Consider the following 57,671-nt stretch of genomic DNA (forward strand, 5'->3'; position numbering starts at 1 on the left):
AATAACAGCTTTCTTCCATTGCCTCAATTGATTAACATGAATTCCGTGATCAGAAGCAATTTCGCTTAGTGTTTTTTCCTCCTTCAAGATTTCTAGCACAATTTGAGATTTGAATTCTGATGTATATCGTTTTCTTTGTTTCATAAACCTACTTTAACATCTCCTCATTTCGTGTCTAGTTTCTTGGGTCCATTATAAGGTTTTGGTCCCACGCACCAAATTTCTTGGAATCAGAAGCACAGGAAGTTGTTCCTTCCCCCCATATATCTGTCATTTTATTTCGCAAAATGGCATTAACAATCTTAGCAATAGCGTTACGTAAATTGTCTTTATCAGGGTAGAGGACATCCCGAATAATTCCGTCTGGATTATCTAACGCTTGTTCAGCCATTTGGAACAATAGATTGTTTTTCCCATTTACCTTCCTTAAATTATGTATCAATTCTTTATCCACTTTACGTTCGGCCCTAACATTAATACGATGGATAATTTGTATAAGCAGCTCAATCAGACCGTCCGTAATTTCTGCTCTTCGAATCCAAAAGAAGGAAGATAAAAGAGTATAGCGAATTTCCGGTGGATGCCGACGCAATTCGCGAATATCCTCGGTTGCTGTACGCCTTCGATATTTCTTTAAAATTTTAGGTGATATATCATTAAATAAATTATAGGGTAATTGCAGCCCTTTTATGGTTTGAAGCTTATGTAGCTCTTTGAAGACCGTTTCTAATCCAACGCGCCCAGGGTCGGACTTCAATTCATGAAACGTTAATGCTTCTTCAGATTCTGGGGAATCATCAGTTTTTTCTCACTGATTAATTAATCTATCTAGTCCCTCGAAGGTCTGGTTAGAAAGCCTTTGATAAATAGTAGTGAAAAATTGTTCTTCGTAAGAGTAGATAGCAGAGCGAATAAGACGCTCTACTCGATCTGGGGTGGGAGGTACAATTTTTAATTCTCTATATTGTTGATATAACTTGTCCTCAACATGGTTGAATTCATGGCTATGATGTAAAACGTGCTTACACAGCCAGTTTGTCATCAAATTTACATCCTGTTTAGTAGCTTCGCGAAATCCAAAATAAGTGCGGATTTCCGAACGATGATAAGTAATGGTACGTCCGGTCCAATCATATTCAGAAAAATATCGGGCTTCATTTCTAGCTGCTTAGCTATGTATTCTATAACTGTTTTAGGTATCTCACTTTTTGTATGAGGGAACCTAGCTTCGTATTTGTAAGTTGTTCAATTTGGGTATCAAGGTTCTGGTCTTGTGAGCTTACTCGAGCATATCCATAGATCATTTTTTGTCCTTTAATATGTATTTTTGATAGGTGTTATTGAGAGTCTATCAAGCTAATAATATCAAGGAACCAGATTTCTATCAATAGGGTGTACCCTATTGATAGAAAATAGACTGATCGGTTTTTACCGTTCAGTCCATAAATAATTATCTTACTCCAGAAAAGTGCCCTTTAACGGCAAAACATTTTATATCTTTGTACAAACTAAGGGGGATTTATCCGTGGAAAGTGATATAATATCCATCAGGATCTTCTACTGTAAACACCTTACCAAAGGGACTGTCTGTTAAATCCTTAACAATCTTCACTTCTTTGCCACGCACATCATCATATCGTTTTTCCACGTCAGGAACGGAAAACCAAAGTGCGACTCCCCATCCAAGCTTGCCTGCTCTGTCCAAATCAACCAAAGGTTTTCTAATAGCAAAAGAAGCGCCCTTTTCATTTTTAAAGACATAGGCTCCTGGATTTTCATTTTCAATTTCAAAACCAAAGGTATTCTGATAAAATTCACGTGATTTTTCAAGATCCCTTACCTGAATAGATGAAAAGTCGAGTTGCGGTGTAGCCATGTACTTCATCTCCTTTAATATTGTGGTATATATTAGCATTTTGTATCTTGAACGATTTTATACTACTCTATTTTGTAAATGCACCCAAAGCACGAAGATAATGGGCCCAATATCCTTTCCAATTTCCATAATGATTAGCAATCACCTTAACATCCTGATCACCTTTATAAGTTTCCGAAAACACCTTTAATAGCATTTTTTCGCTAACAGGTAATCGTTCCATTCTCCCAATCCCTCTGATAAGAATAAACGAGGCTGACCATTCACCGATTCCTTTAATGGCTTTTAACCAGTATTCAACTTCATCATAATCTCCGTCGGTGAGGAATTGTTCATCAACATTGGAAAATGCTTCGCAGACTGACATCAAATATTGGGTCTTTCGCTTATTTTTGATCGTCTCTGCTACTTCTTCCTCGGAAGCCCTAAGGATATTTACCGGCTCGGGAAATGCAGAATAACATTGATTGTCTATTTCTAGTGATTGACCAAAATTTTCACAGAATCTCATCTTGATTTCCTTGGCGATATTCGTGGGCGTCTTTTGGGTAAAAATCGCCCAGCAGGCATTTTCAAAAGGAGTAAGAAATTTAACCTGATGATAGCCATATAGTTTTTTATTAATGTGTTGGAACCACGGATCTTCCGATGCCAAAGTATAAAATTCCTTGAGATCATCAGATAAACTTAAAAAATGATCGATTTTCTTCTCAAGCATTTTTAAGCTCTTATCCGAGATATCCTTGTCTGAAAATATGGTGTATATCAATTTTGGGTTTTCAATACCACCTTCTGATTGTAAATCAAAGACAAATATTTGATCATTCATTAAAATGGCTTTGGTTAGATGATTTTCATTCAGTGTTTGTTCTTTTTTAGTTGGGGGAAATCCACCTAAAAACCTTATGGTTTTTTCAAAATCAAAAGGGGCTTTAGGGAATAACTCACCCATTTTCTTGTACAACATTAAAAATCACCTTTTTCCATGGGTTCCAAACCCATTAACAGTCACAATCGAATTTTCTTCCAATACGATTCATTATTTTTCCTTCTTCGATATGGTTGTCCATACCCTTAATAAAATCGATTTGAGTTCCTTTTGCTCATTGACTGAAATCCCTGAAAGAACATCCAATTCAATAGTTTCGAGATAATGCTCCCCCTACCTTAATTTCTCCTTGGCTTGTTTCGTGACCCTCAACGCAAAAAATCCCCTATTTTTTGGATTCCTCACTCGTTGCACACACTGGATTTCCTCCAAATAATCAATATGAGATACCATTGTTGTACGATCAATTTGGAGGGCTTCCGCTTGTTTTTGTGAGGCTTTTGGATGTTCTTCTAAATATTGAAGAACCCCAAATTGCCCACGTCGTCGGTGATGATGCGTACAGAAGCAAAATTCACGAAATACCATCCTTTCTATAATAAACGATACAATTCCGTATTCTATCATCCCTCCAACCGATGTAAGATATACTACTTCGCATTTCTCTCACTCCTTTATGCTTACTTACTCCGATTATAAAATAACGCTACTGACAACAGTATGTCAGTAGCGTTTTAACATTTTTTTAGCTTCCTCACGAATCCAATTTCGAAACGATTCAGGCTCTAATACTATCACACCCGCTCCCCAGCCAAGCACCCATTGCAACACTTCTTCCAGTTGACGAACGCGTATGACCACATCCAATCCATCTTGATGCTCTTCCATATCCTCTATGTAATAATAGTTAGATTCCTTCACCTTATCTGCGATGTCAAGGTTAAATCGGAGACGAACCAGCAAGTGCCGATCATCCGCAGGAGTATAATCCCTAAAGTTAAAGTGCCCCGGTATTTTAAATCGTTCTTCCAGTTCGATAAGTTCCGTCATTCTGGATAATCGGAAATGGCGAATGTCTCGGCGCAGATCACAATGGGCCACAAGCATCCACGATCCTTGAACGAGCACCAATCCATAGGGAGCAACGTTACGAACACTATGGCGATTCCCCTCGGAATCTGCAAGTCTTTTTACATAATGAAAGCCAATTTTTCGCTTGTCTAATATTGCCCGACGGATCTTTTCTAGATATTCCTTTTCTTTTGGCGGCAGGGCCTGTTTATCGGAATTGAGCAAACGCATAGCGTTGCGTACACGAGATGTTTCATTGCGAACGCTTTCCGGTAGAATGGTCTCGATTTTGCCGCGAGCGGCTTGCGCCTTGACACGATAATCATCATCAAATCTTTGTTCGATAAAGTCTGTTCCAATCAGCAAGCTCACGGCTTCCGGTACCGTGAAACTGATCGGCGGCAGGAAATAGCCATCCATCAGGGAATATCCTGTACCAGGGGCTCCTATGATCGGCACGCCCGCTTCACTCAGCGCCTCAATGTCGCGGTAAATGGTCCGCACGCTAGTTTCGAATAGGGTCGACAAATCTTCGGCCCGTACAACTTCTTTACGTTGTAGCTCCAGCACGATGGCAAACAATCGGTCTGTTTTGTTCATGGGTTGCCTCCCTTGTTGTTTATTGCAAAATAATAGTACCACATCTTAATGGAGAAGATGATTTGGTGGATCTGGAGTTGCTGGACATAGATGTGTATCGGCATCTATATGGTAATCCAAAATCAGGACAAGGTTTCTTGGGTTATTCCGTTAACGCGCCCGTTGATTGAAGACTTGAATTCAAGATAATTTCATTGTCGGGATATTTTTTCACATCCATCCTATTTTGTAAACGCACTCCACCGATTCAAAATAATGGTTCAATAAACTGTAAACAAAAGCGCCAATACTGTTGAAGCAATGTGAAATCCATCGTATCATACATATCATAATGAAGCTTGTTATAAATCTCCCACGAGTCTTCTTCCCACCATCTTGAATCTCTCCGGTTCATCATCCATCGGATTTTATCAATATCTAGCATTTAAGGTCACTCCTTTACTTTGCCAAAGACACATTTCCAACGTCCATACCTATTGCGTTATGTATATCCAAAGTAGTTGGCGGCGGCGCTTGTCCTTCGACACAGAAAATAGCATACCACCTGTTCCCTTGCTGCCATTTGTTTCACTTTGATGTGAGGAACATCTTCCAGCAAATCGGTTGGAATGTGTTGGTTTATTAATCAATTCCGACGTACAATTAAATCGTTGAGGTGTGATAAAGTGGCTCTTTTCGCATCCTCCTTCAGTTCATTCCACGGACTATAGGCAGAGCCCTCGGGAATCTGAAAAAGCTGATCTATATTCTTTTTTTGTTCATCATTTAGTGTATGGTCAATCTGATGATAGATGGAACGATAGGATTTGTTTCGAACATCATTGGCTGCATCCTTTAAGGTATTAAAAACGGGCAATTCATAACGTTGACTTATTAATTCCTCAATCGCAGCATTAACTAGGTCAGCTGGGTCATCCTTGCTAAAGGCTAGTTTGCTCATTGTTTCAATCAAAATGTTATGGGCCTCATGATCAAATGGCCGAAGCTGAAGTAATCCCGAACAAAGCGAAAATGGCGTTTGGACGTTCTTGTTTCATTATACGTTTTCCATTCTTCTTTTGCAGACAAAGGCAAGTAAGCTTTTTTCGCAATATGTACGACAATTGCTTCTGGAATATCGACAATACGGATAAAAAATCCAAGCTTCTGTACAGTTTTAATTAAAACGAGTAAGGCTAATTGCTGCAAGGTCCCTTTAGACTTAACTTCTGCCCACTCTATTTCATTCATTGCTGGGGTGTACACTTCTTCCAAATCCTTCTCGGTTAGATTACTTTTAAACCGAGGGTAAATGGTATCCTGAATACTTGGCAATTCTTATCCCTCCTCACTTATCTGAATTTTTTGATTCCCTATTTTATAATAAATAAAAACCTATCATTTTGATAGGCTCGGCTGTTAATTACATTATTTCCCATAGTGGCCCCTCAATCTGCGAATCGTTTCCGTACCCCTATTGCGGGTGGTGACAGCTTCGCTGATACTACCCCGATATCCTAAAAGTTCTTACACCAGAAAGGAGATCAGATCACAGATAGGGTTACATGTTTAGAGCAAGCTACGGGCCTTCTTGCGTTTGCGAAATGAAAGTATGTATAAATCAATGGTCACAACGGAAGGCATGTGTCGTCGGACATGGGAATTTTTGATTTGCAATGCTTATACGATTCTTATAATGGGATCGGTAGTAGGAAATAAAACGTCGAAGAACCTTTCCGCTCTTACCTCTTTTAGTTTTTAGTGTATAAGTGGGAAAGCAGTTCTCTGTTTTTCTCATCAAATTTCGCATTGTGTGAAGATACATAAATCTCTGTATATGCATCTGGCTTAAGATACAGCTTTGCTTGGTTCACTGCATTTGCTGCGTCATTGTATGCACCAGCGATTAATCTTACCTTTCCATCAAATGAAAGAATATCCCCAGCAGCATATAAACCAGCTATGTTCGTTTCTGCTTTCCCAGATCCTTTCACGAAAAAGTCACGTTCCAGTTCTATTTGTAATGGACTTTCTTTAATAAATTTCAGTTCTCTGTCATAACCGTAATTAATGATTAAGTCATCCACTTCAAACCGAACCTCTTCTCCGGTTTTTTGGTTTTTTGTCAAGATCTCTTTGATACGACGACCGTCCTCGTCAGCAATTAGTTTCTCTATCTTCGTATTTTTATAGATCCCAGCAGAGGAAGCTTCCAGATGAGCAATGTGCGCTTCCATCGCTTTGAATTGCTCACCACGATAAATCAATGATACTTTTTCTGCGATGGGTTCCAGTTCATTGGCCCAGTCGATTGCTGTATCTCCGCCACCGGAAATGACTATTTTCTTGTCTTTAAATGCCTCAAGGCTCTGAACCGTATAATGAAGATTGCTTACTTCAAAACGGTCGGCTCCTTCTATATCCAATTTAATTGGTTCAAAGATCCCTCCACCAGTTGCCAAAATAACCGTTCTGCTAACGTATTTATGTCCTGTATGGGTTGTTACCACAAAAAGCTCCTCTTGATTCTTTTCAAGCTTTTCTACTTTTTCATTTAAAATAATTTCTGGATCAAATGTACGCGCCTGCTCTTCCATTTGCTTCATCAATTGAGCGCCGGTAATCGGTGTTATACCTCCTACATCCCAAATCATTTTTTCGGGATAGACATGAACCTTACCACCGAGCTTAGGTTTAAATTCGATAATGCGAGCGGATAAATCTCGCATCCCACAATAGAAAGCTGCATATAATCCTGCTGAGCCACCACCAATGATCGTTACATCTTTGCATTCTGTCATCATCTAACAACCCTTCCTAAGTTTAAATTTCTCGTGTACTCCTTAGCATCTTTTTTTATATTTTTCAAATTTAATGTTGGTTCAAGAGCATGCTATCGTCTAATAAGTACCACAGAAGGTATTTCTGAAACTGGGTCCTCTATCATCTGAGCTAATACAACTAAAATAGAATCGCATCATGTGATAATGATTCTCATTATCACAGTTATTTTATCCTCAAACTAATACATTGTCAATATAATTATATTTAATGATATTTAATGGGCGTTTTGTAGCCTATTTGATGAATATAACCAATCATCAAACTTTTAAAAAGTTTGACTGTTTCATCTAACTTATGCTATATTCGATTATAGCATCAAACTTCTCTATACCTTGGATAAAGAAGGAGCTGTTTCTTCATGTCAAATGAAGTCTCTGTCTTCATCATGGATATAAGTAATTCGTCTAAAGAAAATTGCGGAAATGAATTAAGTGAATATCTGGAGCAATTAAAAAGTGACATTACTCAGTGGACACAAAATACGGCTGTGACAAAGATTAGTCACCGTGCCGGCGATGAATTGGTGGTTATAAGCAGCGGCTATGCAACGGCATATACACTTGCTTTTTATATAAGCCGGATTTGGAAATTCACCAATCATAAACCTTATTTTGGATTATCAATTGGCGATATTCAAGAGGATGTAAGTGAAATAAACATAGAAACTTGGATTCATCCATTAATGAAACAAGCAAGAAACGCCAATGATTACCTGAAAAAACAACAGAACAGACCGCTATTTCACTTTGCATTACCGGATTTTTCAGATGAACAAAGCTTCACCATTTTTAGTAAACAGTTTGAGACACTAATCAATACGATCTTAACTCTAAAACAGGAACAAATGAACGAGCAAACCGAAATACAATCCCTCGTCTGTTCTTTATATGTCATGCTCGGCCAACAAAATAAAGTGAGCCAATATCTCGAAAGAACAACAGCTACAATATCCCATCATATGAAACAGGGGAAAACGCAAGTCATCTTACATGCTTTTTATGACATTGTGAAGGTATTGGATTCATTAGGAATGCAAGATAAGCAGCATCTGACAGATAAGCTGCAGACAAACATTAAACAACATATCAGGAATCATCTAAACGATTATTTTCCTAAAGAAAGGAAATTATAATGACTGTACTATTGCTATTTCTCGCCCATTTAATCGCTGACTTTTGGCTGCAATCAGACCAGATGGTGAAAAATAAAATAAAACATCTGAAAAAACACTTACTTCACCATCTACTGACAACAGGAATCGCACTTGCAATTATATGGGGATACCAATACGAATTTCAACATATAAACTCCTACTTTATTCTGCCTTTAGCTTTTATGATGATCACGCACCTTTTGATTGATTTATCAAAAATAAAATTATTAGACTCCATTCCAAAAAGCACAACGGATAATATGAAAAGGCTCGGATACTTTCTATTAGATCAAGTATTACATGTCATTATGATACTCATAGCTTGTATTCTCTTTTTTTCTATGAAAGTGACAGAAATGACAGCAAGTTTGTTAGACTTATATAGGACAAGTAGTTTAAGTATGGTCAACACAGTATTATTTCTGATCATCATTTACATTTTGGCGACAAGTGTCAGCGGCCATATCGTAAAATATATCATCGGCTCCTTGCCCTCCGAGTTTGCAAACTTTGAAGGCGAACTGACATTGAACAACCAGATCAAGGCTAGACAAGAAAAAAATCAACTAACAACAGAAAGTAGTTTCACGGAGAAATATCATTATTTTACCTACTCCACCCCACTTCGTTCGCGCGGAAAATTGATTGGTTATATAGAAAGATTGCTTGTTATTATCCTTACAGTAATTGGCGCCTACCCATCCATTGCTTTTATTATCGCTGCTAAGGCGATTGCACGCTTCAAACAGTTGGATGATCGAAACTGGGCGGAATATTTCTTATTAGGTACACTGTCCTCTATTTTTCTTGGGTTAGTGCTTGGACTTGTTGTACAAGGTGTCCTTATGTAAAAGACAGGGAGCCAGTAATTAAAATGGCTCCTTGTCTAAAATTTAATACAGCCTGTAAAACACAATGTGAGAGCCTATAACCGTTGATTTGATCAATTTATTCATAAAGACCTATGTCCCGTCGGCGTGATTCCCCATGGAGATAGACAATCTGTTCCACGTATTAATTTGGATAATGACCATTACCAGTTCAACATATTCTTTTTCACTGAAATATTTTCTTACCTGCTCATACAACGCATCACTGACACCATTTTCTGAAACCAGCGTCAGATTCTCTGCCAACTCAAGCGCCACCTGCTCTTCCTCAGTAAATATCCCTGTTTCTTTCCACTTCTTTAATTCATCCGTCTTTTAATCGGATACTTTTAATTTTTTGGCTGCTTTGGTCATTCTTATGACGATTTGGTAAAAGCTTTTGAAGAAATAAGCCGATTTAACTTTTTAGGTAGGAATTAAAACTAGTTTAAAGAAAGATGAATACTAGCTATGCTTTATTTAAAACTGGAAAGCCAAAACAGACTGCACTCCTTTATCATAATTATTAGAATCATTCTATCAGCATTTTAAAAGTTTTGTAAGAGTATACGAGGACTTTATTTCACAATTTGACCCTATACATAAAATAAACCAATCGCTAAAATCCAAACCGCTGCTGTCATCAAAACAAATGTTTGTGCGTTCCCTGAAGCTTCAAAAACCTTTGCCCACTCACTTAGGTTGATCTTGCATGCTGTGTCATATAAATCCTTATCGCTAGCTGAACTTAAGTAAGTAATATTTTTCAAATGCTCGCTTCAGCATATGTGGCATCATGCCACTCATTGTCCATTTTAATGTTCCTGGTTTAGACGAAGTATTCATGATAAACATGGCACCTTCTTTTCCAATCTCCATTATATAAAGTGTGTCGTGTTGGAATAACATAAGTGGTTCATGCTGCATCTGTTTGATGATATTTTCAGCAGCAAGTGCGCCCTGGAGCTCAGCAGCACGCCCTGTTTTTGTTCCTTTAATATTATTTGCATCACCAACAACAAAAATATTTTCCCATTGTACGGATTGGAGCGTTTCATGAACAGGTAGAATGCCATTCTCATGCTTAAAATCTTTTGATGATGGAATATATTCCTTCCCTTTATAAGGAGGTAAAACGAGTAAAAAAGAATAAGGCAGTCGTTTTCCATTATTCAAATAGATCTTTCTGTCATCTACCTTTTTAATTGAAACATTACAATGGTACGTTATTTGTTTTTCCCTCATTAATCCTTCAAGCTGCTCTGTCGGCTCTGTTCCTTTTCCGTCAAAAAGCTCTTTTTCATATGTGAAAAACGTTATTGGGCATTTGATACGACGCCCACTAAGATACGTATATAACTCAAATAAAAACTCATACGCAATACCTGGGTTTGGATTCTCCTGCGCAACACCTATGACAATGGGTTCACCTTCTTCCATTTCTTCCAGCCTTTTTCCTGTTTGAAGAGCGGATGATAGATCATAGACAGATGCACTCATTTCCTCTAATCCTTTTATTCTTGCCCAGTCTGGAGAAGCACCTGATGCAAGTATTAAATAGTCGTACTCAATGATTTCATTATCATTACATATAACATGATTTTGTTTTGGCTTAATGGCTTGAACACGTTTCTCAATGAACGTAACACCGATCTTTTCAAATGTTGGACGAAGTGGAAAGGTGAATTTATTAATGCTATGTTTGTGAAAAGGCAGCCAAATTAAGGATGGACGAAAAACAAATTCAGCCTTTTCAGAGATAACGATGACATCATGTGGAGATTTTTTTAATTTTTTTCTAATCTCAATAGCCGCATTTAATCCTCCAAATCCACTTCCAACAATAACAATATTCATAGCGATCACTTCCATTTTTTTTAGTATTTTCTAAACCATACCTATTTAAATCTAACGTTCTCAAAAATGATGGATTCCCAACAATCTGTTATTTCTTTATTTTTTTGTCTTCCCAAGGTTCAAATGAAAATGGAATACGAAGCATTTTAGCCGTTAATTCGTCGTAAGATACTAAGTCTTTTTTTGATAGCTCTTTTAAAGAGCGTTTTCCCATCGCTCTTAATGCCATTTTCATTTCTTCAATACTTGCTGTTAAGAATTTTTCTGCTGATTGAGTGCCTTCATCCATCTTAAATTGATCCTTAAATTTCCCTTGATTCCAAACGACTTGTGTAGGTGGTTCAAAAGGTAGTGGAACAAGAGATTGAGTATGGGCAACTGTAAATAGGATGGTTGAACCTATATATACAGCATCAGCACCTAGTGCAAGTATTTTTAAAAAATGCCCCGGGACAAATAATCCTCCCGATGCAATTAAACTAATTTGATCCTTTTTATTTCTCTTCTCCAGATGATTGGAAGCTCGGAAAACTGCATGTAATGTAGGAATCCCAAAATCATCAGATAAAATTGGCGGGGCGCCTAGGGTTGCTGCTTGTCCACCGTCAATTGCAATATAATCCACTCCAATGTAAATTAAATGATCAATATCTTCTTCAATTTTTCCACCAGCCCCAATTTTAGCGCCAATTGGAACTCCCCCTGTTAAATGACGGAGTTCATCAACCAGTTCTTTCAAATCATCTAGTGTTTGATCTTCAAAAAAATTATCGTGAATGACTGCATCCTCATTTTCCTTTAGTCCCATTATCTTGCGGGCACGACCTGTTAAATTTTCAGGTGAAATTTTTCCTCCCGTTCCCAATAAGGCACCCTGCCCTAATTTAACTTCAATCATATCGGCTCGTTTAATAAGATGCTCTTCCTTTGACCATTCTGTTTTAGAAAATTGCAAAATATACTTTCCAGCAGCATCTAATTCTTCAGGAAAGACGCCGCCTTCACCGGAGTTAATAGCCGTTCCTGCATTCTTAGCTGCTCCTGCCAAAGAAAGTCTCACTTCCTCGCTTAGGGCAATACCGTAGGCCATGCCGCTAATCATAAGTGGAATTTTTATTTTCATCGGCTTTTTCGCTTTTGGTCCAATGGTAACGACAACATCTACCTCTTCCTCACCATCTATGGGAAATGGAGACGTTTGTGCAGGGATAAACGTAATTGTATCTAAATTCGGCCACGTTTTTGAGGAACCAAGCGGACGATGGAGAACATCGCCTGTTTCTGCACGTAAACTATTTTCAATTATATTTTGAATACCCATATGTCGTAGTCCTGGTAGTAACTCCATAATATTTTCTTGATAACTATCGGTTAGAATGATTTTTCCCATTTGTTTAACTATTCGTTTCATGATCCAACGCCAACCAACAAGTATTATTAAAATAAGAACAAATAATAGGGATATCAGTACAAAAGACACATAATCTAAAAAGTTCGGCATAATCACTTCTCCAATATGGAATAAATTAAACAGTCATTTTCCATTATTGCCCAAGAGGAGAAATAATTATCATTTGATATGAAATTGCTCTCTCAGCTACATCGGGGATAGTATGTATTAATCTTTCCTTTACGGAAAGACTAAAAAAATCTTTAAATCGTATGATATTTAATGTAGTTGATCCCATTGCTTTATACTTATTTTCTTGACTTTTGGTGCTTATTTTCTTGTAAGAAGGAGGTCATTTATATGAACTTATTAAATAATATCGATCATCGTCCTTTTCCTGTCCCTTCGAAAAAGTGGATTATGCGACAAACTTGGAGAAATCTATTGTTTTTGCATTGGCCTGTTCCACTTGAAAAATTACGTCCACATATTCCTTCTTCCTTACAAATTGACACCTTTAATGGATCCGCATGGCTAGGCATCATTTTATTTGTTTTAGAGGGGATTTATCCACTTGGAATATCAAATATTTCCCTTACACCTAAATTTCCAGAAATCAATGTAAGGACATATGTTACATGCAATGGAAAACCCGGTATTTATTTTATGTCCATTGATGTTGAGAATTGGGCATCCTTAAAGATAGCAAAGAACTGGTATCATCTACCCTATCATTCGGCGAAAATTTCTTTTCGAAAAGAAGGTCAAACCTTTCATTGCCATAGTATTCGTAAAGGAAACGATAATACTCCTGTATCATTTAAGGGCCAATACGTTCCTGTATCAGAAGTTTATTATCCAAAAGAAGGGACGCTGGATCATTGGCTCACTGAGCGCTATTGTTTATATAGTTCGAATAATGGAGTCAACCTCTATTGTGGTGAAATCCACCATCGTCCTTGGCCGCTGCAACAAGCAGAAATACAAGTAGATAGGAACACCCTTTTTACACCTTATCAATTTGACCTTTCTGAAGTAAAACCGATCGCTCATTTCTCAACAGGTGTAGATGCGCTCATGTGGAATATAAAAAAAATACAGATCAAGTAAGGATAGAAAAGGGAATTTCGTTTTTTTCAACGTTTATTCATTTCGAGAGTATTGAAAATTATATTATTTATTAAGGAGGAACTTGAGCTTAATGGTTAAGTTTAATAAGAAAATTGCATTTTCGCTCGCCACATTTATTTTACCCTGGTTAACTGTCCCTTTTATGGGGAGAAGGAATTTTTTTAGGTTTTTACCTGTTGCAAGTTTTATCAATTTATTTTTAAGTGTATTTAGTCTCATTTGTAACAAGAAGAAATGGTGGAAAACGAATAACCCTATATCTCCAGGGCCAATCGATTTTACGTATATTTTAGGTCCTTATTTTGTCGCAACACTATGGATATTTAGATTAACGTATGGGAATTTCCGCAAGTACTTAATCACAAATATGGTATTAGATTTAATTAACGCATATCCTATGCCTTACATTGGGAATAAATTTGGAATTGTCAAATTTAAAAAGATGACACATACTGCTTGGTATTTTATCAATGTATCCTTAGCCGTTTTCATCTATGTCTTTCAGTCCCTTGTAGAAAAAGCGATTAGGAAAAGCAGATAGTTTTAATTAAGTAGGTACAAAACGTATGCACCTGTTTTGCGATGTAAAAACTTTTAGGGGCCTGACGGAGCTGAGGGAACCCGAAGAACGAATCGGTGTTGGTGTAAGCAAGCTGGCCCCGCAAGTTTGCTAGTCGCTAGGTGATTCTAAATGAGAACTTCCGGTGTCACGAATCACCCGCAATTTCTTAAGAATAGAAAAGCATACTTCCATGAAAGAAGTATGCCGGGAATAACTATTCGTCTAGTTTTTTCCAAACGTCCCACTTGCCAGATTCAGAAGGTTTTTCTCCACGAGTCCACCACTTTGCTTCGTAAAGAACACCGTTATCATATACTTTATCCCCTGCAACATATACTTTTGAGGATTGCCATTCTGAGATATGATGAGGGTCTTCATGCTTCATTTCCTTCCAAACATCCCATTCGCCGGAATCAGAAGGTTTTTCACCGCGGGTCCACCATTTTGCCTCATACGTCTTACCTTTATAGTTAACACGATCCCCTGCAACATATACTTTGTCTGCAGACCAGTTTTCATATTGCTTTTCCTTAACAATAGAGAAAGTTTCTAGATGTTTGTTTTCATTTGACTTCGTAGTTGTATAGGATGTGTTAAAAGTTATTTTCTCATCCGTAACCGTGACTTCACTATATGTCATCTTATTTCCCTCTGGTGAGGCTCCATCTTCTACATTTGTATTTTTAACATCAAGGAAATCATAATTAGGAATAAGCGGATCACCAGTTGCGACAGAGTAATTTTTAGGATTATAAAATTTTAAGCCGCCTGAAGCGATTGTATAATATAACGGTGCATCAGGTGAAAAAACAGTGAAAGGGTCGGCTGGATGAACGAGTTCAGCATTTTCCTTCGTACCATCACCATTTACAAAACCGCGGCTGTATACATGATCATGACCGGAGAGGACAACATCAATTTTTAATTCATCCAATACCGGTGAAAGCGCAATGCGAAGTTTCATAATATCTGAGTCGGTAATGTGGCTTGCCCCAGAATAAATCCCTTTATGGAATAAGACGATTTTCCATTGCTTGTCACTAGCCTGCATATCCTCTCGCAACCATTTAATTTGCTGATCGATCTCTTCATCAGTTATATTTTCTGTATTTAATGATGCAAAATGGGCAGGGCCATAATCGAATGAATAAACATAGGGAAGCTCAAGATCTGTATTTTGCTTTCCGCTCTCTGGCGAAGGAAAATAATGGTCTAAGTAAAGTCCGCTGGCACTATCATGGTTACCAATGACAGGGACCATAAATGTATCCTGGTAAAGATTATGGGAAACATCAAAGAAAGTATCCCATTGATCTGGATTATTTGCTGTGTCTGTAAAATCTCCCGCTAGATAAGTGAAATCAACTTTATCCTTTAATTGTTTTGTCGCATTCTTTAACATCTGTTCTGTTTTCTTCCCATCACCTGATGCAGTATTAAATTGGGTATCTGAGATATAAAGAAAGGAAAAACCGTCTTCCGTGCTGGCAGTCTTAAACTGGCCCTGCTCACTCCATCCCTTTTCTGAACCATCCCCTACGCGGTATAGGTATTTAGTATTTTCTTTAAGAGAGCTAGCAGTAACTTTGCTATAGGCACGTCCATTTCTGAAGGTAATATCACTACTTGAGAAAACTAATTTGTTCTTAGATTTGAACCCTTTAGGATCTGATTTCTCAACGATTTGAGCAACAGCCTTTGTAACCTCCTGATCATGTGTTTCCCAGGCGAGTGTCATGCTGTTATTAGGGTTCTCCGTGACGGTGGAAGTAATGACCGACGGCGGGATCTCTGCCGCAAAAATAGGCTGGGCTGCACCGATAGACAGAGCTAAAACCGAACTTAATAATATACTAGTTTTGAATTTCAAGTAAATTCTCCTCCTATATTCTTATTCTTTATCAGTATAATGGAATAATATTTATTGTTTATGAATTGAGAGTAAAGAATAGTTAAGAATACATGAAGGTGGGGGAATTCTAATCATTAGGTCCTCTTTGTCATTTGGTGAAAAAATCCTCAACCTTAAACAAAGGTGAGGATTTTTCTCATTACTTATTTTTGCTTATTTCTTCGTATTTCCTTATTCACTTCACGAAGCGCTTTTTTTGAGCCTCGTTCAATATCACGATTTTGTTTGCGGGTTTTATAATCAATGAATAAAGTGTCTAAATCATAATCTTCTGGATATAATTCTACTGCTTTTAACTCCAAAGCCAATCGTTTCTCATTGACTTCAATAAATTGATTTTGATAAAACACAGTAACGTTATGATCATCATCTTTTTCCTTGTATACAATCCCGATGTCGTCGTGGTCTAGCAGTTTTACACGATCTCCTTTTTGATAATCGATATGAGTTTCTACTTTTTCAACAACTGGTTTTGGCTTTCGAACTCTACTTTCATTTATTCGTTCCAAGCGATATTCTTTATTTTTCATATAGTCCTCTGCTCTTTTTAGAACATGTTCCGGTACATTCATTTTTCTAGAGATCCATAAGGCGTTACTGTCTCCGGATTGGCCGATGAGCAGTTTATATAATGGTTCAAGTGTTTCATGATTAAATTGCATGGCCGCGTTCATAAAGTCATTATGCAATTCGGAAAAGCGTTTAATTTCTCCATAATGCGTCGTCGCAGCGGTTATACATCCTTTAAGATAAAATTCTTCCAAAAGAGAAATGGCTAACGCGGCCCCTTCATTAGGTTCTGTTCCACTACCAATCTCATCAAATAGTAGCAGTGTATTATTGTTTACAGATTGCAGGATTTCCGATAAGTTCTTCATGTGAGAAGAGAACGTACTAAGCGCATTTTCTAAACTCTGATTGTCGCCAATATCCACAAAAATACGGTCAAATATGGCGATTTCGGTTTCTTTCGAAGCTGTAATATGAAACCCAGACATCGTTGCCAAAGTGACAAGACCAATTGTTTTCAGCACAATGGTTTTTCCTCCAGCATTAGGACCCGTTATGATCAAGCTGCGATAATTACTTCCGATCTGGAATTGAAGCGGAACAACATGACCTGATAATAATGGATGTTTGCAATCAACTAATTTGATATTCCCATGTTCATTAATATTTGGCTCAATCCCATTTATAGTTCTGCTATATTTCGCTTTAGCAAAAATCATATCGTATTGGGATATAAGCTCGATATTGATTTTAATCGGTTGGAGATTCTCCGCCACTAGCCCAGTTAAAGTAGCGAGTATTTGATATTCCAACATATCTTCTTCGGATTTTAATGTCGCTAATTCAACACTTAATTTTCCTACCACATTCGGTTCCATAAAGACTGTTGAACCTTTAGAAGATATTTCAATAACGCTACCATGTACTTGATTTTTGTATGAGGCTTTTATTGGTATCGTATAACGATCATCTTTTATACTAATAACGAATTCCTGAATATATTTTTTATTTGTACTGCTGTTTAAGAATTTATGCAATCGTTCTTTGATTTTTTGTTCAGTGGATTGAATTTGAAAACGAACACGTTTGAGTTCTTTGCTGGCGGCCGAGTCAACTTGATTGTTTTTAATGGAAAAATTAATTTCCTCTTCTATCCCCGCGAATTCTGTCATGGAATTAGCATACGCCGCTAATGTCGGTGCCAACATTTCTTTGTTGCACATGAAAGTTTTAATCCTCCGGCAGCCCCTTAAAAAATCGGAAAAACGGAAAAGCTCCTCAGGATCTAAAATGATGCCTTTATCTAATTTGTCGATGATATGTTCAATATTGGAAACCCCGATGAATGGCACGTTTCCTCCTGCATCCAGAATGGCGCGGGCTTCAGTGGTTTCAGTTAATCGATGTTTTACTACTTTTAGATTAGAACTTGGAGTTAATGTATCCATTAATTGTTTTCCAAGTCCGCTCACACAATACGATTTTACAATTTCTTTTAGCTCATTGTATTGTAATTTTTCAAAAGTATTTTCATTCATCTTTCATTCTCCTCCATGTGATATTTCATCAGCAATGAAGACACCTAGCTGGATTCCAATGAGTTTTTTTAAATAAAAAAAGCCACGGCAGATACCGCAGCTTACGTTACAAGTCAAAAGAAAAGTACATAAATAAAACCGTCAATAATGATCGTTTTATTTATGAATGGATGCGCTTGTTTGTAAAGTATGGTAGGTATCTTCATAGGTGGAAATAAGTCCATAACAAACTAAGGGGTGTATAACGCACTAAAATCCCCTGTTATTATAACTTCCTTATTTCCTTATAATACGTCTTCCTATTCAGTAACTACCGCACTCACAAAATGCACCCCTTATTATATGATTGATTTGCTCATTGAAATCGACTTTACAGTTTTTATTATACTTTGTGATAGGGGAAATGTAAAGAATACCCAAGCATGTCCAGCTTTTATATAATTATATACGAGGCTGAAAATGGTTTATCCGCTTAGAATTTGTGACTGCGAGGCGCACAGAAAAACCAGATCTGCAAATATTTGATCTGGTTTTAAATCTTTTACAGTTTTGTATCATCTACTTGATTAAGCCATTTCTCAATAATATCAATGGTAGCTTCAACCGTTCCTTCTTCAAACGGAGAGCGAATGTTAGCTGCTGCCACCAGCTCTAAAAATGGCTTCGAACCGCCTAATTTGCAAAGATTTAAATAATCTTGCCATGCTACTTGATGATTTTCCTGGTTCTTTTTCCAGAACTGCAGGGCACAGATTTGGGCAAGTGTATAGTCAATATAATAGAATGGTGCTTCATAAATATGTGCTTGTCTTTGCCATAAGCCACCTTGCTCAAGATAAGCATTATCATCATAGTTACGATGTGGTAAATAAACCTTTTCTATTTCTCTCCATGCGGATTTTCTTTCTTCAGGAGTCCAATTTGGATTTTCATAGACAAGATGCTGGAATTCGTCGACCGCAACACCATACGGAATAAACTGAATAGCACTAACTAAATGTGAAAATTTATATTTGTCAGCGTCTTCTTCGAAAAATAACTCCATCCATGGCCATGTAAAAAATTCCATGCTCATGGAATGGATTTCCGCTGATTCACTTGTTGGAAAGACATATTCAGGTACACCGAGTGTTCTGCTGGAATATGACTGGAATGCATGACCAGCTTCATGTGTCAGTACATCAATATCATCTGATGTACCATTAAAATTAGAGAAAATAAAAGGTACTTGATAATCTTCGATAAATGTACAGTAGCCGCCACCTTCTTTGCCTTTTTTCGCTTCGAGATCCATTAATTCACGGTCTAGCATCATACGAAAGAATTCGTTTGTTTCCTTTGAAAGCTCAGCATACATTTTCTTACCATTTTCGACAATCCATTCAGAAGAACCTTTTGGTGTAGCGTTTCCAGTTTTAAATTTAAAGTCCTCATCGTAGAACATGAATGTATCTACTTCAATACGCTTGGCTTGTCTTTCATAAAGTTTCGTAGCTAATGGGACGATAACGTCTCTAACCTGTTTACGGAATACATCCACCATCTCAGCATTATAATCAATCCGCTGCATTCGTAAATAGCCTAGCTCAACAAAATTTGTATAGCCTAATGTTGTCGCTATTTCATGACGTATTTTAACTAACTCATCATAAATACGATCAAATTTCTCACTATTATCCGCATAGTAGCCGAATGTTTTATCAACTGCTTGCTTCCGAGTATTCCGATTTTTATCTTGTTTGAAAGGTGCTAGTTGTGCAAGTGTATATGTATTACCTTGGAATTCAATTTCAGCAGCTGCTATAAGGTTGCTGTACTCTGTAGTTAATTTATTTTCCTTTTGCATTAGTTCCATTACTTCTGGAGCAAAAGATTTAATCGCTTTATCAGCAATCTGAAAAAGCTGTGTGCCATATTCTTCTTCTAACTCTTGTCGATAAGCTGATTTAACAAGCAGTTGATAAAATTGGGTATCCATTTCTTCCATTTCCGGCAGCTTTTCATCAAAAAAGTCTTTTTCTGCTTTATAAAATGTATCATTTGTATCAATGGATGAGCGAATGTAAACTAAATTATTCATGGTAGACAACCGATTACGCAGGATATTGATCGCATCGATTGCTTTTGTTGCCTCTGCAAAATTGCTTGCTTCTTCAAAAGCTGCAAGTAATTCAGTAAATTTCTCCTTTTCTTTGCTTAACTTTGGTCTTACGTATTTAAAATCCTGAAATTTCTCCAACATTTTCTCCCCTTTTAATCTCCAAATGTACCTACATGATTGTAAAAAATATAATTTAATTATAACAGGAATGGAGTGAAAAGGTGAAATTTTTAGAACCTTTTTGGTTGCCTTGTTTTGCAACCTAAGCGCTTATCATTGCTCTTGCTATAAAAGCTGAAATGGCTCCCAGGCTTCCTTTTATAATAGTTCCACACATCTTATTAATGGATTTTCCCTAAAATAATACAGAAAGTATTTTATCTTGATTATCCAAAGAATACTTTAATATTTTCCACATAGCTTCCACTGCATTTTCTCCATAACTTGGCATGTACATAAGCTGCATAAATACTGCTCCATCAAAAATATATTCCTTTTCTTTGATACTCATTTCCATTCTAGAAAAATATCCTTTATAAAAAGCCCGTGCATTCTCAACGTTAAAAGCAAGTTCTCCACTATCCTTATATCTAATGAATTGAGTAATTAATGGATATCCGATGTCTATAAAAGTTGATCCATTCCCAGCGTCATCTAAATCAATAAAAACTACATTACCTTCATAAGTCCTTATAGCATTATGAGGTCCAATATCAGAATGGATGAACGATTGACGTAACGAATTGAAATTAGGCAGAGATTTTATTATTTGATCATATTCTTTTTTAAAAGGATAGTTATGAAACCTTCTATACATGTTTTCAATTCGCTCTTCCACATTTAAACCTGATTTAATGGGGAAATCATGTATTTTGTGGAGTAATGAAGATAACTGACCCAGAGCATATTCATCTTCGCTATTTTCTTGCAGATGATCTCCATAGACATACTCCATCATATACATATACCTAGAGTTGTGCCTCTTATATAACTTTCCATCAATAGTCTTCAAGATATTAGGCGAAACCCTATGTTCATTCGCTCCCAAGTAAGACAAAACACTAGTATAATGCTTTATTTGTTGTTCACTTAATGACGGGTCAAATGCTTTTAAAACGAACCTACCTTCTTCTGAATTGATTATCTTAACAATTCTGTTGCCTTTGGCTTTTATATCACGAATTGCAGTAACATTTTTTAATCCCCATAATTCTTCAATAAAACAATTCATTTATATTCTCCTATTTTTATTCCACTATAATAACTTTAGCACTGTTTATTAAATCAGCGATTTGTCCAAATTTTTATATATTGGCATTTATTATTTTAAAGCTGCCTTCCAGGCCTCATAAAATTCTAAAATGGTGGGGTAACGTTTATCTCGGTCTTTTTCGGTAGCTTTCATTGCTACTTCATATAATTTCCGGTCGACTTCCCACTTTGAAAATGAATGATTCATTTCGCCACCTAATAACCCAAATGCAATTGAACCCATTGTAAATACATTGGTTTTTGAATCAATCGGTTTGCCTAAAATAAACTCCTCTGGAGCTTCGATCTTGCAGCACCCCAAAATTGTTCACCTACATCATTTATAGAAGGCGATTGACGATAAAAGTCGATATCACAGATTTTTGTTTCATTCGTTTTAAAGTCGTATAAAATACTTCCGTCATAAAAATCAACAGCAACAAATCCTTGTGCTTCTACAAAAACGTGAAAAGAAAAAATTGTATCAAGTGCCATTAACCGCTTTTCAATTTCAAGATTCTTAAAACGGTAAAAGGGTGACTCCGGGTTAGTATACTTCTCCTTTCCAGCAAAAGACCAGTGGGAATGTAAACATTCCCCTTGAAACCATTCAAATACTGCTGCATACCCATTCTCGATGGAGAAATGATCTATTAATTTTATTAAGTGTGGGTGCGCTAACTTTTTATAAACTGGGACAGCATTTACCAAACGTTCGATTGCATCTTTCTGGTCACCCAAAAAACCCATTGGTTTTGCGCCTGCATATTTTACAAAAAACTTTTTACTATCTCTTTCTAATCCAAAGCTGATATTCCCTGAATCCTGCTCATCGAATACACAAAAAACATCCCCGTAATTTTTTAGCCAACAAAAATTATGATCCGCTTGTAAGTGAAAACTGAACATGTCAATTTCTATCTTAAATACATTCTGTTGTTCTACATTTCCCACCATTCGCTCCTTCTATAACGGGATCGTAGTTTATAGGGGAATGATACGTTACCCTTTCAATTGAAATTCAACCCCAAAAGAATGATCGTTTTTTTCATAATACAACGCCTCCTTCCATTTCAATTAAAGAAAATTATACCATTTTTTTCTCATATATAACTTTACTTTTTGTCCATTCATGTATTTTGCCATCTGCTATTTTTCTTCAGCTCTTCGGCCGTTAGCGAAACATTCACATCTAATGCCAAACTTTATATGAAAATAATCAATAAAAAGTTTCGTTACAAACTTAAAATTGAAACTTCTGCAAATTAAAACATGTTGCAGGTTGATTGTAATAGATTTACATAAATTTTTATGGTATCGTATTAATGTAATAACAATTACAGTATTACGATATGATTGAAGGGAGGAAATAATGAATAAGAAAAAAAAGAACCCTCGTAACGTAGTAATTTCAGTCAGATTAGATGAGTCCTCTTTAATGGCTGTTGATTTATTAGTTAATTCTGGTTTATCCCAAAGTCGTTCAGAGGCAGCATCTCAATTTATTTCAATTGGTATTCAATCTTCTGAAAATCTGTTAATACGGGCAAAAAATCTCGCTGAAAATGTCAAAAGTCTTAAAGATGAAATGGTTGATGCAGTTAAAGCTAAGAATCTTGATAAAGTAAAACAAATTTTAAATCAAGATGCTAACCTTGTAAATGCAAAAAACATAGAAGGAGAAACTGCAGTACTTATGTCTGCCTACTTCCATGCAAATGAGATCAAGGAATTGCTCCTTGAACGAGGCGCAGAACTGGATATATACGAAGCTTCGGCGGTTGGAGCTACGGATCGAGTAAAGGAAATATTAAGACATTCTCCAGAGTTATTAAATAGTCACAACAAAGACGGATATACCCTGTTAGGTCTTTCATCTTACTTTGGAAACGAGAAAACTGTTGAATATCTTCTTAAAACTGGAGCAGACGTAAATCTTTTTGGCAAGGACGGTAAAGTTAGCAACACGGCATTACATGCCGCGATCGCTGCAAATCATGAAAAAATTGTGAAAATGCTTCTTGATAATGGTGCCAATGCTAACGCAAAGTGTAGAGGAAACATTCGATCAGGGTTTACTCCTTTACACGTTGCTGTGTATTTCAACCGGATGTCAATGATCAAGATTCTCCTTGACCATGGTGCAGATAAAGAAATTTGCAATGATAACGATCAAACGCCTGCTTATTACGCCAGGCAAATAGGAAATGATGAACTGGCTGAAATGATAATGCACTATAAATCAATGAAGTGATGATATGAAAATTCCAGTATGACAAAGGAGCTGGAGAGATTAGAGCAAGCCAATTAAGATAAATCCTGTATTTAATGAAAGGAGTTTTTCCATTGTCAAATTCATTAAAACCTGTATTAGTAAAAGATTTTGTGTCTAATGCTCATGGAGATTTCGAAAAGGTTAAAGAATTACTAGAACAAGAACCTGGCTTAATTAATGCTAGCTGGGACTGGGGCAATGGGGATTGGGAAACAGGTCTTGGCGCCGCAGCTCATATGGGGAGAAGAGATATTGCAGTTTTCTTAATAGAACGCGGTGCCAGAATTGACTTATTTTCCGCAGCAATGCTAGGGAAACTCGACATTGTCAAAGCCATTCTAAGCGACAACCCTGAGTTGGTACATTCTAAAGGACCGCATACCATCCCTCTTATCGTACATGCAAAAGCCGGTGGTAATGAAGCAAAGCCTGTTTTGGATTATCTTGAATCTCTGATTTCGAAATAGTATTCTAACAAATTTATTGCACCTTGAATATCCATATACTAAACTTATAAAGCTGATTAGAACTACTCGCAGTTTTTAATCAGCTTTATTACATACTACATACGGGGATGTTTTTTCGGGAATTGCTAAGTTTTTTAAAAGTTTTTTTCCTTCTCAAGTAATTCTATGATTTTATCAAGCTTTTTCTCAATTTCAACGGATTGATTACCTTTTTCGGAAGAATTGATTATTAATCTTCGTATAAAAAGCATAAAAGAAACGACGAATAAGGCAATTAAACCAATAAAAATGCACAAAAATATTATATCTAAACTAGCCATGTCGCATTACCTACTTTCCATTTTTCATATTCTAAGATTTTGTTTAGCTTTTCTTTTCTTGTTGTCTGCCAAATAACACTCACGATTTATACTTTTTCCAACTCATTCGGTAACTTCGCCATACTTGATACCCTATTTTACCGTACCAATCTGTTAACCAAGTCCATCCCAAATAGCTATATTCAAAACCTCTCTGTCTCAAAGTTTCTGTTGCTTTTAAGGCAATGGCCATTCCAATTCCAGTCTCTCTAAAATCTTCTTTGACACCTAGTGCACCAAATCCACCCACTTGACCACTTAAAATGTTTTTCCATTTGAAGTTGTCCCCTGCCTTTCCTTTGCCAAATAGCAATACCGATCCGACAATATCTCCATTTTCGGTTTTCGCCAACAGAATATCTTCATAGGCTTTTTGTTGTGCATAATATTGAAAGTAACCATTGAAACCAATCCTCTCATTTGAATACTATATATACTTCGCTTCAGTGACTTCTGTTTCCTTCTTACTAATGAGATGATATCCCTGAACTTTAACAAAACTGTTGCATACCCATTCTCGATGGAGAAATGATCTATTCATTTTATTTAGTGTGGGTGTGCTAACTTTTTATAAATTGGGATAGCATTTACCAATCTTCCGGTTCACCAAAACCAAGTAACTATGCTACAAAGGATTTTCAGGCATTCGCCACCATTAAAAGATTCAGAAAATGATTATGTATCTTTTTTTACCATAATGTATATATTATGGATATACATTAAAATTAGGAGATGTTATAATGGAATTAAATAATAGTAAAGACGAGGTGTTTAGGATGACGACAACAGCTCAAAAGTGGGGAAACAGTATTGGTGTACGTATCCCTCAAAAAATAGCAAAGAAATTCGGTGTTGTCAATGGCTCAGAAATAGAAATCAAAGAAACAAAAGATGGAATTGTTTTAAAGCCACTTGAAAAAGAAATATCGTTAGATGACCTTCTATCACAAATCACAGAAGAAAATCGCCACGAACCAGTTGACTGGGGGAAACCAGAAGGGGCTGAGATTTGGTAAATGAATATACCAGAAAAAGGCGATTTAGTTTTTATGAATTTCAGCCCACAATCCGGGCATGAGCAAGCTGGCCAAAGACCTGGTATTGTATTATCGCCATATGAATTTAACGAAAAAACTAAATTTGCAATCGTTTGTCCGATAACTTCAAAAGTAAAAGGCTATCCCTTTGAGGTAGAACTCCCAGAGGATGTTAGTATTCAAGGAGTTATTCTCACCGATCAATTGCGAAGTATCGATTATCGGTCAAGAGATTTTGAAATCGCGGAAAAGGCCCCAGAAATTATTGTTGAAAGATGTTTTAAAAAAATAAGAACTTTTTTATGAGAAGAAAAATCCACGTTTCAAACGTGGATTTTTCAAAAAATTTCAGTCAGGCACAAGAATTCCCAACTATGAAATGGAGCCAATAGATTCACTTCTCCATTCAATCTTTCTTAATAGCAAAACAATGGAGGTCACAATATGCAGCAGGAATACACATTTATTTATGAACGCTTATATCAACATTACGGCCCGCAAAATTGGTGGCCTGCTGAAACCCCGTTTGAGATGCTGATTGGTGCGATTCTTGTGCAAAATACAAGTTGGCGTAATGTTGAAAAAGCTCTCGTACAATTAAAGCCTTTTTTAGATCCTAAAACGATTGAGCGTTTGCCTGAAGCTGAACTTGCTCAACTGATCAAATCTAGTGTTTTTTTCAATATAAAGGCTAAGCGAATCAAAGCGTTTATACAATGGTTTAATACGTATGAATATGATATAGAGAAAATTAAAAAAATAGATAAAAAGACATTACGTGGTGAATTATTAAACATCCATGGCATTGGCCGAGAAACGGCAGACGTCATGTTACTATATGCATTTCATAAACCGATATTTGTCGTTGATGCTTATGCAAGAAGGATATTTACACGGATTGGAAATGATGTACCAGCTTCCTATGATTTTTTTAGAAAACAAGTTGAGAATGAATTACCAGCTGATCTAATACTATTACAAGAATACCATGCCCTTCTTGTTGAACATGGAAAAATACATTGCAAAACGAAACCACTATGTGTTGAATGTCCATTGAATGATCTTTGTGATTTTCATTTAACATCCTTTGTATAAAATTTTGCTTGCGACACCATGATGTTTGCTCTTTTGCCATAGGAAGTGTTAGTTCCAGTCTTCAATCTCTTTCACAAGTATTTGCAAGGCAGAACTTTTTTGCGTTGATTTCATATTCTTTTCGAATTTTTCCTTGTTTTTATAGATTGAGTCTAGATGATCCACCAATGTCTCACGATCTAGTTTTTCTTCCTCCAACATAAGGCAATAGCCTTTTTCCTGGAAGGCCTTTGCGTTGAGGATTTGGTCTCCCCTGCTTTGATCTAATCCTAAAGGAATGATGAGCATCGGGATGTTCAAAGCCAAAAATTTAAATATGGCGTTTGATCCACCTCTCGTAATGACGATATCAGAAGCAGCTAAAATATCCGATAGTTCATCATGTACATACTCATATTGGCGATATCCTGAGACATTTGAGTATTGGTCATCTTTATTTCCTTTTCCACATAGATGAACAATCTGGTATTTCGATGTCAGCTCAGGTAAAGACGTTCTGATAATTTCATTGATTTTTTTAGCCCCCAAGCTCCCACCCATTATCGTTAAAATAGGAAGTGGAGAATGAAATCCAAGAAAAGCTCTCCCACGAGCAGCCGAACCGCTCAGAATTTCTTTTCTAATTGGTGAACCAATAACGGTCGTCTTATGTTCGGGGAAAAATTTCTTTGCTTCCTCAAAAGAGGTAAATATTTTCGTAGCAAATCTTTGTGAGATTTTATTGGCTAGCCCGGGTGTCATATCACTTTCATGAATAAACACGGGAATTCTAAGGGTTTTAGCGGCTATAATAACGGGAACAGAAACAAAACCGCCTTTAGAGAAAACTAAATTAGGCTTTAGTTTTTTTAAAATTGACCTTGCTTCCATACATCCTTTCATGACTCTAAATACATCCGTCATATTTTGAAAATCAAAATACCTCCTCAATTTTCCGCTGTTGATTTCATAGTAAGGAATGTTTATTTTTTGGACTAATTCTTTTTCAATCCCATTTTTAGAACCAATATAAAATATCTCCCATTCTTTATCTAATTCCTTGATTATCGCCAAATTAGGTGTCACATGTCCTGCTGAACCTCCACCAGTAAAAACTATTTTCTTTTTTCCCATAAAGTCTCCTCTTTCAGTCCTGAGTAAAAAACACTAGCTGTTCCTTATTTCCATTTTTTAACTCGTTATAATACATTCCTAATGGGTTCGTGCATTTCGTACAACTCTTTTAGGAAAGCATGTCACGCATCCACCCTAAGATCATAAAAATTCGTATTTTCACCTCACCATTCTTCAAGGGCGATCAGATTAATTTCTCTAAAATATATGCAACACCATCTTCGTCACTCGTCTTCGTAATAGAACAGGCTTGTTACTATACAATTGATCTTCGGATTCAATGGAAAGGCAGGCGTCGCCATGGATTTCCCTAATACACTCTATTATTTCATGTATTATAATTGGTTCAATGGCTGTGTGTTTTCTATATCCTGAAGCGTGATCTATTTCATCCCAACTCGATTAGCCCCGAGACATTATCCCCCGACCATAATGATGCTGGGTCTAGTTTCCCAAATATTTCCCAAATATGTAGTAGTTTTTGAAAAACACCTCAACCTATAATTTGAGGTGTTTTGATAATTAATTTAGTTGAGTGTAATTTTCAAACCGTCAAATGCAAACATTATATCGTCCGGTAACTCCTTCCCATGTTTATGTATATCAATGTCATGGGATAAGTGTGTTAATATCATTTTTTTGGGTCCTAACTTTTTTTTGATACCTAATGCTTCACTTACATCATAGACAGATCTTTTATATGCTGGCTGATCTTCTTTCCAAAAAGAAGTTCCAAATATAAGTGAATCTAGATTATAGAATGGAAGCCATTGATCCTCTGAGACATCAAAAGAATCAGACAAATATGCCCAACGGTTACCGTTTTCTCTATGAACTAGAATCCCATAGGAGTAACCGTTATGCCCATGGTTTACTTTATGAAAAGAAATTTTATTGTCACCACTAATCCATTTAGTTGTACCTACAAAAGTTAATCCTTTTCTATTGAGTAAATAAGGAAAACGCTCCTTTAGCTTATTTATAATATTAGGAGGACTTACAATTTGTACGTTTTTATTGTTCCAAAAGCACAAATCAGCGAAATCTCCTAAACCTGCGATATGATCATTATGTGCATGAGTGATTAACACAGTCGAGGGAATGTTACTATTATTATATAATTGAAATTGGCACTTGAAATCAGGAGAAATGTCAATCAAAAACTTCTTATCATCTATATTAAATTCACAACTTGGACGGGTTCGATGATTATATGACTTCTCCGAATTACATACGGGGCAGTTACATAATAATCTCGGTACACCTTGAGCATCGCTTGTTCCATAAAATGTGAGTATATTATCCATGTCATTTCCCCCTTTGAAATTAGAAGCTTTTATTACTACAAATCCCTTTTTACTATTATCATTAATCTCACTGTAAACTTAATAAAATGCGATATATTTCTCATAGCTCGGAAAATGTAGTTCTTCCATGTAACCACCGGTAATTTTATATAAAATAACCAAGTTTAAAGACCATAACTTCAAGAAACAATGACATTATAAAATAATGGAACTAGAGTAAAATTCCGTTCATTATACCAGAGTAATAGTAGAAGTCTGTTCGTGTTTATAAACTTAAAAATAGATACACTACTTGATCATCATGGCCGCCAAACATAACGGATTTTTAAAAAAAATAAGATTAAAACGCTAGGGTAGTATTTTTTAAGTTTATTATAAACTTCTTAATTTGGCTTACAATTTGAGTTCGGCATGCACTTCACCACAAGCCAATACACTTCCCGTTTCAACAAACCCTAGAGATGTATATAAGTTTTTCGCAATCACATTTTCAGGTTTATATGTAAGTTCAACAACTCTAGCCTTTCCATGAGGAAAACTCCTTGAAAAATCAATCGCTTTTATCATGGCCTCTTTGCCATAGCCTTTACCCTGATAGCATTTATCAATCATCATCTTAAAAACACCATAACTGCTATGCTCGTAATTACCATCACCATCGTCGTAATACATGGAAATAAAACCGACCATGATTCCATCTTTATAAACTGCAAAAGTTATGATGTCCTGACCTTCATCTAAAGCGATGTAAGCCTCTGCAAGGGCATGTTGATTGGAGGACATAAATCTTTTCTGTTCTTCTGTGACCTGCAACTCTATACACTCAATAAAATTATCCCAAGTAATTTTTCTGAATTCCACCATCCTTACCTCCCATTAAATTCTTTTTGCTGAACTGTTTGATTTTGATAAGTTAATACCACTTATCATGGTAGGATCATTGGCGTGGCTCTTTTTCTATCCTAATGTAAATTTCCAATATATTCCAATATGGATATGTTGCTAGCACCTCGATTTGTTAATCCGCGAGGTATCTTGCTTCTAATGTGCTATGAATGAACTTTTCTACTTGTGTTGCAATAATCGTTCCCTATTATGGTATGAGTGCTCTTACAATGTAGTAATAATCGGTCCTTCCTTGGTAAGAATAATCGTATGTTCGTATTGAGCCACAAAGCCTTTGTCAGTTAAGAAGGTCCATCCATCTTCGGATTGGAAAACTTCCTCTTCAAATGTAGAGATAAAAGGTTCAAAGGCAATGACCATACCATCTTTTAAAATTTCGTCATCCCAGTGAGAGTAGTAATTGAAAATATGTTCTGGTGCTTCATGAATTGAGCGCCCAATACCGTGTCCAGTAAGATTTTTTATAACTGTTAAGCCATGTTGTTTTGCTACATTGTGTGCAGCCTTTCCGAGCCCACTTTTTTTCGAACCTGGTTTTGCCTTCTTAAGACCAGCGTCGAATGCTTCTTTAGCTACGTCGCATATTTTCTGTAAGGTTCTCTCCCCTTTCCCTACTACAAAGGAAATTCCGGTATCTGCGAAATATCCGTTTTTTGAACCTGAAACATCAATATTTACAATATCCCCTTCTTGAATAGTCCGTTTCCTTGGAATCCCGTGCGCCACTTCTTCATTTACGCTAATGCACGTATATCCAGGAAAATCGTATTCTCCTTTTGGGGCAGATTGAGCTCCTGCTTTTTCAAACATCTCTCTCGCCATTTCATCGAGTTCTTTTGTAGTAATTCCAGGTTTGGTACAATGGACTAATTCATCTCGAATCGCTCCACAAATTTTACCAATTTCTTTTAATCCGTTAAAATCCTCTTCAGTTTTTGCAATCATCGTATACCCACACTTCTTAAAGTATTTTATGTTCAGTATTCCATTTAAATTCTAGTATAAACGAAATGGCTTTTTTCAACAAAAGGTTCAATGAAAGAATAGGCAATCAGAAGAACACCATTCTCAATTCCTAAATGCTATCATTGAATTTATAATGGCATCATCGACTTTTTGATGAGTAAAGAGCTTTCCTAGAAGTATAAATGGCTTTTAAATGCTCTCTACGATTATAACCTCTGTCTCCAGCATATTCTTCTTTACCATCGTTCGCTTTAAAGGGATAAAAATTTACATCATCGTAAGCAGCTAAAATTAAATTTCCAATTCAAAACAAGAAGATTCAGCCTTCATACCCTTTGCAAAATTCTCTCTTAAACTTATTAACCACTGAGGTTCATTTTTCCACTTTTCTTCTACGATCTTAATATACGAACATAGCCATATAAAGTAGCAAAACGTCTACAAGCTGGAATGAAATTCATCATATCATCCAAGATATCATATTCGACACCCACGGTAAATTTATGTGAATAGGTGAGATTCGCTGTATTTTCTAATCGTCGGAGATTAATGGTCTTTTTATTCCTCGATGATGTAACATTATACAAATCATAGTTTCTTTGAAATGAGGACTAAAGCCTGAGGCAAAGCTTCCATTCCTTTCTCCTTCCATTGGTCGATGTGATCACTTTTTGTTTCTTGCAGAGATTGAACTTGAAATCCGACATTAATCATTGAGTTCACATAATCACTGATACGCCAAGTAAATTCATACTGAATATTTCCTTGGACGACTGCTTCATCAGCTACACCAATCCCTTTTCCATCTGTCAAGCTGTATTCATATTTATGAGGACCGTTATTGAAATAATGATATTCTACTGACAAGCGATCATTCTGTTCTTGTTTTAGAATCCGTCTGATTGGGTGAGTCTCGCTTATCATAAAATAACTTCCTTGCTTAAGAATTCTATTGGCTTCACCGTAATACTTATCTAGGTTTGAGATCCATATAGCAACCACTCCACTGGAACATGCAAAATCGTAAGACTCTGATTCAAGCGGCAAAGCTGAAACATCAGCTCTTACAAAAGTAATATTCTTTAAATCAAGTTCTTTTGCTCGATTCGCCGCAATTTCAAGTTGTTTTTCTGATATATCAACTGATGTAACTTCTGCTCCCATTCCAGCTAAAGCAAATGTGGTGTAATTATCGCCACTTCCTAATACACATACACGTTTTCCAGTAAGATCCCCTACAAAGCTAGAAATAAATTCAAGTTCACATTCATGAAATGCAATGGTTGGGTCGCGATGGCAGTTTTTCCATCCTCCACTGATGTCACGACTGTTCCATCTTTCGGCGGCAATATTCCATTTCATTCGATTATTTTCATGAAAGTTATTCAAATACATCTCCCCCTCGTAAACTATAAGAAAAGCACATATTTTTACATGAATGTACCCGTTAGGAAAATGTGGATTTACTAGCTTTGGAATAAAGTTTGATCAACCATAACTCGCAAACCCACATTCTATAAGCGCTAAATATGCTTTCATGTCGTTCTTTCCTAACGGAGTGATACTTATTATTCAATATAATTTTTATTCTATTCCAATTAAAGCATCTACCTTCCCATTGAATGTTGTAATATTCCCCGAATAATTAACCTGATATCCAATTATTGTTTCACTTAATTTTTCTATCATCATTTGTATATTATACTTGGCATTACCTTTATACGTTTTCATGCATGCTAACCATGGTTCCATATTAAACATATATGGGCTCAATACATTTTCAAGTAATTTTGTTTTAAACTCATTCTTCGAAAACTTTTTTATTTCTATTTCTTTATAGTCTTTACTAATATGCGGAAACAAAGCAATGTCTACTTTATTCCATCCATTCAAAAGCCGTGCTCCATATATTTCCGCTAATTCATCCCATTCAATTTCCACTTTTGAGTCAATTTCCCATAGTTTAGGATCATCTTTTTCAAACTGCTTATATGCTGAGGGAATATAATCTCTCAGCTGCGCATGTTGAAATAATGTACCAATACCGATTCTCGGTGATTCTGGGGTTCCTTTGACTTTTGCTATACCATTAACAAATTTTAAAAAGGATAAATCATTACAAATAAAAGATGTGTCATCCCCATTTAGTAAAGATAGACTGGTAGAAGTCTTTCCATATCCTTTATCTCCAAGAATGATAATTCCTTTATTGTCCCTTTTAACTGAGGCAGCATGAACAGGAATTGCTCCTTCCTTCTCCAACTGCCCATATAAAATTTGATCTCTCAATATTCTTTTTACCTCTTTGCACAAATTGCTGGATGTTGCTATTATATTTATTGTATTTATAGGAACATTTTCAACAATCACAGTTGATGTGTCAAGGGCCCTATAATAGATATTATTCCCTTTAATACATTTCTTTTTATAGAAGTTTTCATGAATACTGGGTGAGAAATGAACAAATTGTTCACTATTATTAAACACATCCGCATAATTCTCCACTTTTTCATCAATAAAACATTTTATCGTTAAAGCATTCTTACCATTGTAAACTTCATTACGGATAGAAAAGAAAGGCTCCAAAGACTTTTTTAAATATGTTTCTAATTTAAAAAAGCTAAACTCGACATTAATATTTTCAATTGATAATAAATACTCCCCTTTTTCTGATTCTATTTTTTTGTCTATCAACTCAGTGGAATTTGTCAACTTTATAACCCTCCCTTTCCCTTTGTTGAAGCATCACACCCATTAGCTGAAGAGAAGGGTGCTACCTGCATCCCGGTTTAACATTATCAAAAAAAAGAAGAACTACCCAACTGATTCTAAAACTCGTTCACAAAACTAAGAAGATTATCGCCGAAGTGAGGCTATCCTTGGGGCTAATTCAAGAAGCTCATTACCATTGACCTCTTTAACTGCTTGATACCATTCTTCATTTACAGTTTGAGGGGACATTGCTCCAGCAATTGCAGATCCCATTGAAGCTACCGAGTCGGTATCTCCCCCAAGATTTGCTGCTAGTAAAGTTGTTTTTTCTGCTGATTGGGTAAGAATAGCGAAATTTATAGCTAATGCGATGATATTTGGTGTTTTCCATGGCATGTACTTATCTTTTATAAATTCTAAAGATAAAGATTCCTGGCTCAATAGATCTTCATATACACGTAAAATCAGGTCAGCTACACTTTCATCAGAAGATGCGGGACGATATTTTTCAGCAGTCTTAGCTGCCAATATAGAATGTTGTAGTATTTCATAAGGTTGCTTTTCGTCAATGGCCGCAGAAACTGCAGCTGCTATTGCACTCGCACCGCAAATTGCAATTCTTCCTCCATGTGTAGGAATACTTGCTTCAAAAACACTTGACACGAGGTCATTTAATCTTTGAGTGGAGTAAAGCACACCAATGGGTGCTGAACGCATTGCTGCTCCACATCCATCACCTTCAAATGCTACTCTTTTGGGATCACCAATTTGTTGGAATTTCCCCAGAAGTAATGTAGGACGGTTTGATTTTTTGCAGAGCATTAATTCTTGTCCTACAGAAGTATGCGTGATTTTTCCGTCGTTCGCTATTACTCTAGCAATGGAAGTTGTCTGCTCAGTGTCATCGGTTGTCTCTCCAAATCTCCACAAGTAATGTCTACCCTCATAACGGGGCATGACACTTCCTGATTCACCATGTAGGCCCGTAACTCCTTCTGGAAACCACTGTTTGATTTCCTCGAAATTTAGAGACTCTGTTTGTTTACCGATCGCATCACCTGTTGCCACACCTTTAAAACAACCAATGGTTCGAAGTAATGTTTCTTCCATTTTATCAACCACCCCTATAAATTTTTTAACTTTATATATAGTCAAACATTATTCCTACCATTTTACAATACCTTCCAAAATGCTATAATTAGTTCTTTTTCATCCGTATTTAGGACATGTACATTCTGCTTCTAAAAAGCAATGTAGTTCCCCTAACTTTTGAATTTCAAAGGTTGGAATTACTTCTGTCCGTTCATTTTGTTCAGATTAACCCATATCGCTTTCTTCCCAACCCGATTGGCTCCAAGAATATCAGTCAGTACATTTTCCTCGACCATAATTCAGGGTCTGATTTCCCTAGTAGATAATTTATTATGGTTTTATGCACTTTCCTCACTACCTATTCGTGTTAGGCATATTTTTTTGTATAGTGAATTTTTACTCATTAGTTCATTATGAGTTCCTTCTTCTGCAAGGCGTCCTTGATCAATTACCATAATTAAGTCTGCATCTTGAACTGTGGAAATGCGATGGGCTATAACAAGCGTTGTCTTTTCTTTGCGATACTCGTCCAAGTTTTTTTGTACCATTCTTTCTGTCTCTAGATCTAGTGCTGATGTTGCCTCATCTAAAATTAAAATATCGGGATTTTTATAGATAGCCCTTGCTAATGCAATGCGTTGTCTTTGACCGCCTGATAATGTTATTCCGCGCTCACTAATGGAAGTATCATAACCCTGGGGTAACTGAATTATAAATTCATGAGCTTTTGCAAGTTTACATGCCTGTATCAAATCAGAATCTGTAGACCCTTTCGCACCTAATGTAACATTATCTCTGATAGTTCCAGAGAATATATAAGGTTCTTGAAAGACGATGCCTATTTTTTTCATCCACTGGTCTCGATTAATGTCTTTTAAAGGATGGCTATTTACTCTAATCTCGCCGTCTTCTGGATCAAAAAAGCGCATCAATAACTGAGCGATAGTTGATTTACCACTCCCACTTAGGCCCACAATGGCTATCTTTTTTTTCATTGGAATTTGAAAAGACAAATCTATTAGGACATCTTTTTGTTCCCCATAATAGGAGAAAGAAACAGTTTCAAACGTAATACTATTTATACTTTTATCCATGGGCAAATTGCCACTTGTTATTCGATCTCCCTCTAATACGTGTTTGATTCGGTCAATGTATGCTATTTCACCTGAAATATTCATACAAAAGGAAAATAAGGAATGAAAGGCATTCATTAGCTGAGAAGTGAATTGATAAATGACAACAAATACTCCTAAGGACATGTCGCCAACCATCACGAGATAACCGCCGTAAGCTAAAACAAAGAGATTGATTCCCCACTTTAACGGTTCACTTACAAACATTTGCTTATTTATCATCTTTCCTTCAAGCATAACGCGATCAAAATATTTTTGAAATAAATGATTGTAGAGTTTCTTTTCCCATTCCGTTCTATGGAATGCTACGACCTCACGGGTGGAAGCAATCCCTTCCTCAATACGAATCATTAAATCGGATTTTCTTTCTTGTACATCCATACGTGCCTGTTTTAACTTTGAACTAAAATATTGCCCAAGAAAAATATAGACAGAACTAAATATTACAATAAAAAGTGAAATAATTGGACTAGTGTAACTAATGACAGCCACTAGTATAATGACACTACATATTTGTTGAAATCCCCTTGGAATCTCTCTAGAAATCATCTCTGAAATTTTTCGGGCATCATCTGTAAAATAATGGGTGAACTTAGCAATCCGTTCTTTTTGAAATTCAAGGATAGGAATCTTATACATATATTGCATTAAATCGCCAGTTATATGTAAGTTTAATTTGGCTTGCAATCGAAACATTAAATAAGGCCCAAGCGTAAACATGGTTGTATATACTAATATTAAGATTCCAAAATACATTAAAATATATGGAAGTTCGTCGTATTTGCCTTTCAAAAACACGCCATCGATTATAAATTTTTGAATGCCAAAAATAGAAAGATGACAAATGGTTTCTAAAGCAACTATAATGAACAGAAGGAAAAAACCAAATTTGATTAATCGCATATACCTTAATAACCATCTTAAGCTCCCCATCTACATTCCCTCCTGCACATTGCTTCCATAAACGAGTTGGTGAAAATTCCGTTTATTATGTAATAACTCTTTGTAGGTCCCCGCTTCCACTATTTTCCCCTGTTCCATGACGATAATTTTATCATAGTGTTCTATTGTCGATAATCGGTGCGCTATTGTGATTGTTGTTTTATTTTTAAGGAGGTTTTGTAATGCTACCTGTACCTTGCCCTCACTAACGTTGTCTAACGCTGAAGTTGCTTCATCTAACAAAATAATCGATGGCCTTTTTATCATCGCCCGTGCAATCGCGATTCTTTGTTTTTGCCCCCCCCGATAAGTTAAGTCCTCTTTCCCCAAGGATAGTGTCATATCCATTGGGTAATTTCATAATAAATTCATCCGCGTTGGCCTCCTTGGCAACATTTATAATGTCTGAATCGGTGGCATCTGGATAGCCAAAACGAATGTTTTCCTTGACCGTAGTGCCGAAAAGATAGGTCTCCTGGAATACATATCCAATGGAGTTTCTTATCTGCGCCATCGTAAGCCGATGTATAGGAACATCATCCAAGAATATCTCCCCACTATTAGGGTCATAGAATCGACAAATCAATTTAAATAATGAAGTTTTCCCACTACCACTATGACCAACTAAAGCAACCTTCTCACCTGGTTCAATTTTAAAACTCACACCATCGATGACGTAGCGATGACGGTTATCATAACTAAAATAAACATCATGAAACACTAATTTACCTTTTATAAATGGAAGATGAATTGGAATCTTAGGATCTACTACTTTTGGTTCCTCTTGAAATAAACGATACAATCTTTCCGCTTGGGCCAGTAGTAAGCTTTGCTCTGTTATATACTTAATAACCGTGGTCAATGAGTCAACGACCATGTAATATAAGATGGAAAATAACACAAACTCTCCTACTGTTAAACTTCCGTTATGAATTAAAAAAGAACTATATAAAAACATCACCAACGCCCCTAGATAGATGCTCACTCTTCTAGCAGACCCTCTCAGGGACGTAAAAATACGTGCTGATATATCTTTATCATTATATTTTGATTGTTTATCCATTAATTGTTCATAATCCCACTTTTCACCTGAATTCGCTCTTAACTCTTGAATAGAAGAAACGCTTTCATATATCTTCTGATTAAGTTCAATTCCACGTTCCATCCTCTCTTTGGATAATTGATATGCCTTTTTCCCAAGATAAGGACCAACAAGATAATAAATAAAAAAACATAGGAGTATGGTTAGTGTCAGTTGCCAATTCGTTAATGTCAGCATGGTTATTATAACAATAACTACGATCATTTCCTTAATAATACCAGGGAAATATCTCCTATAAATCCTTTGGACAGCTGCGACTTCTGTATTTAAGAGGGAGAGTGATTCGCCGACTCCATGTGATTCAAAATATGAAAATCCCAAATCCCTTAGATGGTAGAAAACTCGATACTGTAAATTACGGGATCCCTTTTCACTGATCACCCGTTCTACTACAGTCCGAATTGCGTTAGCGACAAACATAATAATTAAAGCAAATATTATTCCTATTAATAACAGGGAAAAGTGTTTGAAATTTCCCCCTGGTATGATTTCATCAATGAAGTAACTAATAGACTTTGGAATCAGTAACATCACCGCTGCTGTAAGCAGTTCACATACAATAAAAACCAACAGTTGCCATTTATAATCTTTCAAAAAACGAATAACCCAAAAATATAACTTAAATTTAAGTGACGTTTGTTGGATTTTCATTTTTAGACTTAACTGGGGTTTTTCCAAATCTATCACTCCTTACCTAAATATTTTGCCCGCATAGCTACCCAAAACAAACGAAAAAACTTCACATTTTCACTACATTCGCTATAATGGATCATGTTGAACTTTTTCAACAATAGTAAGACGTGGTTCGGGACCATCCCACGTAAAAAAACTAAGGAGAGAATTAAATATGAAGACAAAAACACTTGTCATTAACGGTATTTTAGCTGCACTATATATCGTAGTCACTCTTTTGATTAAACCAATTGCTTTTTCAAGCATCCAGTTTCGTTTATCTGAGATGTTTAACCATTTAGTAGTCTTTAATAAGAAATACATCTTTGGCATTGTGGTCGGTGTATTTCTAGCAAACCTGTTTTTTACAGATCTAGGATTATATGATCTTCTTTTTGGTGTGGGTCAATCCATTATCGCACTATCGATTACAATATTTTCAAGCAACTTTATTAAAAACATTTGGATGAGAATGATTTTTAATACAATCATTTTTTCTTTTACAATGTTTTTAATCGCCATTGAGCTGAATTTAGCTCTCGGTTACCCATTTTGGATTACATGGCTTAGCGTAGCAATGAGTGAATTTATTGTAATGATGATTGGTGCGCCACTTATTATGGCATTGAATAAAAGAATCAATTTTAATAAATTAGTGTCTTGATACAAAAACCCCTTTCAAGGGGTTTTATTCATCCAAAATGGTTTGATAATTATTTGTCTTATTCTGATTTTCAAAAAGTTTAAAGAATTTTAGTTCGTCATTTACTTTGGTGATAATCAACATTTCCTCACAACTTTTCAAGTTTTTTTGAACAAGGATAACAGAAGCCTATAATTTTACTTTCTTTAAATCATCTAAAAGCTGATGCAGTTCCCCTAGCTTTTGAATTTCAAAGGTTGGAATCACTTCTGTCCGTTCTTGAGGATTAAAGGCTACATTCGCAACATCCTGTTGCAACGCCTTTGTGACCTGTGTCCTGCAGGCCTTTTGTTCGCGATGAATCCAGACTGATTTCATCCCAATCCGATTGGCTCCAAGAATATCAGTCATTAGATTATCTCCGACCATGATCGCTTCCTCTTTTTCTAATGACATTAAAGATAAGGCATATTCAAAAATGGCGGGATCTGGTTTCCCTTTCCCAAAATCACCCGAAATAACAATCTGCTCAAAATAAGGCTTAAGTTCAGGTGTAATCGTAAGCTTTGTATGCTGTAAGTCAGGGGAGCCATTCGTTAAGAGCAAAAGTCTATAATCTTTTTTTAAACTGTCGAGCACATCAAATGTATCCTCATATACAAAGGGAAGCTTCTTTCTCTCTTCAGGAAAACGTTCCGCTAACTCATAGCCAAAATCGGCATCATCAATCCCTACAGTCTTTAATCCTAGTGTCCACGCATCCTTTCGATAAGTGGGAACAATCTTCTTCATTTTCTTAAATTGATCATGATTATCCGGAAAATTTCCCCATAAACCTTCGAATGGATTAATCCCGATCATTTTTGTAAAGGAATATGTTTCATAAGATGCATACAGCTCCCTCGCCTGTTCACGTACTGCTTCCTCAAGCTTTGTCGCATCTATTCCATAACGTTCCTTTGCGATTTTACATGTCGCAGCAAAAGCCTCCTTAATGCTTTTTCGATCCCAAAGTAAAGTATCATCTAAGTCAAAAAATATCGCTTTAATCATGTTGTTCCTCTCTCCGTTTACTATGATATCTATTACTGTACCATAATATTGATTAAAATATCTCTCTCTTTTAAAGATTTTCCTCCTAAAGTATGGAGCTCCCCTTAAGGATATAAGGAGAGACCCCACCCGTGAGGCCGCTTATTTTTAACTAGAATACTTGGTTTTGATTTGAACCTTGTGTGATTTGTTTTTTAGATAAAAAATAACGCTCATTAGGCTTACGAGAACAAAGCCAAAGACAACAATTGTCCATAATGTAACGGAGATATCGTAACGATCAATCAATTCCCCTACGACTTTCGGCAAAAACGCTCCACCTAAACCACCTAATGCAACAAGTAGGCTTGTCGTTCTCTCCTCATGACCTTCAGAGGCATCATTAATGATCAGCAGTCCAATCGAGAAAATCCCGCCCATTAATAAACCTGTAAAAAAGATCGCGATATAGCTCATCCAAATGGATGGAGATAAGGCAAAGATCGTTAGTCCGACGAATTGCCCGATACAGCTAATCACAAATAGTTTTGTGTAGCCGATTCTGTCCACGATAACTGTCATGGTCATGCGTCCAATCGTCATGGCTAACCAGAATACGGTAATACTTAAGGCTAAGGTGGATGCATCTAACTGGGTCGTCTTATGTAAAATCGTCGGCAAATAATTAGGCAAGACCATCTCAGTTCCTACATACATAAAGAAAAAGAATGCGCCTATGATCAAGATTGGAATTTGTTTTCGAGTATATCGTTTTCTTTCAGGTTTTTTCCCGTCTTCATCTATTTCCTTCGCTTGCTTTTTTAACACGGGGTCCATTTCTCCAAAGGAAGAAAAAAACCAGAATAGCAATGTAGCCGTAGTCACACAGGCAACAAAGGAAAACGAGACTTTCCATATATTTTTAGAAATAAGAAAGGCAGAAATCATTGGAATTAAGAGGGCACCCACACCAAAAAATACTTCAACAAGAATAAGGATGGACGCCTTTTTCTCCTTTAGATGCCCGACAATTAATGCCGCAACAATGGTCTCCGTAATACCAATTCCCGCCCCTGAGAAAGGAGCAATGAATAATAAAATATTCCAATCTGGCAATGAACCAAAAACAAATTGGGATACAGCGAAAAATAGCAACGCCATGGATATCGTCATCCTTCTACCTAATACATTGACAAGAAACGGCGCCACTAATACCCCTACTAAAAAACCCAAAAATTGATTCATAATGAGTTGTCCGCCATCACCATATTGAATCCCGTATGATGCGACCATTGGTTCAAGAATTGTACCAATGATAATATGTCCAAACCCATTCAAACAATAAATAAGACAAGCGATCCAAATAAATTTTTTCATTCTATGATTCTCCTATGTATACCAAAATCTCAAGGTGTAATATGTATTCACATCATATTATCAGGAATCTACAATAAGGTCTAATGGATTTATTTACAATTTAAAAATAAATCAAATATTCCTCTTTTCTCGGAAAGCATTATTTTATAATGAATCCCATATTCCTGCATACAGATAGATAATGAAAAGAAGAAAAAAAGAGGAATCGGTATGCATGAAATGATAAAGGTTTTTTTGATTACTTTTGTAAGCGATTTGGACAACTTACTGATTTTAGGCGCTATCATCCGCAAACATTCTAACTTAAATATTGTCGTCCCCACCGCCGTTGTGCTTACCCTTACACGGTCCGTATATGTGATGTTGATTGATAGATTGTTCGCGATCCCCCTCATTCATCTGTTCATGGGACTCATTTTGCTTTTTATCGCTTTTAAGCTTTCCACAAGATCCTTTGCGGACGAAACTCTCACGAGACCAGGAGATCGTACCCTCTCATTAAAAATAAAAGCATTATTCCTGCTTGCGGCTACAGATTTCTTGATTTGTTTAGACAGCGTGATGGTGATTTCCAACGTTTCACAAAATATGATCCCGGCAATCATGGGAATATTTTTAAGTCTTTTACTCTCTCTCCTCTTTTTGCCATTCATTATCAAGCTCGCAATAAAATTTTCATGGATTAATATTGTGGCGGGGGCTTTTATTGCGCAGACGGCTGTAATCGGAATGGTCAATGATCCCTGGTTAAAAAGCTGGGTGTCGCGAATGAATTTATATTTTCCAAGAGTGAATATGATCAATCTTTTTGCAAATAGTATGATCGTTCTCGTGATCTTTGTTGGGTGTTTTTCTTATTTTAAAAACAGGCGCCTTCGAAGATGAGACCCATTTAGTAGGAGATTTTCTTTCTAGCTTTCTTTTTTCATAAACAATCTTGCGACAATGATAAAACCAATGATCATATACACTATTTCCCATATAACGGTGAAGATTATTCCTTTTTCAATGATGATGGCATCTCCCTCATTAAGATACGACATCAAGAGGCCAATCGGTGGAAATAAGAAAAGCGGCCATTTCAAAATAGTAATCTTGGCGATGATTCCCTCGGATGTAATGGATATGACATTGACAAGTATAGCCCCCAACCAAGAATATTTTTTGCCAGCGAGAAACGTTGCACTAAACAGCGTTCCGACAAAGATACCGGCTAATGCAGAGTAAAAATGACTATGGAATGTGAAGCCATAATGCACGAACTTGACAGGACCTATAAAAGCATGGATAAAAACAGGATAAAAAATGGCGAATAGGAGTAGCAAAATAGTAAATAAAAGGCAAACGATCCATTTCCCATAAAGATATCGAAGCTTACTAGATAATTGAACAAATAAAAGCTGTTTTTCGCTTTCCTTTTCCAAGGAGAAAATCCCGATTGTGATCCATGTCATGATCAATAATAACGCGATACTTGTTACGGCATAGCTACTTAAAATTGGAACCCCTTGATATGTATAAAAAATAAATACCCATATCATGTAAATGATCACCGGTGGAATCCATTTTAAAGAGCGTATATAGCTTTTGAATTGATAATAAATGAATCCCTTCATGTTCTTTCCTCTTCCCCCACTTCTAGAATCGAGCAATGGTTTTGTAATAGGTGCAATAATAAAGCATCACATTGATCAGGGTCAACTGAAAGAATGGCAATTTTTTCTTTTGGATCATGTGTAATCAAGTCGAGATCTTGTAAAATATCCGACATTCTATAGTTTATTTTTATTCGTTTTTTCTTTAAGCTCTTCATTTTAGAAATACTTAATGTACCTGATTCAAGAAGATAGCTTTCATCTGCGATTTTTTCTATTAGCCTATCTTCATGGGTGGTAAAAATGATCATGCATTTCTTTTTTCTTTTTTCTAAAAGCTGTAGTAAATGATGCTGAGAATCATGATCCAAACCTGTTAAGGGTTCATCTAAAAGCAAAATATCTGGGTTAATCATTAGGGCCTGAATAAGACCAACTTTTTGTCTGGTTCCTTTAGAACATTTTTTAAGCGGTGTGTCCAAAAAAGATTCTATCGAAAATAAACGAATATAACTTGAAAGTGTTGACTTCATCTCTGGCTTGGTATTGCCGTGGAAAGAGGCAATGATGGAAAGGTATTCATTTAGTCGAAAAGGTAAAGTTTCGGGAAAATGTTCTGGCACATATCCGATTCTGTATTTCCCTCGCTTTATGATTCCGTTTGTTGGTTCATATATTCCCGCTAATAGTTTTAAAAAAGTGCTTTTGCCTGATCCATTTTGACCACGTATGGCAATGGCTTTGTTCCCTTCTAACCGAAAGGAGAGTTGATTTAAAATCGTTTGCCCATCTATTTCTTTGCTTACATCTGTCGCCTCTATGAAAATTTCTCCCATAGCCCATCCCCCAATGACAATCTATATAATAATATTTACTATTCGACAAGGATCATAAATATGGCTTGGGATCAAACCACAAGCCATTTCCATTTATATATGCTTCAAAAATAACCGAATCACATCCGCTCCGCCAATAAAGGTTCCAATCGAACTACCAAGATTCGCTAAGATCACGACTAGTAAAACCCTTGTTACTTTATTATGCCAGAACCCCTTAAAATGGAAAACATCCTCTGCGAGCGTTTCGAAATCCTTTACATTAGGCTTGCTGACGTAAGCCTGTACAATTCCGGCAAACCAGCCAGAAGCTAGTAACGGGGATAGCGACGTAATGGGAGCGGCAATAAAAGCCGTAAGAATAGCGAGTGGATGACCAAAAGCTAGCGCTGTCCCAATGGCTGATAATGACCCATGCCATAGCAACCAGCTAATCATTTGTTGCCATCCTGCCGATGGATTGGCGATAAATGTATAAAGAATAATAGACAAAATCAATATGGGAATCGACCAGCCGATAATCTTAGGAGCTTTTGATTTCGGTGGAAGCTTAGATAATTGCTGTAAATCATGCTCTTTTTCGATTTCTTTTGTAATCCCCGGTACATGGGCCGCTCCTAATACGGCTACCACCTTTTGACCAGGCGCTTCTTTAATGTTCTGAGCCAAATACTGATCCCGCTCATCAATCAGGGGTGTTTTTAATCTCGGAAAGGTCTCTGTAAATTCTTGCAGCATCGAATCAATCATATCTTGGGATTTCATTTTTTCTAATTCTTCTTCTGTAATCGTCTCTCGACTAAAAATACTTGCAATCACTTGCGTCAATAGCATCGCCCTGCCCTTAAGGCCAAGATTTCCCCATATTCTGGAAAAGGTAATTTGAATATTGCGGTCTGCTAAAACGAGTTGGGCGTCTAATTCTTTTGCTGATTCAATTCCTTGGATCATTTCCTGACCGGGATGGATATCAAATTGTTTGGCCATTCGTTTTTGAAAAGAGGATATCGCCAAATTCATTAACAGCAAAGACGCCTTTTTGTCCTTAATCACTTGGAAAATATCCATATCCTTCCATTTGTTACCTTCTGTAATCGATTTATATCGAGCCTCATCTAATTCAATACAAACAGAGTCAGGTTTTTCACGATCAATGACTTCCTTCACAAGCTCAGCACTACTTTTGGAAACATGAGCCGTTCCAATCAATATGTATTCCTTATCATGTAAGTGTATTCTTGTAATATTTTCCTCAGACATTCTCTTACCCCTTTACTAGGACGGATCTATCCATAATATTATCATAAACCAGATAGGGTGGAAATAAAGTTTTTTTCAAGAGGATAAGAAAAGCGCAAGCGCCCGTTTAGCGACGTACAAACTTTTTAGGGGCCTGACGAGATAAAGGAAACACGATGAACCCGAAGGGTGAATCGATGTTGACTTATCGTAGGAAGGCACCGAAAGTTTGCTAGTCGCTGGGCGCTGGAGCTAGATCCAAACATTAGCCAATTTTTATACTTTCCTATCCCGTAAGAAAAGCGCAAGCGTCTTGGTCAGCCCCGACAAGCAAATGTTCTGAGACAAGAAAAGTCCGGTTTTGACTTTTATTGTCTCAGGTTATTTAGTGGAACATCGGCTAAGGTCGCCACGTCCTGTGGCAACGCCGATGGACTCGCATCCTGCGAGCCTCTCGGGGCTAGGCGCTGGAGCTAGATCCAAACATTAGCCAATTTTTATGCTTTCTTACCTTTGAAACAAAAAACGAATCGGACTTTTCATCGGCCGATTCGTTCGTGCCAACAGGACGTGGTCACTTAGGCGAAGACGTGCGGAAGCGTCGTCTAAAGACTAAGATCATGTTACGCTAATTTTTGACCACAGTTGGAGCAGAAGTTGCCACCACTTGTTTTCGTACCACAATTGGGACAGAAATTAGGCTTTTTCCCGTCTGCAGCATTGCCGGAATTGTTGGCTTCAGGCTGTTCTTCCTTCTTATCGATATTTTTCATCATTTCTTTCGCCATGCCCATGCCCATCATCATACCAGCCATATCGGAAGCTGTTCCTCCGCCCTTCACTTTCCCGGAGGAAATGCCATCTGTCATGGATACTTGTTGATAACGGCTCATATCCCCAATCATGCCGTGGGAAGCGGTCTTGGTGATCATATCTTGAATCTCTTTTGGATAATTAAAGCTCATAATCTGAAAACCTGTTATCGTCATCCCGCTATCGATAATCTGCATATCTAAATCTTCTTGAATCCCTTTCGCAATCTCAGAGGCGTTTGCCCGCAGATTAAACATATCTTTTCCTTCCTTCGTGATCCACTTCATTAAAAGTTGGTCCAGGATAGCTGTGATTCGAATTTTGACATCCTCTACTAAGTAACGATCCTTCACACCGGCAATTTTATCCATTAAGGCAATATAATCATGGACTTTAAATTGAAAGGTTCCATTGGCGCGGACAGGCATTCCACCTGGTAATTGCGGCGTTGGAAGTTGGATCGCATTTTTTGTCCCCCATTTCACCGTGAACTCCTTCGTATTGACAAATAATACTTCTACGCGCAACCCACTATTAAAGCCGAATTTAAAGCCTTTAAGCGTGGATAGGAAGGGAATAATTTGCGATTCAATATTATAGTCGCCTTCATCTTTAAAAATCCCTTCCATTTTTCCGTTGTTAAAAAATACAGCATCCTGACCAGGCCGAATGATCAGTCTACTTCCTTTTTTAATTTCACGATTACTCCATTTCCAAAAGATCATATCATCTCTAAATTCTTCCCATTCCACCACATTCGCGAATTGATTTCTGAAAAAACTCATCTATATCCTCCCTTTCTATTCATAGCTTTCTTTAAAAACTGCCTCTACTGCCGCTATGGGAATGGCCGCCACTTGTTCTACCGCCACCACCTGAACTTCCACTGCTATTATTTTGCGGTTTCCTGCGCTTCGTCGTTCTTGTTCGAATATATTGGTCTTTTCTGCGGAGGACCCGTGATGTATCAAGGTCTTCGTAGGTTTTATTATTAATCGTAACCCTGCCTCCTGAAGTATACGCCATCCCGCCGACAATCACTGCACCAAGTCCAACGGCAACGAGCGCCTGAAACCATAATTGGAAAAGGAGGTTATTCGGGCTGAGACCAAAACGGATCCCCATATATTCATCAGCCGTTAAAATGAAGGTTTGAAAAGCGGTAAAATAATCTTTATTCGACATTGCTGGAGTGATTTTGTCTCTAATTAGATCAAGTCGGTGATCATCTAGTAATTTCTCTGCTTTATAAAATCCAGCTAAATATAAATCCCTATGTTGCATATCGACTGTTAAAATAGCGGTATTCCCATGTTTTTGATCATAGCCGAGACCTTTTTCATCGTAAAAATCTTCCATATAAGGAATAATATCTTTTCCCTTTGTATCCTTCGTCGTTAAAATAATAAAATCTGTCTCTCTTTTTACACTATACTCTTCCGCAAGTGCTTCTAATTGTTCGGTTTCCTGCTCTGTCAATAATCCAGCCTCATCATAGATTCTTTGTTTTGTTGCGGAAGCCGCCATAACGGAACTTGAGATAAGAGGAATAAGGAAACAGAAGGAGAATAGTAAAAGGACCATTTTTGCGAACAAACATTTTTTCACCAAAGTCCGCCCCCTAACATGAAGGCGATTAGTTTAAGCGTAATAAAACTGCCGCCAGCAATACTGCTAAACCACGCTGCCACTTTTCCGAAGCTGAGCGGCGGTTTCCCCACAATCTTACCTGTTTGCCCGTTCATCGCAAAGGTGTGCTCCGATTTATCATAATCATAATACACCATCCAAATTGGAAATAAGACATAAGCACTTTGCTTCTTCTTTGTATCTATTTGTTTTGTCTTAAAGCTAATCGAAGAGTAGCCCGCCATTGTCGAGTCAATATAGGAATCTATAAAATCCTGCACTCTTGCTTTCACACGAGGATATAATTCGTCATCATTATAATTATATTTTTCTGCAATATAGCCTGCAAGATAAGGAGTTTTAAACTCCTTTAAATCTTCATAATGAAAAGGTTCCAATTTATCCATAATTTCATCATTCATTTTTTCCGAAGCATCTGTTGGGACCTTTTTATAATCAAGATTAATATCACGCATCACATCATAATATTTCGTTTCTGTATAGATATAATCGCCACGCGTATATTCCCTAACCTTCGTACCAGTTGCTTGTACATGGACCTTACTATTTAAATCATACAGCCAAAAAGGAACGTACATTCCGGTAACAGCTTTAATGCGATCCGCTGACATAAAGCCTTTTGGAGTGAGACGTCCATTTTTACACCAAGTACGGAATGCTTGAATCGCCTCGTCCTTGCTAATTTTAAATGGAATAACCATTTTCGGTGCTAATACTCCTGATAAACGATCCCCAAGCACCACTCCGGCTCCACAAAAACTACAAGTTGTCGCTGTCGTATCAGCATCTGTCAGAATAACCGCTCCACAGTTTTCACAATGATATTCCTTCGCCTCATCTTCGGAGAAAGTCGTTAAGATATGCTCATCTGAAAAGTCTTCAATATTATCTTTTCGTCCACAGCTTGGGCAGGAAAGTGTCCCTGTTTCACTGTCGAAAGCCATATCGTCCCCGCAGTTTGGGCATTTATACTGAATCACCATCTCATGTTCACCTCACTTTTTTCAGTAGGAAAGCTGTAGCTTAAGCTACAGCTTTCAAAGATTTAGGCATCCTTGTTTTTTACTTGTTCCTTTAGGGCAGCTAGCTCGTCGTCTACACCATTATCTGTATCATATTTTGTCATTAAATCATCTATGCCATCTTTAGGATTCGCATTTAATTCAGCCATTGCATTCGCTTCATCTAACGCTTTATTCACCTTTTCTTCCATTCTACCAAAGGCAGAAACAGAATCATTCGCTCCTGTAATGGAAGAACCAATTTTATTTAATCTTTCTTGTGTTTTGGCGACGGCCATTTTTCCCTTAATCATTGTGCGGCGTGCCTCAAGTTCGCCAATATCTGAAACGAGCTTATCATGCATTTCCCGCATCCGCATCGCATTAGAGGAAGCTAAGCTGTAGGCTGACTGTAACTCGGCTTGGTTTGCGGTTAGCTGGGCTTTTTTCTCTAGAAACTTTCTTGCATCATCCTCATTGTTACTTTCCAAGGCTTTGACCGCATAAGCTTGCATCTTTTCAATTTCCTTCACACATTCATCTAAAGCACGTTTGGATCTTTGTTCTTCTGCCATTACAGATGCCGTTTCAGCCTTTACTTTCCCTAGATCACTTTGTAAATTTCTCATGTATTGATCGATCATTTTTTCCGGATTTTCCGCCTTGTCTAAAAGGGCATTAATATTACTCGCCATAATGTCTTTAAATCTAGATAAAATACTCATAAAAGGGTCCTCCTATTTTTTAGTATAGTATATATACTGTTTTGTCCTTCCAAAAGTTTCATTTTTTTACAATCAAGCTAAAATAATTGTAACATTTCCCTGCTGGATACGTCCAATCATGGTAAAGGGGGTTATATTTGATGAAAAAAATGTTTGTCGTGTCCTTCATGATCATCCCATTATTGTTTGCGGCTTGTAGTTCAAGTCAGTCAAAAGAAAGCAGTGATAGCGCTGGCTTTTCAGAAAAAGATGTTTCAAACGCTAAGACGGAAAGTTCTAGTGACGGTGTGATGGAAAATTCAAGTAAAAATCAGTCAGTAGAAAACGCTTCAGAGCAAGCGGAGACGACCGCTGCAACAGATCGAATGGTGATTCATCAAGTTCAGTTAGAGGTTCTTGTACAGGATCTGGATCAAGCTCAAGCTTCGATTGAAAAGAAAGTGGAGCAATATAAAGGGTATATCGTTGAATCGAATATGTATCGTGAAAGTGAGACACAAAAAGCGGGCCAGCTCGTGATTCGCATTCCTGATAAGGATTTCCAAACGTTTCTTCGCGAAACCGAAAAGGAAGTGACTGAGGTTCTTGATCGAACCATTTCTGGTGAGGATGTCACGGAACAATATGTTGATTTAGAAGCTCGATTACAATCGAAACGAGTGGTTGAGAAAAGATTATTAAGTTTCTTAGAGGACGCGGAAAAAACGGAGGATCTTCTAAAAATATCGAATGATTTAGCGGATGTTCAAGAGGCAATTGAAACAATTACTGGCAAGGTGAATTTTTTGAAAAATCAAACGGATTATTCAACGATTACCATTTATATGAATGAAGATTCGATCCAAAAAATTGCGGAAAAGCCATTCAATACATGGGAAAAAACGAAAAAGCAGCTGGCAGCGAGCACCAATTTCTTACTTGTCGCAGGATCTGGATTAGTCGTCTTCTTAATTGGAAATCTTCCCATTTTCATCCTTGTATTATTGATAGGCCTGATCCTGTTTTATTTTATTAGGAGACGGAAACGGGAAAAATAAAGATTTTTAATATACGAATATAGCTTCTTAAAGAAGTCATTTATCTACTATCCTATTTAATGCTATTTGTAGGAATGACAATTTTGAAACTCATTCACAGGTATGTGAACTGCTGTGTTTTTTTGAACTTTACCTTATTTATATAGAAAACATTTAAAGAATAATTCTAAGAAAGGTCGCGCTCTTTTTAATAGAGCCGACCTTTTTAAACCATCATGATTGATCGTTTTCTTATCCTATTTACCACGATCTTCCTTCATAACAGGTGCCTCTCTATGTTTTGTCTCCTGCTCGAAAGCGTAAGCAATTTTTAGTAAGCTCTCTTCGCTAAATGCCGTGCCAGTAAATGATACACCGAATGGTTCACCACTCGGACTGTAGCCCGCAGGTACGATGACTGTTGGATAGCCTGCTTTCGCGGCGATATCGGAGCCCCTATCGCCCCCCAAAGAAGATAGCATCTAAGTTATGCTGATTTAAGGCAAAGTCGATTCCTAGCTCTCTTGAGTGATCCCCACTTCTATTTTTCTATTCAAATTGAATGTTTGAAGTGGGGGTTCGTTGTCAATCAAAGACGGTTTAAGATCCCGTTGATCGATAATGTCGTACCCCTATTTTCCAAACGAATAGACAAGGGACAATAAATAATATTCCAAGTACTGGAGCGAACATATGAAGGAACGCATGCCCTTCATTTTTATCCAGTAGAAATAATAAAGGAATATAATTGACACAGCCAAAAGGAATCACGAAGGTAAAGAATTTGGATATCCATTTTTGGTAAATATTTAAAGGATATTGCGCCATTTCCCGTCCGCCATCTGTAAAAATATTGGTTACCTCAATCCCTTGGATCGTCCAAAAACAAAAGGTGGCGGCAAGGATGAAAATTCCGGTGAAAATACATACTCCACTTCCAATCATCAGCAACAAGGTGATCCCTTTTACAATTGTCCACTCAATTGGTAAAGCTTGGATCGCCCAAATAAGGACGATCAAACTTTGCAGAAGCCGGCCAACCCGCGTAAATTCAAATTGGGAACCGATCACTTGTATCACTGTACCTCTTGGTCGAACAAGGAGCCGGTCAAATCCTCCTTCCCGCACTAAGCGCGAGAAAGCATCGAATCCGCGAGCAAAACATTCACTAATCGCAAAAGCCATATGGATCACAGCAAAACAAAGCGCTACCTCTGCAAAGCTCCAGCCTTTAATTTGTCCAAATCGTTCAAATAAGAAATATAAGCCCGCAAAGACGGAAAAAGGTACAAAAAACTGGCCTAATGATAAAAGCCAAAAGGAAGTTCGATATTGGAGCTGAGCTTTCCATAAGATCTTAAGGTATTTGGTATATAAGGTCATCTCTTACCCTCCTTGTACAACCACTCTTTTTAATGCTTTTTTAATACAAAACTGTCCTATGAACACAAGTAAGACGAGCCAAATCAGTTGAATACATATCCCCTCTACGGCCTCTCCATGTGAAATATGTCCAGAATAAACACGAAAAGGAAAATCGGCTGTGAATCGGAAAGGAAGCAAATAGGCAATTTTCTGCAACCATTCTGGCATAAAGGGAATAGGGATTGTTAAGCCCGCAAAAAAGTCGCCAATAATACTGAACATAAGTAATGAACCAGTGGGCGACATCGTAAGAAATACAGAAATATATATCAGCATCGAAATCGAGATCATAAGCAATAATCCCAAAAGCAAAGCTAGTATAAATAATAGTGAGGTAGTTCCATTTTCTGGTAGGGTCATTTTATAAGGCTGTGGTAATAAAAAAGCAACAATTAAGATTGGAAAGCTACGTAGAATGGCACTTGCTAAACGTTGAGCTAATAATTTTGCGTACCAAAAACCATAAATATCACAAGGTCGACACAGCTCATAAGCAATATTTCCAGTCGTGATTAACTCAAATAATTCGTTATCGCGAAACCATAACATGACAAACGCTAAGAATGATTGCTGAAGCCAAAGATAAGTAATTAATTCTTTTAATGACATAGGTGGTGACTGGATGGCATGTTCGTAGAAAGCTTCGAAAATCATAATATACATAAAGCCCCAAAAAAATTGTGTTGCCACTCCAGCAAAAGCAGCGGTTCGATATTGCAGGCCAGTTTGCAGCTTCAATCGTAAAACCGAGATATAGGCATTCATAGCTGGTACTCCTCATACAGCTGGACAATCAGATCTTCAATCGGTTGTTCTTTTATGGAGATATCTAGTATATTCACTTGGTCTGATAGTTGAGAAATGATGTCAGATATCTTTATTTTTTCAGAATCGACAGATAACACTGCTCTTTCTGCTGCTTGTGAGAGTACGGTTGCCCCGATCATGTTAAATGGCTGTGATTGTTTTTGATAATCAATGGTGACAATTTTATGCCCTCCATATCGTTTGCGTAATTCTCGTAACTTGCCATCATATAATAGACTCCCTTTCCCGATTAATAGGACGCGATCTGCCAACGCTTCAATATCGTTCATATCATGGGTTGTTAAAAGAACGGTTACCCCCTTTTCCTTATTAATCGTTTGAATGAATTTTCGGACGGCAATTTTTGAATGAGCATCAAGCCCAATCGTTGGTTCATCCAAAAATAAGATTTTGGGGCTATGCAAGAGGGAAGCAGCAATTTCACAGCGCATCCTCTGCCCTAAACTGAGTTGGCGCACAGGTGTAAAGATGAGATTTTCTAGATCAAGGGTTTCGACTAGTAAGGCAATATTCGCTTTATATTCTGCTTGAGTAATTTTGTAAATATCCCGAAGAAGTTCGAATGAATCGATAACAGGAACGTCCCACCATAATTGCGACCTTTGCCCAAAAACAACTCCTATATTTTTGACATATTGCATCCGCTCTTTCCATGGGGTATAATTCATGATTTGGCAAGAACCTTGATCCGGAACCAAGATCCCGCTCATGATTTTAATCGTTGTTGATTTCCCTGCTCCGTTTGGACCAATATAGCCAACAATTTCCCCTTGTGGAATCGAAAAAGAAAGATCGCGAAGTGCGTGAACAACGGTATGTTCACGATGAAAAAGCGCCTTCACAGAGCTCCTTAAACCATTCGAGCGTTTGGCGACCTTAAAAGATTTAGATAAGCCTTTTATTTCAATCAACTACATTCAACCTCCCTTTATAGAAGAATCAGAAAAAAATTCAACCTCCCTTTATAGAAGAATCAGAAAAAAAGATAATATCACTCTATCAGCTGTTTGTCAATTTGTATTTTTCAGAAGTTTTCCATAAAAAAAGAACTGTCGTTTAAACAGCTCCAGCTAAAACCTTAATTTGCAAGTCCTTTGCTTCTATTTTTTGTTTTGATTAAAAGATAAAGATATAAAACGATGGATAACATGACTGATCCGGCCGATGTTATATAAATGACATTATAGCCATACAGAAAAGCTAATTGTCCAAACGTCATTGCCCCTAGTCCGACACCTAAATCAAAGAAAGAAAAGAATGTGGCATTCGCCATCCCCTTTCGGTTAGATGGAGCTTGATCAATTGCCCATGCCTGCAAGGCCGGTTGAACACTTCCAAATCCTAGTCCATATAATGCAGCCGCTATAAGCATAACCGTTATATTAGGTAGCCAAGCTAGCAAGATCATCGCAATAAATACCAAGACAGTACCAGGGAGAAAAACAAATAGATGCCCTTTCCTGTCGTAGATTTTTCCCGCAAATGTTCGAGATATCATTAAAAAAAGTGCGTAGACCAAAAAATAAAACTCAATACCTGAAATATGTTTTTCCGTCGCATATAGTGGGAGAAATGAAGCGATCCCCCCAAATGTCACTGTGATAAAAAATAGTAACAAAGATGGTTGTATAGCGGATTTCTCAAATATATCAAATTTAGGAACAGCCGCTTTATTGGGTGATTCTTCTACTTTCTTATAGTGAATTTGGGAAGAAAGCAACAATGCGGCAAGCCCCATCCCGCCACAAATTAAAAATAGGTGGGAAAACGAGATAACGCCAGCAAGGGTTAAACCTAAAGATGGACCGAAGGCAAGAGCTAGATTCCCAGATAAGCCGAAATAGCCCATGCCCTCCCCACGGCGTTTCGCCGGAATTAAATCGGTGGCAATCGTCCCGCTCGCCGTAGTAGAGAATCCCCATCCTACGCCTTGAATAATCCGCATAACAAGTAATAAAGCCATGCTGCCTATAAATGAATAGGATCCCACGGATAGAATAAACACACATAATCCGAACATATAAACAAAACGCCGGCCTTTTGATTCTAAAGAATGACCAGCATACGGACGGAATAATAAGGCGGAAAACGTGAAGATCCCAACAATAATCCCGATCATTTGATCACTGCCACCTAGTTCCTTCACAAAAATAGGCAGGGTTGGCAATGTCATTTGAAACCCGAGAAAAATAAAAAAATTGGCCAAGCAGATTAAAACAAAATCCCTTGTCCATATTTTCTCCAGTTTCTCTGTCCCCTGTATCTTTGCTTGTGAATCCATGTCAGTCTCCCTCTCTTTGCCTCAATAAAGAAGTATTTAGTTAACTTTTATTCTAACATATGTATGTAATATTATTAAATGTGTCAAAAGCTAGGTTCCTTGGAACTCGTTTGTTGTTTGACAGCTTCTATCAAAACATTTAGCTTCCCGAAACAACTTTCAGATTATATCATATATAATCCTATGAGTCTAGTTTGAATGGAGATTTTCCAATAGGACAGGTAGAACGTCAGTAAGGTTGCAGAACCCCAATGAGGAAATCGGCTCCCCCATTCTTTTTTTCATAGGCTCTAATAATAAAAATGGCTTGGAGCTATTCCAAGCCATTTTTATGGAAGAAAACCGATTGGATCCCTCATCTATAATTTCCGGATCGTAAAATTATCCCGCAGCACTGGCCAATTTTGCGGGAATGGATTGCCAAGTACCCAATAGCTTATCCCTCTTAGGCCGTATTCTTTCACAACATCATACTTCGCTTGCATACTTCTCGCGTCTTCAAACCATACTTCATGCCGCTGCCCATTCTCATCCGTATAACGGAAGAATGGCGCTTGATAGGTTTCATTATATTGAATGGCTTCCCCATATCTCCTTGCCAACGTTACGCCTTGCTGTGGACTGATCGTACGGGCGGTTGTTCCTTGTACCCATGGAATATTCCAATCCCTTCCATATAGTGGAGCTCCCATGACAATTTTTTCTCGCGGAATGACTGTTACGGCGTAATCCAAGACATCGCGAACCTTGTTAATCGGTGCAATTGCCCAGGGTCTGCCACCTGCCCAGCCCCATTCGTAGGTCATCAAAATAATAAAATCGACAATTTGCCCCTGCGCACGATAATCATGTGCTTCATATAAAAGTCCTTGTTGTTCACCACTCTCTTTTGGTGCAAGTGCCGTTGAAACGGAAAATCCTTCTGGGTGCAAGCGTGAAACAACCTTACGTAAAAATGCATTATAATTTTCCCGATCCTCTGGATAGACATATTCAAAATCAATGTTTAATCCCTGATAGCCTTTTGCCTGCATTGTATCTATAATATTCGTGATTAAGGTATCCTGCAATGTCTGATTACGCAGGATGGCTGCTGCCAAGTCAGAATCAAATCTACTGTTTCGGAAATTGGTGATAACAAATAATGGCGCCACATTGTTTGCGTGTGCGGCTGCTAGAATGGGCGCATCCTGCAACTCTGTGAGGGTACCGTCCTCCCTAACGCTATGCATAAACGGGGATAAGTACGTGAAGTTTCTCCCTAACAAATATATTTCTCCCGCACCTTGTTCGTTAATCCTAGTTGTATAGGCGTTCACTTCCGTTACAGGTCTCGCTGGTGTTGGTATCCGTAACGTTTGACCAATCCCGATAGCAGATAGATTTGTTATGTTATTTGCCTGCGCAATCTGATTCACTGTCAATCCATATCGCTGGGCAATCTCCCATAATGTTTCCCCACGTTGTACCACGTGATGTGAGTAAGGAATTTGCAATACCTGGCCAATATACAAAATGTTTGGATCTGTAATATTGTTCACCCGCGATAGCTCTTGAATGGATACCCCGTGTTGGCTAGATATCCGCCATAAATCGTCCCCACTCTGTACAACGTATTCTTTTCCCGGTTCTGGAATAACGAGCGACTGACCAACGACCAACGCATTTGGATCACTAATCTCATTGGCTAAAATAATTTGATTTAAATCAGCTCCATACTCCCGGGCAATTTGCCATAAAACATCTCCACTCCGTACCACATGAATCTTCATCTCTCTCTCCTCCCATTTTACTATCTATCTATCATGGTATTCATGTGCGTTTGTCCCGGTGCCTATAAGAAAAGCGCAAGCGCCTTGGTCAGCCCCGACAAGCAAATATTCCTGAACCTAGGAAGGGTGATCTTTCCCTTCCTAGGTTCAGGGTTATTTAGTGGAACATCGGCTAAAGGCGCGCCGTCCTGGCGCAACGCCGATGGACTCGCATCCTGCGAGCCTCTCGGGGCTAGGCGCTGGAGCTAGATCCAACACCAGCCAATTTTTATGCTTTCCTTTTGAAAAAGCCGGAAAAAGACCACAGAGATTTTCACAATCTCCATGGACTTTTTTTCAAGTATTCAATGCCGCATTTGTTCTTGTCAATTTTACATTTCATACTCCCATTCTTCTTTTAAATGTAAATATATGACCAATAGCATATTTTCTAATTCTTGCTTACTTCTATTTTCCATTTCCAGCCCTAATTTCGGAAAAATAATTTGAGCCACTTGTTCGGTCATTTCTAGACGATCCTTCACATCTAATTGTTTAAATCGATGGACGTACGTACGGACTAGATTCCAGTCCTTCATGTTGATCGATTTTAAATTCCACTCTTCTAAGGTTATATTTTCTTTTGTAAGTCCTCTGGTTTGAATTTCTTTTTCAATGGCAGATTGCTTCTTATTCCTTTTTGCCGTTTCATCATAGACAACGATTGTACCAGCCAATAGATCCCCTAGGCGTTTCTTTTTAGGGTGAAAGAAGACCATAAGGAGTCCCACTAGATAATAGGGTAGGG

General features: G+C 37.3%; 55 protein-coding genes, 4 pseudogenes and 1 riboswitch (1 of these 60 running past the window's edge). Of the genes and pseudogenes, 12 read left to right on the plus strand and 47 right to left on the minus strand.

Annotation, left to right across the window (positions count from 1 at the left end; translation table 11 throughout):
- From MUB24_RS13765 to MUB24_RS13815, 11 genes and pseudogenes are all read right to left on the minus strand, one after another.
- Window positions 1–144 (minus strand): transposase (locus MUB24_RS13765; RefSeq protein WP_244705165.1); only part of this gene is annotated, 144 nt, incomplete at its 3' end.
- 31 nt (window positions 145–175) lie between these two features.
- Entirely contained in the window at window positions 176–592 is a 417-nt protein-coding gene (locus tag MUB24_RS13770) for a Tn3 family transposase (RefSeq protein WP_244705023.1), read from the minus strand.
- 216 nt (window positions 593–808) lie between these two features.
- Complete coding sequence (locus MUB24_RS13775) at window positions 809–1,114, minus strand: DUF4158 domain-containing protein (protein WP_313898451.1); 306 nt, start codon at window positions 1,112–1,114, stop codon at window positions 809–811.
- 91 nt (window positions 1,115–1,205) lie between these two features.
- Window positions 1,206–1,304 (minus strand): annotated as a pseudogene (locus MUB24_RS23495) (recombinase family protein); the annotation flags it as partial.
- A gap of 215 nt (window positions 1,305–1,519) precedes the next feature.
- Entirely contained in the window at window positions 1,520–1,876 is a 357-nt protein-coding gene (locus MUB24_RS13780) for a VOC family protein (RefSeq protein ID WP_244705025.1), read from the minus strand.
- Between the two features lie 67 nt (window positions 1,877–1,943).
- The gene (locus MUB24_RS13785) at window positions 1,944–2,843 is read right to left on the minus strand and encodes a DNA-3-methyladenine glycosylase family protein (RefSeq protein ID WP_244705027.1); all 900 of its coding nucleotides are present in this window, start codon (window positions 2,841–2,843) and stop codon (window positions 1,944–1,946) included.
- Window positions 2,844–3,038: 195 nt separating this feature from the next.
- Window positions 3,039–3,332, minus strand: a complete 294-nt coding sequence (locus MUB24_RS13790) for a MarR family transcriptional regulator (protein ID WP_244705029.1) — start codon at window positions 3,330–3,332, stop codon at window positions 3,039–3,041.
- Window positions 3,333–3,428: 96 nt separating this feature from the next.
- Window positions 3,429–4,376 (minus strand): helix-turn-helix transcriptional regulator, encoded by a 948-nt coding sequence (locus MUB24_RS13795; RefSeq protein WP_244705031.1) that lies wholly within the window; start codon window positions 4,374–4,376, stop codon window positions 3,429–3,431.
- Window positions 4,377–4,623: 247 nt separating this feature from the next.
- Window positions 4,624–4,800 carry a hypothetical protein gene (locus MUB24_RS13800; protein WP_244705033.1) on the minus strand — a complete coding sequence of 59 codons (177 nt, stop codon included), beginning with the start codon at window positions 4,798–4,800 and terminating at the stop codon, window positions 4,624–4,626.
- Between the two features lie 201 nt (window positions 4,801–5,001).
- A pseudogene (locus MUB24_RS23690) lies at window positions 5,002–5,690 on the minus strand (DUF4158 domain-containing protein).
- A gap of 416 nt (window positions 5,691–6,106) precedes the next feature.
- Entirely contained in the window at window positions 6,107–7,159 is a 1,053-nt protein-coding gene (locus MUB24_RS13815; RefSeq protein ID WP_244705039.1) for an NAD(P)/FAD-dependent oxidoreductase, read from the minus strand.
- 398 nt (window positions 7,160–7,557) lie between these two features.
- On the opposite strand from MUB24_RS13815, the gene MUB24_RS13820 reads away from it, so the two are divergent.
- Both MUB24_RS13820 and MUB24_RS13825 read left to right on the plus strand, forming a co-directional pair.
- A complete protein-coding gene (locus MUB24_RS13820) occupies window positions 7,558–8,331 on the plus strand; it encodes a hypothetical protein (protein WP_244705040.1) in 774 nt (257 codons plus the stop codon).
- A complete protein-coding gene (locus tag MUB24_RS13825) occupies window positions 8,331–9,203 on the plus strand; it encodes a DUF3307 domain-containing protein (protein ID WP_244705042.1) in 873 nt (290 codons plus the stop codon). The genes MUB24_RS13820 and MUB24_RS13825 overlap by 1 nt, the downstream gene beginning before the upstream one ends.
- A 111-nt stretch (window positions 9,204–9,314) precedes the next feature.
- On the opposite strand, the gene MUB24_RS13830 is transcribed toward MUB24_RS13825, so the two are convergent.
- The 3 genes from MUB24_RS13830 to MUB24_RS13840 form a co-directional block, all read right to left on the minus strand.
- Window positions 9,315–9,488 (minus strand): carboxymuconolactone decarboxylase family protein, encoded by a 174-nt coding sequence (locus MUB24_RS13830; protein ID WP_244705044.1) that lies wholly within the window; start codon window positions 9,486–9,488, stop codon window positions 9,315–9,317.
- A 471-nt stretch (window positions 9,489–9,959) separates the two neighbouring features.
- Window positions 9,960–11,078 carry an NAD(P)/FAD-dependent oxidoreductase gene (locus tag MUB24_RS13835; RefSeq protein ID WP_244705046.1) on the minus strand — a complete coding sequence of 373 codons (1,119 nt, stop codon included), beginning with the start codon at window positions 11,076–11,078 and terminating at the stop codon, window positions 9,960–9,962.
- A gap of 88 nt (window positions 11,079–11,166) precedes the next feature.
- On the minus strand, window positions 11,167–12,579 hold the full coding sequence (locus MUB24_RS13840) for an FMN-binding glutamate synthase family protein (protein WP_244705047.1): 1,413 nt from the start codon (window positions 12,577–12,579) through the stop codon (window positions 11,167–11,169).
- Between the two features lie 249 nt (window positions 12,580–12,828).
- On the opposite strand from MUB24_RS13840, the gene MUB24_RS13845 reads away from it, so the two are divergent.
- A complete protein-coding gene (locus tag MUB24_RS13845; protein WP_244705049.1) occupies window positions 12,829–13,578 on the plus strand; it encodes a YqjF family protein in 750 nt (249 codons plus the stop codon).
- Window positions 13,579–13,669: 91 nt separating this feature from the next.
- Window positions 13,670–14,140: a hypothetical protein gene (locus tag MUB24_RS13850; RefSeq protein WP_244705051.1), complete on the plus strand. Its 471-nt coding sequence runs from the start codon at window positions 13,670–13,672 to the stop codon at window positions 14,138–14,140.
- Window positions 14,141–14,375: 235 nt separating this feature from the next.
- Here the strand turns inward: MUB24_RS13850 and MUB24_RS13855 are convergent, their stop codons facing one another.
- The 5 genes and pseudogenes from MUB24_RS13855 to MUB24_RS13875 all read right to left on the minus strand — a co-directional run bounded on the left by MUB24_RS13855 (window position 14,376) and on the right by MUB24_RS13875 (window position 22,430).
- Window positions 14,376–16,031, minus strand: a complete 1,656-nt coding sequence (locus MUB24_RS13855; protein WP_244705053.1) for a metallophosphoesterase — start codon at window positions 16,029–16,031, stop codon at window positions 14,376–14,378.
- A 185-nt stretch (window positions 16,032–16,216) separates the two neighbouring features.
- Complete coding sequence (locus tag MUB24_RS13860; protein WP_244705055.1) at window positions 16,217–18,121, minus strand: endonuclease MutS2; 1,905 nt, start codon at window positions 18,119–18,121, stop codon at window positions 16,217–16,219.
- Window positions 18,122–18,662: 541 nt separating this feature from the next.
- Window positions 18,663–20,360 carry a M3 family oligoendopeptidase gene (locus MUB24_RS13865; protein ID WP_244705057.1) on the minus strand — a complete coding sequence of 566 codons (1,698 nt, stop codon included), beginning with the start codon at window positions 20,358–20,360 and terminating at the stop codon, window positions 18,663–18,665.
- Between the two features lie 217 nt (window positions 20,361–20,577).
- Complete coding sequence (locus tag MUB24_RS13870; RefSeq protein ID WP_244705058.1) at window positions 20,578–21,453, minus strand: phosphotransferase enzyme family protein; 876 nt, start codon at window positions 21,451–21,453, stop codon at window positions 20,578–20,580.
- 90 nt (window positions 21,454–21,543) lie between these two features.
- Window positions 21,544–22,430, minus strand: a pseudogene (locus MUB24_RS13875) (serine/threonine-protein kinase).
- A 415-nt stretch (window positions 22,431–22,845) separates the two neighbouring features.
- Between MUB24_RS13875 and MUB24_RS13880 the strand changes: the two are divergent.
- Both MUB24_RS13880 and MUB24_RS13885 read left to right on the plus strand, forming a co-directional pair.
- Complete coding sequence (locus tag MUB24_RS13880) at window positions 22,846–23,727, plus strand: ankyrin repeat domain-containing protein (protein WP_244705060.1); 882 nt, start codon at window positions 22,846–22,848, stop codon at window positions 23,725–23,727.
- 92 nt (window positions 23,728–23,819) lie between these two features.
- On the plus strand, window positions 23,820–24,215 hold the full coding sequence (locus MUB24_RS13885) for an ankyrin repeat domain-containing protein (RefSeq protein ID WP_244705062.1): 396 nt from the start codon (window positions 23,820–23,822) through the stop codon (window positions 24,213–24,215).
- A gap of 134 nt (window positions 24,216–24,349) precedes the next feature.
- On the opposite strand, the gene MUB24_RS13890 is transcribed toward MUB24_RS13885, so the two are convergent.
- Window positions 24,350–24,535, minus strand: coding sequence for a DUF4083 domain-containing protein (locus MUB24_RS13890; protein WP_244705064.1), 186 nt, complete (start codon window positions 24,533–24,535; stop codon window positions 24,350–24,352).
- A 79-nt stretch (window positions 24,536–24,614) separates the two neighbouring features.
- Window positions 24,615–24,986: a GNAT family N-acetyltransferase gene (locus MUB24_RS13895; protein WP_396426763.1), complete on the minus strand. Its 372-nt coding sequence runs from the start codon at window positions 24,984–24,986 to the stop codon at window positions 24,615–24,617.
- A 328-nt stretch (window positions 24,987–25,314) separates the two neighbouring features.
- Between MUB24_RS13895 and MUB24_RS13900 the strand changes: the two genes are divergently transcribed.
- The 3 genes from MUB24_RS13900 (at window position 25,315) to MUB24_RS13910 (ending at window position 26,706) form a co-directional block, all read left to right on the plus strand.
- Window positions 25,315–25,590, plus strand: a complete 276-nt coding sequence (locus MUB24_RS13900) for an AbrB/MazE/SpoVT family DNA-binding domain-containing protein (protein ID WP_244705068.1) — start codon at window positions 25,315–25,317, stop codon at window positions 25,588–25,590.
- The gene (locus MUB24_RS13905; RefSeq protein ID WP_244705070.1) at window positions 25,591–25,917 is read left to right on the plus strand and encodes a type II toxin-antitoxin system PemK/MazF family toxin; all 327 of its coding nucleotides are present in this window, start codon (window positions 25,591–25,593) and stop codon (window positions 25,915–25,917) included.
- Window positions 25,918–26,055: 138 nt separating this feature from the next.
- A complete protein-coding gene (locus MUB24_RS13910) occupies window positions 26,056–26,706 on the plus strand; it encodes an endonuclease III domain-containing protein (RefSeq protein WP_244705072.1) in 651 nt (216 codons plus the stop codon).
- Window positions 26,707–26,754: 48 nt separating this feature from the next.
- Here the strand turns inward: MUB24_RS13910 and MUB24_RS13915 are convergent, their stop codons facing one another.
- The 10 genes from MUB24_RS13915 to MUB24_RS13960 form a co-directional block, all read right to left on the minus strand.
- Complete coding sequence (locus MUB24_RS13915) at window positions 26,755–27,819, minus strand: undecaprenyldiphospho-muramoylpentapeptide beta-N-acetylglucosaminyltransferase (protein WP_244705074.1); 1,065 nt, start codon at window positions 27,817–27,819, stop codon at window positions 26,755–26,757.
- Window positions 27,820–28,346: 527 nt separating this feature from the next.
- Window positions 28,347–29,126 carry an MBL fold metallo-hydrolase gene (locus tag MUB24_RS13920; protein WP_244705076.1) on the minus strand — a complete coding sequence of 260 codons (780 nt, stop codon included), beginning with the start codon at window positions 29,124–29,126 and terminating at the stop codon, window positions 28,347–28,349.
- Window positions 29,127–29,519: 393 nt separating this feature from the next.
- Window positions 29,520–29,987 carry a GNAT family N-acetyltransferase gene (locus MUB24_RS13925; RefSeq protein ID WP_244705078.1) on the minus strand — a complete coding sequence of 156 codons (468 nt, stop codon included), beginning with the start codon at window positions 29,985–29,987 and terminating at the stop codon, window positions 29,520–29,522.
- A gap of 249 nt (window positions 29,988–30,236) precedes the next feature.
- The gene (map, locus tag MUB24_RS13930) at window positions 30,237–30,977 is read right to left on the minus strand and encodes a type I methionyl aminopeptidase (protein WP_244705080.1); all 741 of its coding nucleotides are present in this window, start codon (window positions 30,975–30,977) and stop codon (window positions 30,237–30,239) included.
- Between the two features lie 609 nt (window positions 30,978–31,586).
- Window positions 31,587–32,387, minus strand: a complete 801-nt coding sequence (locus MUB24_RS13935) for a methyltransferase domain-containing protein (protein WP_244705083.1) — start codon at window positions 32,385–32,387, stop codon at window positions 31,587–31,589.
- Window positions 32,388–32,582: 195 nt separating this feature from the next.
- Entirely contained in the window at window positions 32,583–33,710 is a 1,128-nt protein-coding gene (locus MUB24_RS13940; protein ID WP_244705084.1) for a phosphoenolpyruvate carboxykinase (ATP), read from the minus strand.
- A 144-nt stretch (window positions 33,711–33,854) separates the two neighbouring features.
- The gene (locus MUB24_RS13945) at window positions 33,855–34,820 is read right to left on the minus strand and encodes an ADP-ribosylglycohydrolase family protein (RefSeq protein ID WP_244705086.1); all 966 of its coding nucleotides are present in this window, start codon (window positions 34,818–34,820) and stop codon (window positions 33,855–33,857) included.
- A 320-nt stretch (window positions 34,821–35,140) separates the two neighbouring features.
- Window positions 35,141–36,868, minus strand: a complete 1,728-nt coding sequence (locus tag MUB24_RS13950) for an ABC transporter ATP-binding protein (protein WP_244705088.1) — start codon at window positions 36,866–36,868, stop codon at window positions 35,141–35,143.
- Complete coding sequence (locus MUB24_RS13955) at window positions 36,869–37,144, minus strand: P-loop NTPase family protein (protein WP_396426762.1); 276 nt, start codon at window positions 37,142–37,144, stop codon at window positions 36,869–36,871.
- Window positions 37,110–38,657 (minus strand): ABC transporter ATP-binding protein, encoded by a 1,548-nt coding sequence (locus MUB24_RS13960; protein WP_244705090.1) that lies wholly within the window; start codon window positions 38,655–38,657, stop codon window positions 37,110–37,112. Before MUB24_RS13960 ends, MUB24_RS13955 begins: the two co-directional genes overlap by 35 nt.
- A 116-nt stretch (window positions 38,658–38,773) precedes the next feature.
- A riboswitch (PreQ1 riboswitch) is annotated at window positions 38,774–38,818 on the plus strand.
- Between the two features lie 8 nt (window positions 38,819–38,826).
- Here MUB24_RS13960 and MUB24_RS13965 point away from each other — a divergent pair.
- Window positions 38,827–39,315 carry a QueT transporter family protein gene (locus MUB24_RS13965; RefSeq protein WP_244705092.1) on the plus strand — a complete coding sequence of 163 codons (489 nt, stop codon included), beginning with the start codon at window positions 38,827–38,829 and terminating at the stop codon, window positions 39,313–39,315.
- Between the two features lie 168 nt (window positions 39,316–39,483).
- On the opposite strand, the gene MUB24_RS13970 is transcribed toward MUB24_RS13965, so the two are convergent.
- Window positions 39,484–40,347 (minus strand): HAD family hydrolase, encoded by an 864-nt coding sequence (locus tag MUB24_RS13970; RefSeq protein ID WP_244705094.1) that lies wholly within the window; start codon window positions 40,345–40,347, stop codon window positions 39,484–39,486.
- A 147-nt stretch (window positions 40,348–40,494) separates the two neighbouring features.
- The gene (locus MUB24_RS13975; RefSeq protein ID WP_244705096.1) at window positions 40,495–41,703 is read right to left on the minus strand and encodes an MFS transporter; all 1,209 of its coding nucleotides are present in this window, start codon (window positions 41,701–41,703) and stop codon (window positions 40,495–40,497) included.
- 210 nt (window positions 41,704–41,913) lie between these two features.
- Between MUB24_RS13975 and MUB24_RS13980 the strand changes: the two genes are divergently transcribed.
- A complete protein-coding gene (locus MUB24_RS13980) occupies window positions 41,914–42,588 on the plus strand; it encodes a TerC family protein (RefSeq protein ID WP_244705098.1) in 675 nt (224 codons plus the stop codon).
- Window positions 42,589–42,614: 26 nt separating this feature from the next.
- On the opposite strand, the gene MUB24_RS13985 is transcribed toward MUB24_RS13980, so the two are convergent.
- The 7 genes from MUB24_RS13985 to MUB24_RS14015 all read right to left on the minus strand — a co-directional run bounded on the left by MUB24_RS13985 (window position 42,615) and on the right by MUB24_RS14015 (window position 49,562).
- Window positions 42,615–43,319 carry a hypothetical protein gene (locus MUB24_RS13985; protein ID WP_244705100.1) on the minus strand — a complete coding sequence of 235 codons (705 nt, stop codon included), beginning with the start codon at window positions 43,317–43,319 and terminating at the stop codon, window positions 42,615–42,617.
- Window positions 43,316–44,134: an ATP-binding cassette domain-containing protein gene (locus MUB24_RS13990; protein ID WP_244705102.1), complete on the minus strand. Its 819-nt coding sequence runs from the start codon at window positions 44,132–44,134 to the stop codon at window positions 43,316–43,318. The genes MUB24_RS13985 and MUB24_RS13990 overlap by 4 nt, the downstream gene beginning before the upstream one ends.
- Window positions 44,135–44,227: 93 nt before the next feature.
- A complete protein-coding gene (locus MUB24_RS13995; protein ID WP_244705104.1) occupies window positions 44,228–45,394 on the minus strand; it encodes a TraB/GumN family protein in 1,167 nt (388 codons plus the stop codon).
- A 602-nt stretch (window positions 45,395–45,996) separates the two neighbouring features.
- Window positions 45,997–46,971, minus strand: coding sequence for an SPFH domain-containing protein (locus tag MUB24_RS14000; RefSeq protein ID WP_244705106.1), 975 nt, complete (start codon window positions 46,969–46,971; stop codon window positions 45,997–45,999).
- Window positions 46,972–47,002: 31 nt separating this feature from the next.
- Entirely contained in the window at window positions 47,003–47,794 is a 792-nt protein-coding gene (locus MUB24_RS14005) for a TPM domain-containing protein (RefSeq protein WP_244705108.1), read from the minus strand.
- A complete protein-coding gene (locus MUB24_RS14010; RefSeq protein WP_244705110.1) occupies window positions 47,791–48,819 on the minus strand; it encodes a TFIIB-type zinc ribbon-containing protein in 1,029 nt (342 codons plus the stop codon). Before MUB24_RS14010 ends, MUB24_RS14005 begins: the two co-directional genes overlap by 4 nt.
- Window positions 48,820–48,881: 62 nt before the next feature.
- Window positions 48,882–49,562 carry a PspA/IM30 family protein gene (locus MUB24_RS14015; protein WP_244705112.1) on the minus strand — a complete coding sequence of 227 codons (681 nt, stop codon included), beginning with the start codon at window positions 49,560–49,562 and terminating at the stop codon, window positions 48,882–48,884.
- 140 nt (window positions 49,563–49,702) lie between these two features.
- Here MUB24_RS14015 and MUB24_RS14020 point away from each other — a divergent pair, with 140 nt between their 5' ends.
- Entirely contained in the window at window positions 49,703–50,599 is an 897-nt protein-coding gene (locus MUB24_RS14020; RefSeq protein WP_244705114.1) for a DUF4349 domain-containing protein, read from the plus strand.
- 236 nt (window positions 50,600–50,835) lie between these two features.
- Here MUB24_RS14020 and MUB24_RS14025 read toward each other — a convergent pair.
- From MUB24_RS14025 to MUB24_RS14055, 7 genes and pseudogenes are all read right to left on the minus strand, one after another.
- A pseudogene (locus tag MUB24_RS14025) lies at window positions 50,836–51,106 on the minus strand (amidase); the annotation flags it as partial.
- 72 nt (window positions 51,107–51,178) lie between these two features.
- A complete protein-coding gene (locus tag MUB24_RS14030; RefSeq protein ID WP_244705118.1) occupies window positions 51,179–51,961 on the minus strand; it encodes an ABC transporter permease in 783 nt (260 codons plus the stop codon).
- Window positions 51,962–51,964: 3 nt separating this feature from the next.
- Entirely contained in the window at window positions 51,965–52,768 is an 804-nt protein-coding gene (locus MUB24_RS14035; RefSeq protein WP_244705120.1) for an ABC transporter permease, read from the minus strand.
- Window positions 52,765–53,742 carry an ABC transporter ATP-binding protein gene (locus tag MUB24_RS14040; RefSeq protein WP_244705122.1) on the minus strand — a complete coding sequence of 326 codons (978 nt, stop codon included), beginning with the start codon at window positions 53,740–53,742 and terminating at the stop codon, window positions 52,765–52,767. Before MUB24_RS14040 ends, MUB24_RS14035 begins: the two co-directional genes overlap by 4 nt.
- 167 nt (window positions 53,743–53,909) lie before the next feature.
- A complete protein-coding gene (locus MUB24_RS14045) occupies window positions 53,910–55,112 on the minus strand; it encodes an MFS transporter (RefSeq protein ID WP_244705124.1) in 1,203 nt (400 codons plus the stop codon).
- Window positions 55,113–55,471: 359 nt separating this feature from the next.
- Window positions 55,472–56,884: a glycoside hydrolase family 18 protein gene (locus MUB24_RS14050; RefSeq protein ID WP_244705126.1), complete on the minus strand. Its 1,413-nt coding sequence runs from the start codon at window positions 56,882–56,884 to the stop codon at window positions 55,472–55,474.
- 371 nt (window positions 56,885–57,255) lie between these two features.
- A protein-coding gene (locus MUB24_RS14055; protein ID WP_244705128.1) for an RDD family protein crosses the window boundary here: on the minus strand, window positions 57,256–57,671 show its 3' portion. It continues 385 nt past the right edge of the window; 416 of the gene's 801 nt are visible here — the last part of the coding sequence; its start codon lies beyond the right edge, outside the window; the stop codon is at window positions 57,256–57,258.

Origin of the sequence: Lederbergia sp. NSJ-179, from assembly GCF_022867885.1 — a bacterium.
Lineage (GTDB): Bacteria > Bacillota > Bacilli > Bacillales > Bacillaceae_C > Lederbergia.

Coding starts and splice junctions, on each gene's coding strand:
- MUB24_RS13965 (WP_244705092.1), top strand. CDS start 38,827: ATGAAGACAAAAACACTTGTCATTAACGGTATTTTAGCTGCACTATAT.
- MUB24_RS13845 (WP_244705049.1), top strand. CDS start 12,829: ATGAACTTATTAAATAATATCGATCATCGTCCTTTTCCTGTCCCTTCG.
- MUB24_RS13980 (WP_244705098.1), top strand. CDS start 41,914: ATGCATGAAATGATAAAGGTTTTTTTGATTACTTTTGTAAGCGATTTG.
- MUB24_RS13900 (WP_244705068.1), top strand. CDS start 25,315: ATGGAATTAAATAATAGTAAAGACGAGGTGTTTAGGATGACGACAACA.
- MUB24_RS13880 (WP_244705060.1), top strand. CDS start 22,846: ATGAATAAGAAAAAAAAGAACCCTCGTAACGTAGTAATTTCAGTCAGA.
- MUB24_RS13860 (WP_244705055.1), bottom strand. CDS start 18,121: ATGAATGAAAATACTTTTGAAAAATTACAATACAATGAGCTAAAAGAA.
- MUB24_RS13920 (WP_244705076.1), bottom strand. CDS start 29,126: ATGGATAATATACTCACATTTTATGGAACAAGCGATGCTCAAGGTGTA.
- MUB24_RS13910 (WP_244705072.1), top strand. CDS start 26,056: ATGCAGCAGGAATACACATTTATTTATGAACGCTTATATCAACATTAC.
- MUB24_RS13985 (WP_244705100.1), bottom strand. CDS start 43,319: ATGAAGGGATTCATTTATTATCAATTCAAAAGCTATATACGCTCTTTA.
- MUB24_RS14010 (WP_244705110.1), bottom strand. CDS start 48,819: ATGGTGATTCAGTATAAATGCCCAAACTGCGGGGACGATATGGCTTTC.
- MUB24_RS13785 (WP_244705027.1), bottom strand. CDS start 2,843: ATGTTGTACAAGAAAATGGGTGAGTTATTCCCTAAAGCCCCTTTTGAT.
- MUB24_RS13890 (WP_244705064.1), bottom strand. CDS start 24,535: ATGGCTAGTTTAGATATAATATTTTTGTGCATTTTTATTGGTTTAATT.
- MUB24_RS13955 (WP_396426762.1), bottom strand. CDS start 37,144: ATGATAAAAAGGCCATCGATTATTTTGTTAGATGAAGCAACTTCAGCG.
- MUB24_RS13870 (WP_244705058.1), bottom strand. CDS start 21,453: ATGAATTGTTTTATTGAAGAATTATGGGGATTAAAAAATGTTACTGCA.
- MUB24_RS13795 (WP_244705031.1), bottom strand. CDS start 4,376: ATGAACAAAACAGACCGATTGTTTGCCATCGTGCTGGAGCTACAACGT.
- MUB24_RS13840 (WP_244705047.1), bottom strand. CDS start 12,579: ATGCCGAACTTTTTAGATTATGTGTCTTTTGTACTGATATCCCTATTA.
- MUB24_RS13950 (WP_244705088.1), bottom strand. CDS start 36,868: ATGGGGAGCTTAAGATGGTTATTAAGGTATATGCGATTAATCAAATTT.
- map (WP_244705080.1), bottom strand. CDS start 30,977: ATGATTGCAAAAACTGAAGAGGATTTTAACGGATTAAAAGAAATTGGT.
- MUB24_RS13850 (WP_244705051.1), top strand. CDS start 13,670: ATGGTTAAGTTTAATAAGAAAATTGCATTTTCGCTCGCCACATTTATT.
- MUB24_RS14035 (WP_244705120.1), bottom strand. CDS start 52,768: ATGAATGCCTATATCTCGGTTTTACGATTGAAGCTGCAAACTGGCCTG.
- MUB24_RS13820 (WP_244705040.1), top strand. CDS start 7,558: ATGTCAAATGAAGTCTCTGTCTTCATCATGGATATAAGTAATTCGTCT.
- MUB24_RS14020 (WP_244705114.1), top strand. CDS start 49,703: ATGAAAAAAATGTTTGTCGTGTCCTTCATGATCATCCCATTATTGTTT.
- MUB24_RS13915 (WP_244705074.1), bottom strand. CDS start 27,819: ATGGGAAAAAAGAAAATAGTTTTTACTGGTGGAGGTTCAGCAGGACAT.
- MUB24_RS13790 (WP_244705029.1), bottom strand. CDS start 3,332: ATGATAGAATACGGAATTGTATCGTTTATTATAGAAAGGATGGTATTT.
- MUB24_RS13815 (WP_244705039.1), bottom strand. CDS start 7,159: ATGATGACAGAATGCAAAGATGTAACGATCATTGGTGGTGGCTCAGCA.
- MUB24_RS13800 (WP_244705033.1), bottom strand. CDS start 4,800: ATGCTAGATATTGATAAAATCCGATGGATGATGAACCGGAGAGATTCA.
- MUB24_RS13975 (WP_244705096.1), bottom strand. CDS start 41,703: ATGAAAAAATTTATTTGGATCGCTTGTCTTATTTATTGTTTGAATGGG.
- MUB24_RS14050 (WP_244705126.1), bottom strand. CDS start 56,884: ATGAAGATTCATGTGGTACGGAGTGGAGATGTTTTATGGCAAATTGCC.
- MUB24_RS13995 (WP_244705104.1), bottom strand. CDS start 45,394: ATGTCTGAGGAAAATATTACAAGAATACACTTACATGATAAGGAATAC.
- MUB24_RS14045 (WP_244705124.1), bottom strand. CDS start 55,112: ATGGATTCACAAGCAAAGATACAGGGGACAGAGAAACTGGAGAAAATA.
- MUB24_RS13970 (WP_244705094.1), bottom strand. CDS start 40,347: ATGATTAAAGCGATATTTTTTGACTTAGATGATACTTTACTTTGGGAT.
- MUB24_RS13905 (WP_244705070.1), top strand. CDS start 25,591: ATGAATATACCAGAAAAAGGCGATTTAGTTTTTATGAATTTCAGCCCA.
- MUB24_RS14000 (WP_244705106.1), bottom strand. CDS start 46,971: ATGAGTTTTTTCAGAAATCAATTCGCGAATGTGGTGGAATGGGAAGAA.
- MUB24_RS13825 (WP_244705042.1), top strand. CDS start 8,331: ATGACTGTACTATTGCTATTTCTCGCCCATTTAATCGCTGACTTTTGG.
- MUB24_RS13780 (WP_244705025.1), bottom strand. CDS start 1,876: ATGGCTACACCGCAACTCGACTTTTCATCTATTCAGGTAAGGGATCTT.
- MUB24_RS14015 (WP_244705112.1), bottom strand. CDS start 49,562: ATGAGTATTTTATCTAGATTTAAAGACATTATGGCGAGTAATATTAAT.
- MUB24_RS13835 (WP_244705046.1), bottom strand. CDS start 11,078: ATGAATATTGTTATTGTTGGAAGTGGATTTGGAGGATTAAATGCGGCT.
- MUB24_RS13990 (WP_244705102.1), bottom strand. CDS start 44,134: ATGGGAGAAATTTTCATAGAGGCGACAGATGTAAGCAAAGAAATAGAT.
- MUB24_RS14030 (WP_244705118.1), bottom strand. CDS start 51,961: ATGACCTTATATACCAAATACCTTAAGATCTTATGGAAAGCTCAGCTC.
- MUB24_RS13945 (WP_244705086.1), bottom strand. CDS start 34,820: ATGGAAGAAACATTACTTCGAACCATTGGTTGTTTTAAAGGTGTGGCA.